General features: G+C 45.2%; 69 protein-coding genes, 2 rRNA genes and 1 other annotated feature (2 of these 72 running past the window's edge). Of the genes, 70 read left to right on the forward strand and 1 reads right to left on the reverse strand.

Annotated features, from left to right (window positions below; translation table 11 throughout):
• From EKN16_RS26320 to pssA, 10 genes are all read left to right on the forward strand, one after another.
• Window positions 1–963, forward strand: a 23S ribosomal RNA gene (locus EKN16_RS26320); it begins 1,968 nt to the left of the window's first position.
• Window positions 964–1,107: 144 nt separating this feature from the next.
• Window positions 1,108–1,224 (forward strand): 5S ribosomal RNA (rrf, locus tag EKN16_RS26325).
• Between the two features lie 388 nt (window positions 1,225–1,612).
• Window positions 1,613–2,074 carry a CtsR family transcriptional regulator gene (locus EKN16_RS26330; RefSeq protein WP_125663839.1) on the forward strand — a complete coding sequence of 154 codons (462 nt, stop codon included), beginning with the start codon at window positions 1,613–1,615 and terminating at the stop codon, window positions 2,072–2,074.
• 143 nt (window positions 2,075–2,217) lie between these two features.
• Window positions 2,218–2,727, forward strand: a complete 510-nt coding sequence (locus EKN16_RS26335; protein ID WP_125663841.1) for a protein-arginine kinase activator protein McsA — start codon at window positions 2,218–2,220, stop codon at window positions 2,725–2,727.
• 22 nt (window positions 2,728–2,749) lie between these two features.
• Window positions 2,750–3,829, forward strand: coding sequence for a protein-arginine kinase McsB (locus tag EKN16_RS26340; protein WP_125663843.1), 1,080 nt, complete (start codon window positions 2,750–2,752; stop codon window positions 3,827–3,829).
• Window positions 3,830–3,831: 2 nt separating this feature from the next.
• Window positions 3,832–6,285, forward strand: coding sequence for an ATP-dependent Clp protease ATP-binding subunit (locus EKN16_RS26345; RefSeq protein WP_125663845.1), 2,454 nt, complete (start codon window positions 3,832–3,834; stop codon window positions 6,283–6,285).
• Between the two features lie 201 nt (window positions 6,286–6,486).
• Window positions 6,487–6,876, forward strand: a complete 390-nt coding sequence (locus tag EKN16_RS26350) for an antibiotic biosynthesis monooxygenase (RefSeq protein WP_125663847.1) — start codon at window positions 6,487–6,489, stop codon at window positions 6,874–6,876.
• A 197-nt stretch (window positions 6,877–7,073) separates the two neighbouring features.
• Window positions 7,074–8,441, forward strand: a complete 1,368-nt coding sequence (radA, locus tag EKN16_RS26355) for a DNA repair protein RadA (protein ID WP_125663849.1) — start codon at window positions 7,074–7,076, stop codon at window positions 8,439–8,441.
• Between the two features lie 11 nt (window positions 8,442–8,452).
• Window positions 8,453–9,529 carry a DNA integrity scanning diadenylate cyclase DisA gene (gene disA, locus EKN16_RS26360; protein WP_125663851.1) on the forward strand — a complete coding sequence of 359 codons (1,077 nt, stop codon included), beginning with the start codon at window positions 8,453–8,455 and terminating at the stop codon, window positions 9,527–9,529.
• A gap of 210 nt (window positions 9,530–9,739) precedes the next feature.
• On the forward strand, window positions 9,740–10,486 hold the full coding sequence (gene pssA, locus EKN16_RS26365; protein WP_125663853.1) for a CDP-diacylglycerol--serine O-phosphatidyltransferase: 747 nt from the start codon (window positions 9,740–9,742) through the stop codon (window positions 10,484–10,486).
• Between the two features lie 88 nt (window positions 10,487–10,574).
• Here pssA and EKN16_RS26370 read toward each other — a convergent pair whose 3' ends face one another.
• Window positions 10,575–10,970, reverse strand: a complete 396-nt coding sequence (locus EKN16_RS26370) for a nucleoside triphosphate pyrophosphohydrolase family protein (RefSeq protein ID WP_125663855.1) — start codon at window positions 10,968–10,970, stop codon at window positions 10,575–10,577.
• Window positions 10,971–11,161: 191 nt separating this feature from the next.
• Between EKN16_RS26370 and EKN16_RS26375 the strand changes: the two genes are divergently transcribed.
• The 60 genes from EKN16_RS26375 to EKN16_RS26670 form a co-directional block, all read left to right on the forward strand.
• Window positions 11,162–12,253, forward strand: coding sequence for a PIN/TRAM domain-containing protein (locus tag EKN16_RS26375; RefSeq protein WP_125663857.1), 1,092 nt, complete (start codon window positions 11,162–11,164; stop codon window positions 12,251–12,253).
• A 79-nt stretch (window positions 12,254–12,332) separates the two neighbouring features.
• Window positions 12,333–13,061: a 2-C-methyl-D-erythritol 4-phosphate cytidylyltransferase gene (gene ispD / locus EKN16_RS26380; RefSeq protein WP_125663859.1), complete on the forward strand. Its 729-nt coding sequence runs from the start codon at window positions 12,333–12,335 to the stop codon at window positions 13,059–13,061.
• The gene (gene ispF / locus EKN16_RS26385; protein ID WP_125663860.1) at window positions 13,058–13,543 is read left to right on the forward strand and encodes a 2-C-methyl-D-erythritol 2,4-cyclodiphosphate synthase; all 486 of its coding nucleotides are present in this window, start codon (window positions 13,058–13,060) and stop codon (window positions 13,541–13,543) included. Before ispD ends, ispF begins: the two co-directional genes overlap by 4 nt.
• A 40-nt stretch (window positions 13,544–13,583) precedes the next feature.
• Window positions 13,584–15,041, forward strand: a complete 1,458-nt coding sequence (gene gltX, locus EKN16_RS26390; RefSeq protein WP_125663862.1) for a glutamate--tRNA ligase — start codon at window positions 13,584–13,586, stop codon at window positions 15,039–15,041.
• Between the two features lie 594 nt (window positions 15,042–15,635).
• A complete protein-coding gene (gene cysE, locus EKN16_RS26395; RefSeq protein ID WP_125663864.1) occupies window positions 15,636–16,367 on the forward strand; it encodes a serine O-acetyltransferase in 732 nt (243 codons plus the stop codon).
• Window positions 16,364–17,770, forward strand: a complete 1,407-nt coding sequence (cysS, locus tag EKN16_RS26400) for a cysteine--tRNA ligase (RefSeq protein WP_125663866.1) — start codon at window positions 16,364–16,366, stop codon at window positions 17,768–17,770. Before cysE ends, cysS begins: the two co-directional genes overlap by 4 nt.
• Window positions 17,767–18,219: a Mini-ribonuclease 3 gene (locus EKN16_RS26405; protein ID WP_125663868.1), complete on the forward strand. Its 453-nt coding sequence runs from the start codon at window positions 17,767–17,769 to the stop codon at window positions 18,217–18,219. The genes cysS and EKN16_RS26405 overlap by 4 nt, the downstream gene beginning before the upstream one ends.
• On the forward strand, window positions 18,216–18,992 hold the full coding sequence (gene rlmB, locus EKN16_RS26410; protein WP_125663870.1) for a 23S rRNA (guanosine(2251)-2'-O)-methyltransferase RlmB: 777 nt from the start codon (window positions 18,216–18,218) through the stop codon (window positions 18,990–18,992). The genes EKN16_RS26405 and rlmB overlap by 4 nt, the downstream gene beginning before the upstream one ends.
• 2 nt (window positions 18,993–18,994) lie before the next feature.
• Complete coding sequence (locus EKN16_RS26415; protein WP_125663872.1) at window positions 18,995–19,516, forward strand: NYN domain-containing protein; 522 nt, start codon at window positions 18,995–18,997, stop codon at window positions 19,514–19,516.
• A gap of 266 nt (window positions 19,517–19,782) precedes the next feature.
• Window positions 19,783–20,433, forward strand: coding sequence for an RNA polymerase sporulation sigma factor SigH (gene sigH / locus EKN16_RS26420; RefSeq protein ID WP_125663874.1), 651 nt, complete (start codon window positions 19,783–19,785; stop codon window positions 20,431–20,433).
• Window positions 20,434–20,782: 349 nt separating this feature from the next.
• Window positions 20,783–20,932 carry a 50S ribosomal protein L33 gene (rpmG, locus tag EKN16_RS26425; RefSeq protein ID WP_090583192.1) on the forward strand — a complete coding sequence of 50 codons (150 nt, stop codon included), beginning with the start codon at window positions 20,783–20,785 and terminating at the stop codon, window positions 20,930–20,932.
• 19 nt (window positions 20,933–20,951) lie between these two features.
• A complete protein-coding gene (secE, locus tag EKN16_RS26430; RefSeq protein ID WP_125663876.1) occupies window positions 20,952–21,161 on the forward strand; it encodes a preprotein translocase subunit SecE in 210 nt (69 codons plus the stop codon).
• Between the two features lie 35 nt (window positions 21,162–21,196).
• Window positions 21,197–21,730 carry a transcription termination/antitermination protein NusG gene (nusG, locus tag EKN16_RS26435; protein WP_125666707.1) on the forward strand — a complete coding sequence of 178 codons (534 nt, stop codon included), beginning with the start codon at window positions 21,197–21,199 and terminating at the stop codon, window positions 21,728–21,730.
• A gap of 89 nt (window positions 21,731–21,819) precedes the next feature.
• Window positions 21,820–22,245, forward strand: coding sequence for a 50S ribosomal protein L11 (rplK, locus tag EKN16_RS26440; RefSeq protein WP_125663878.1), 426 nt, complete (start codon window positions 21,820–21,822; stop codon window positions 22,243–22,245).
• Window positions 22,246–22,381: 136 nt separating this feature from the next.
• The gene (gene rplA / locus EKN16_RS26445) at window positions 22,382–23,074 is read left to right on the forward strand and encodes a 50S ribosomal protein L1 (protein WP_125663880.1); all 693 of its coding nucleotides are present in this window, start codon (window positions 22,382–22,384) and stop codon (window positions 23,072–23,074) included.
• Window positions 23,075–23,086: 12 nt separating this feature from the next.
• Window positions 23,087–23,253 (forward strand) — a sequence feature (ribosomal protein L10 leader region).
• Window positions 23,254–23,312: 59 nt separating this feature from the next.
• Complete coding sequence (gene rplJ, locus EKN16_RS26450; RefSeq protein WP_125663882.1) at window positions 23,313–23,810, forward strand: 50S ribosomal protein L10; 498 nt, start codon at window positions 23,313–23,315, stop codon at window positions 23,808–23,810.
• A gap of 69 nt (window positions 23,811–23,879) precedes the next feature.
• Window positions 23,880–24,242: a 50S ribosomal protein L7/L12 gene (rplL, locus tag EKN16_RS26455; RefSeq protein ID WP_125663884.1), complete on the forward strand. Its 363-nt coding sequence runs from the start codon at window positions 23,880–23,882 to the stop codon at window positions 24,240–24,242.
• Window positions 24,243–24,383: 141 nt separating this feature from the next.
• Window positions 24,384–24,980, forward strand: a complete 597-nt coding sequence (locus EKN16_RS26460; RefSeq protein ID WP_179955647.1) for a class I SAM-dependent methyltransferase — start codon at window positions 24,384–24,386, stop codon at window positions 24,978–24,980.
• Window positions 24,981–25,343: 363 nt separating this feature from the next.
• Window positions 25,344–28,907: a DNA-directed RNA polymerase subunit beta gene (gene rpoB / locus EKN16_RS26465; protein WP_125666710.1), complete on the forward strand. Its 3,564-nt coding sequence runs from the start codon at window positions 25,344–25,346 to the stop codon at window positions 28,905–28,907.
• A 178-nt stretch (window positions 28,908–29,085) separates the two neighbouring features.
• Entirely contained in the window at window positions 29,086–32,688 is a 3,603-nt protein-coding gene (gene rpoC / locus EKN16_RS26470) for a DNA-directed RNA polymerase subunit beta' (protein ID WP_408636409.1), read from the forward strand.
• A gap of 276 nt (window positions 32,689–32,964) precedes the next feature.
• On the forward strand, window positions 32,965–33,198 hold the full coding sequence (locus tag EKN16_RS26475; RefSeq protein ID WP_125663890.1) for a ribosomal L7Ae/L30e/S12e/Gadd45 family protein: 234 nt from the start codon (window positions 32,965–32,967) through the stop codon (window positions 33,196–33,198).
• A gap of 133 nt (window positions 33,199–33,331) precedes the next feature.
• The gene (gene rpsL, locus EKN16_RS26480; protein WP_125663892.1) at window positions 33,332–33,751 is read left to right on the forward strand and encodes a 30S ribosomal protein S12; all 420 of its coding nucleotides are present in this window, start codon (window positions 33,332–33,334) and stop codon (window positions 33,749–33,751) included.
• Between the two features lie 69 nt (window positions 33,752–33,820).
• Window positions 33,821–34,291, forward strand: a complete 471-nt coding sequence (rpsG, locus tag EKN16_RS26485; RefSeq protein ID WP_125663894.1) for a 30S ribosomal protein S7 — start codon at window positions 33,821–33,823, stop codon at window positions 34,289–34,291.
• A 29-nt stretch (window positions 34,292–34,320) separates the two neighbouring features.
• Window positions 34,321–36,399 (forward strand): elongation factor G, encoded by a 2,079-nt coding sequence (gene fusA, locus EKN16_RS26490; protein ID WP_125663896.1) that lies wholly within the window; start codon window positions 34,321–34,323, stop codon window positions 36,397–36,399.
• A gap of 125 nt (window positions 36,400–36,524) precedes the next feature.
• Complete coding sequence (tuf, locus tag EKN16_RS26495; protein WP_125663898.1) at window positions 36,525–37,715, forward strand: elongation factor Tu; 1,191 nt, start codon at window positions 36,525–36,527, stop codon at window positions 37,713–37,715.
• 593 nt (window positions 37,716–38,308) lie between these two features.
• Window positions 38,309–38,617, forward strand: coding sequence for a 30S ribosomal protein S10 (gene rpsJ, locus EKN16_RS26500; RefSeq protein ID WP_005544556.1), 309 nt, complete (start codon window positions 38,309–38,311; stop codon window positions 38,615–38,617).
• A 40-nt stretch (window positions 38,618–38,657) separates the two neighbouring features.
• Window positions 38,658–39,281 (forward strand): 50S ribosomal protein L3, encoded by a 624-nt coding sequence (gene rplC / locus EKN16_RS26505; protein WP_125663900.1) that lies wholly within the window; start codon window positions 38,658–38,660, stop codon window positions 39,279–39,281.
• Between the two features lie 28 nt (window positions 39,282–39,309).
• Window positions 39,310–39,933 carry a 50S ribosomal protein L4 gene (rplD, locus tag EKN16_RS26510; RefSeq protein ID WP_125663902.1) on the forward strand — a complete coding sequence of 208 codons (624 nt, stop codon included), beginning with the start codon at window positions 39,310–39,312 and terminating at the stop codon, window positions 39,931–39,933.
• The gene (rplW, locus tag EKN16_RS26515) at window positions 39,933–40,223 is read left to right on the forward strand and encodes a 50S ribosomal protein L23 (RefSeq protein WP_125663904.1); all 291 of its coding nucleotides are present in this window, start codon (window positions 39,933–39,935) and stop codon (window positions 40,221–40,223) included. The genes rplD and rplW overlap by 1 nt, the downstream gene beginning before the upstream one ends.
• Before the next feature lie 69 nt (window positions 40,224–40,292).
• Window positions 40,293–41,126: a 50S ribosomal protein L2 gene (rplB, locus tag EKN16_RS26520; protein WP_125663906.1), complete on the forward strand. Its 834-nt coding sequence runs from the start codon at window positions 40,293–40,295 to the stop codon at window positions 41,124–41,126.
• A 68-nt stretch (window positions 41,127–41,194) separates the two neighbouring features.
• A complete protein-coding gene (gene rpsS / locus EKN16_RS26525) occupies window positions 41,195–41,476 on the forward strand; it encodes a 30S ribosomal protein S19 (RefSeq protein ID WP_125663908.1) in 282 nt (93 codons plus the stop codon).
• Between the two features lie 46 nt (window positions 41,477–41,522).
• The gene (gene rplV / locus EKN16_RS26530) at window positions 41,523–41,858 is read left to right on the forward strand and encodes a 50S ribosomal protein L22 (RefSeq protein WP_125663910.1); all 336 of its coding nucleotides are present in this window, start codon (window positions 41,523–41,525) and stop codon (window positions 41,856–41,858) included.
• A gap of 12 nt (window positions 41,859–41,870) precedes the next feature.
• On the forward strand, window positions 41,871–42,536 hold the full coding sequence (rpsC, locus tag EKN16_RS26535; RefSeq protein ID WP_125663912.1) for a 30S ribosomal protein S3: 666 nt from the start codon (window positions 41,871–41,873) through the stop codon (window positions 42,534–42,536).
• Between the two features lie 2 nt (window positions 42,537–42,538).
• The gene (gene rplP, locus EKN16_RS26540) at window positions 42,539–42,973 is read left to right on the forward strand and encodes a 50S ribosomal protein L16 (RefSeq protein ID WP_125663914.1); all 435 of its coding nucleotides are present in this window, start codon (window positions 42,539–42,541) and stop codon (window positions 42,971–42,973) included.
• A complete protein-coding gene (gene rpmC, locus EKN16_RS26545) occupies window positions 42,963–43,163 on the forward strand; it encodes a 50S ribosomal protein L29 (RefSeq protein ID WP_125663916.1) in 201 nt (66 codons plus the stop codon). Before rplP ends, rpmC begins: the two co-directional genes overlap by 11 nt.
• A 54-nt stretch (window positions 43,164–43,217) precedes the next feature.
• A complete protein-coding gene (gene rpsQ, locus EKN16_RS26550; RefSeq protein ID WP_125663917.1) occupies window positions 43,218–43,481 on the forward strand; it encodes a 30S ribosomal protein S17 in 264 nt (87 codons plus the stop codon).
• A 41-nt stretch (window positions 43,482–43,522) separates the two neighbouring features.
• A complete protein-coding gene (gene rplN / locus EKN16_RS26555) occupies window positions 43,523–43,891 on the forward strand; it encodes a 50S ribosomal protein L14 (protein WP_090583243.1) in 369 nt (122 codons plus the stop codon).
• Window positions 43,892–43,933: 42 nt separating this feature from the next.
• A complete protein-coding gene (gene rplX, locus EKN16_RS26560) occupies window positions 43,934–44,287 on the forward strand; it encodes a 50S ribosomal protein L24 (protein WP_221226908.1) in 354 nt (117 codons plus the stop codon).
• Window positions 44,288–44,318: 31 nt separating this feature from the next.
• Window positions 44,319–44,861: a 50S ribosomal protein L5 gene (rplE, locus tag EKN16_RS26565; RefSeq protein ID WP_125663919.1), complete on the forward strand. Its 543-nt coding sequence runs from the start codon at window positions 44,319–44,321 to the stop codon at window positions 44,859–44,861.
• A 22-nt stretch (window positions 44,862–44,883) separates the two neighbouring features.
• Complete coding sequence (locus EKN16_RS26570) at window positions 44,884–45,069, forward strand: type Z 30S ribosomal protein S14 (RefSeq protein WP_115995323.1); 186 nt, start codon at window positions 44,884–44,886, stop codon at window positions 45,067–45,069.
• Between the two features lie 30 nt (window positions 45,070–45,099).
• Complete coding sequence (gene rpsH / locus EKN16_RS26575; RefSeq protein ID WP_125663921.1) at window positions 45,100–45,498, forward strand: 30S ribosomal protein S8; 399 nt, start codon at window positions 45,100–45,102, stop codon at window positions 45,496–45,498.
• Window positions 45,499–45,528: 30 nt separating this feature from the next.
• Window positions 45,529–46,071: a 50S ribosomal protein L6 gene (gene rplF, locus EKN16_RS26580; RefSeq protein WP_125663923.1), complete on the forward strand. Its 543-nt coding sequence runs from the start codon at window positions 45,529–45,531 to the stop codon at window positions 46,069–46,071.
• Between the two features lie 65 nt (window positions 46,072–46,136).
• The gene (rplR, locus tag EKN16_RS26585; protein WP_125663925.1) at window positions 46,137–46,505 is read left to right on the forward strand and encodes a 50S ribosomal protein L18; all 369 of its coding nucleotides are present in this window, start codon (window positions 46,137–46,139) and stop codon (window positions 46,503–46,505) included.
• A 32-nt stretch (window positions 46,506–46,537) separates the two neighbouring features.
• Window positions 46,538–47,035 (forward strand): 30S ribosomal protein S5, encoded by a 498-nt coding sequence (gene rpsE, locus EKN16_RS26590; RefSeq protein ID WP_125663927.1) that lies wholly within the window; start codon window positions 46,538–46,540, stop codon window positions 47,033–47,035.
• A 13-nt stretch (window positions 47,036–47,048) separates the two neighbouring features.
• Window positions 47,049–47,234 carry a 50S ribosomal protein L30 gene (rpmD, locus tag EKN16_RS26595; protein WP_125663929.1) on the forward strand — a complete coding sequence of 62 codons (186 nt, stop codon included), beginning with the start codon at window positions 47,049–47,051 and terminating at the stop codon, window positions 47,232–47,234.
• A gap of 156 nt (window positions 47,235–47,390) precedes the next feature.
• Window positions 47,391–47,831: a 50S ribosomal protein L15 gene (gene rplO, locus EKN16_RS26600; RefSeq protein ID WP_125663931.1), complete on the forward strand. Its 441-nt coding sequence runs from the start codon at window positions 47,391–47,393 to the stop codon at window positions 47,829–47,831.
• Window positions 47,832–49,133, forward strand: a complete 1,302-nt coding sequence (gene secY, locus EKN16_RS26605) for a preprotein translocase subunit SecY (protein WP_125663933.1) — start codon at window positions 47,832–47,834, stop codon at window positions 49,131–49,133.
• Window positions 49,134–49,220: 87 nt separating this feature from the next.
• Entirely contained in the window at window positions 49,221–49,874 is a 654-nt protein-coding gene (locus tag EKN16_RS26610) for an adenylate kinase (RefSeq protein WP_125663935.1), read from the forward strand.
• The gene (gene map / locus EKN16_RS26615) at window positions 49,871–50,632 is read left to right on the forward strand and encodes a type I methionyl aminopeptidase (protein ID WP_125663937.1); all 762 of its coding nucleotides are present in this window, start codon (window positions 49,871–49,873) and stop codon (window positions 50,630–50,632) included. The genes EKN16_RS26610 and map overlap by 4 nt, the downstream gene beginning before the upstream one ends.
• Window positions 50,633–50,646: 14 nt before the next feature.
• Window positions 50,647–50,928 carry a KOW domain-containing RNA-binding protein gene (locus EKN16_RS26620; RefSeq protein WP_125666713.1) on the forward strand — a complete coding sequence of 94 codons (282 nt, stop codon included), beginning with the start codon at window positions 50,647–50,649 and terminating at the stop codon, window positions 50,926–50,928.
• Window positions 50,921–51,136, forward strand: coding sequence for a translation initiation factor IF-1 (gene infA / locus EKN16_RS26625; RefSeq protein ID WP_125663939.1), 216 nt, complete (start codon window positions 50,921–50,923; stop codon window positions 51,134–51,136). The genes EKN16_RS26620 and infA overlap by 8 nt, the downstream gene beginning before the upstream one ends.
• Before the next feature lie 46 nt (window positions 51,137–51,182).
• On the forward strand, window positions 51,183–51,296 hold the full coding sequence (gene rpmJ, locus EKN16_RS26630) for a 50S ribosomal protein L36 (protein WP_003333770.1): 114 nt from the start codon (window positions 51,183–51,185) through the stop codon (window positions 51,294–51,296).
• A 16-nt stretch (window positions 51,297–51,312) separates the two neighbouring features.
• A complete protein-coding gene (gene rpsM, locus EKN16_RS26635) occupies window positions 51,313–51,681 on the forward strand; it encodes a 30S ribosomal protein S13 (protein WP_125663941.1) in 369 nt (122 codons plus the stop codon).
• Window positions 51,682–51,699: 18 nt separating this feature from the next.
• A complete protein-coding gene (gene rpsK, locus EKN16_RS26640) occupies window positions 51,700–52,095 on the forward strand; it encodes a 30S ribosomal protein S11 (protein ID WP_125663943.1) in 396 nt (131 codons plus the stop codon).
• A gap of 126 nt (window positions 52,096–52,221) precedes the next feature.
• Window positions 52,222–53,166 carry a DNA-directed RNA polymerase subunit alpha gene (locus tag EKN16_RS26645; RefSeq protein WP_125663945.1) on the forward strand — a complete coding sequence of 315 codons (945 nt, stop codon included), beginning with the start codon at window positions 52,222–52,224 and terminating at the stop codon, window positions 53,164–53,166.
• A 60-nt stretch (window positions 53,167–53,226) separates the two neighbouring features.
• Window positions 53,227–53,595 (forward strand): 50S ribosomal protein L17, encoded by a 369-nt coding sequence (gene rplQ / locus EKN16_RS26650; protein WP_125663947.1) that lies wholly within the window; start codon window positions 53,227–53,229, stop codon window positions 53,593–53,595.
• A 299-nt stretch (window positions 53,596–53,894) separates the two neighbouring features.
• Window positions 53,895–54,635: a tRNA pseudouridine(38-40) synthase TruA gene (gene truA / locus EKN16_RS26655; protein ID WP_125663949.1), complete on the forward strand. Its 741-nt coding sequence runs from the start codon at window positions 53,895–53,897 to the stop codon at window positions 54,633–54,635.
• A 234-nt stretch (window positions 54,636–54,869) separates the two neighbouring features.
• Window positions 54,870–55,307, forward strand: coding sequence for a 50S ribosomal protein L13 (gene rplM / locus EKN16_RS26660; RefSeq protein ID WP_125663951.1), 438 nt, complete (start codon window positions 54,870–54,872; stop codon window positions 55,305–55,307).
• 19 nt (window positions 55,308–55,326) lie between these two features.
• Complete coding sequence (rpsI, locus tag EKN16_RS26665) at window positions 55,327–55,719, forward strand: 30S ribosomal protein S9 (protein ID WP_125663953.1); 393 nt, start codon at window positions 55,327–55,329, stop codon at window positions 55,717–55,719.
• Window positions 55,720–55,954: 235 nt separating this feature from the next.
• A protein-coding gene (locus EKN16_RS26670; protein WP_125663955.1) for a phosphoadenylyl-sulfate reductase crosses the window boundary here: on the forward strand, window positions 55,955–56,217 show its 5' end (the start). Its footprint extends 430 nt past the window's final position; the window shows 263 of its 693 coding nt (coding positions 1–263); the start codon lies at window positions 55,955–55,957; the stop codon falls past the right edge of the window.

Genomic DNA, 56,217 nt, shown 5'->3' on the forward strand with positions numbered 1-56,217 from the left:
GTAGCGAAATTCCTTGTCAGGTAAATTCTGACCCGCACGAATGGCGTAACGACTTGGGCGCTGTCTCAACGAGAGATCCGGTGAAATTTTAATACCTGTGAAGATGCAGGTTACCCGCGACAAGACGGAAAGACCCCATGGAGCTTTACTGCAGCTTGATATTGGACTTTGGTACGATCTGTACAGGATAGGTGGGAGCCTAAGAAACCGGAGCGCCAGCTTCGGTGGAGGCACCGTTGGGATACCACCCTGATCGTATCGGAGTTCTAACCTGGTACCGTAATCCGGTACAGGGACCGTGTCAGGTGGGCAGTTTGACTGGGGCGGTCGCCTCCTAAAGAGTAACGGAGGCGCCCAAAGGTTCCCTCAGAATGGTTGGAAATCATTCGTAGCGTGTAAAGGCATAAGGGAGCTTGACTGCGAGACCTACAAGTCGAGCAGGGACGAAAGTCGGGCTTAGTGATCCGGTGGTACCGCATGGAAGGGCCATCGCTCAACGGATAAAAGCTACCCTGGGGATAACAGGCTTATCTCCCCCAAGAGTCCACATCGACGGGGAGGTTTGGCACCTCGATGTCGGCTCATCGCATCCTGGGGCTGAAGTAGGTCCCAAGGGTTGGGCTGTTCGCCCATTAAAGCGGTACGCGAGCTGGGTTCAGAACGTCGTGAGACAGTTCGGTCCCTATCTGTCGTGGGCGTAGGAAATTTGAGAGGAGCTGTCCTTAGTACGAGAGGACCGGGATGGACGCACCGCTGGTGTACCAGTTGTTCCGCCAGGAGCATAGCTGGGTAGCTACGTGCGGACGGGATAAGCGCTGAAAGCATCTAAGCGTGAAGCCCCCCTCAAGATGAGATTTCCCAATTTAGTAAGACCCCTAGAAGACGACTAGGTTGATAGGTTCGAGGTGGAAGTGCAGCAATGCATGCAGCTGACGAATACTAATCGGTCGAGGGCTTATCCTACCGCTTCTCACCACAGGTGAGGGCAAGGCTTCGGGACTTACGTGTAACAGTTAACAGAGGCTAAGACAACATTTCGCAAATGTTCGTATCCAGTTTTCAGGGCGTAAGGCTCTGTACACCGATTCTTGAGTAATCAAGATCACGTTTGGTGGCGATGGCGAAGGGGACCCACGCGTTCCCATCTCGAACACGACCGTTAAGCCCTTCAGCGCCGATGGTACTTGGACCGCAGGGTCCTGGGAGAGTAGGACGTCGCCAAGCACGATCAACCGACTGCAGTCATGCAGTCGGTTTTTTGTTGTTTATTAATTTGTTATTTCATTGTGATTTACTTATTTGAATAGAGCCTCACGATCAAATATTTGTAATTGAAGTTAATTTATTAGGATCAATCTAAACACTGTAAGAATCATCTAATGGTCAGATAAAGTAAAAAGGTACCTCTTAATAGTGAGGTATAAATGTGTAATATCCGCCCAAGATAATAAGGGAAGTTGTAGCGGTAAATCACTTGACCTTTTCACAGAATTGCGTATAATAAAGTTAAAGTCAAAGAAAGTCAAAGTCAACTTAACTAAAAACTTTGACAATTCCGATTTTTTCGGTTTATTAAGCCGAAATGTTTTGGTAATTGAGGGAGGTTGGCGAAATGCGCAACATTTCCGATCTCATTGAGCAGTACTTGAAGCATATGCTGCAGGAAAGCTCAGATGGCGCGGTTGAATTACAGCGCAACGATTTAGCAGACCGTTTCTCTTGCGTTCCGTCTCAAATCAATTACGTCATCAGTACCAGGTTCACTGTGGAGAAAGGCTATTTTGTGGAGAGTAAGCGTGGTGGAGGCGGTTATATCCGCATTCAGCGCGTTGAATTACCTACCCTTACAGCTATTCAAGGTCATATTGTGCATACAATAGGCGAACAGGTGGATCAATGTGCAGCAGAAGGTCTCATTTATCAGCTAGAGGAGGCGCAGTTCATCTCGAAACGCGAAGCGAATCTGCTTCGAGCAGCGGTATCTCGCGAATCGATTGCGGTTAAGCTCCCATTGCGTGACGAAATTCGGGCAAGGCTTCTAAGGGCCATGCTCATTACACTGCTTGTTAAGTAATCCACTGCGCGCCCTTACTAATATAAGAGAGGATACACTGATCCGTGCTTATATTATTGAGGGGAGATATGGAATTCGTCGATCATTATGGATTAGGTGGTTACCATTTCTTCTTAGCCCTGAACGAGGAGGGATAGTGCGGAATGCTTTGTCAAGAATGCGGCAAGAAACCGGCAACACTTCATTTTACGAAGATTGTGAATGGTGAAAAGACGGAGTTTCATATTTGTGAATCTTGTGCGCGGGAACGAGGCGAAGGAATCCCAGGTACGGCAAACGGATTTTCGATTCACAGTCTTTTATCGGGATTGCTTGATTTTGAACCGAGTACTTTTGGTACCAAGCCTCCACAGATTCGTTGTGAGGCATGCGGGTTAACTTATACCCAATTCAGTAAAATGGGACGCTTCGGCTGCAGTAACTGCTACAAACAGTTTGGCAGCAGGCTCGATCCAATACTCAAACGCGTGCATGGTAATACGGTGCATGTCGGTAAAATTCCAAAACGTACCGGTGGGCAGATTCAGCTTAAACGCGAAATCGAGGAGCTCAGAAAAGATTTACATGAGTTAATCGATCGTGAAGAGTTTGAGAACGCGGCTCAGATCCGTGACCGGATTCGTGAACTGGAACGTCATGTAGCAGATATTTAGTGCACAGGATGGAGGATTCGGTATGCCAAAGCGATCATATGTTGAAGAAGCACTTAGTGATTGGATGAAAGGTACCGGCCCTGATTCAGATATTGTCATCAGCAGCCGAATACGTCTGGCTCGTAATTTGCGAGGCCATCCATTCCCCATGCTAGCCACAATCCAGCAGGCCCATGATGTCATGGAACAGTTAACTTCAGTTGCTGAGACGGGCAAGTTAAACGATCTCGGACATTTTGATACGATAGAGCTTACTGATTTGAATGAACTTGAACGAAGAGTACTTGTGGAGAAACATCTGATTAGTCCAAACCTCGCTAATGAGTCACGTTGTGGGGCGGTTATTTTAAGTCAGAATGAATCTGTGAGTATTATGGTCAATGAAGAGGATCATTTGCGGATCCAATGCCTGTATCCTGGCTTTCAGATTCAGGAGGCTTGGGAACTGGCTAACCGCATTGACGATATATTTGAAGAAGGGGCTGATTACGCGTTTGATGAGCGGCGAGGTTTTCTGACCAGCTGCCCAACGAATGTTGGAACGGGTATTCGTTCCTCAGTCATGATGCATCTACCGGGGCTTGTCATGTCACAGCAAATAAACCGCATATTATCTGCCATAACCCAAGTGGGACTCGCGGTACGCGGTACTTATGGTGAAGGCAGTGAAGCACTCGGGAATCTGTTTCAAATTTCGAATCAAATAACGCTTGGACAATCTGAAGCGGAGATTATCGAAAATTTGCACAGTGTGGCCAAACAAATTATTGAGCATGAACGAGCGGCACGTCAGCGTATGCTGGAGGAGTCACGTGTGCGGCTAGAGGATCGGCTGTTCCGTTCCTATGGTATTTTATCGCATGCTATGATCATGGACTCGAAGGAAGCCGCACAGCGCTTGTCTGATGTCCGGCTCGGAATTGATTTGGGTCTGATTAAAGATGTGTCGCCACAGGTAATGAATGAAATGATGGTTTTAACGCAGCCAGGTTTTCTCCAACAGGTATTCAATGAAAAAATGACTCCTGAACAGCGAGATATCCGGCGAGCAGAACTCATACGACAGCAATTAAATTGTAAATCCGATCATGGGGGTGTATGAACATGATGTTTGGTAGATTCACGGAAAGAGCACAGAAGGTGCTCGCACTAGCTCAGGAAGAAGCGGTTCGTCTCGGTCATAACAATATAGGCACAGAGCATATTTTGCTCGGACTTAACCGAGAAGGGGAAGGAATAGCGGCCAAAGCTTTAATTGGTCTTGGTCTTAGCTTGGAGAAAATTCAAGACGAAGTTGAAACCCTTATCGGTCGTGGTCAAGAGCAGCCGACTAATATTGCTTATACGCCGCGTGCAAAAAAAGTGATTGAGCTTTCAATGGATGAAGCACGTAAGCTGGGGCACACCTATGTGGGCACAGAGCATATTTTGCTCGGCCTTATCCGTGAAGGTGAAGGTGTAGCAGCCCGTGTGCTTAACAATCTTGGTATTAGTCTTAATAAAGCACGACAGCAGGTGTTACAGCTTTTAGGCAGTAGTGAAGCGGTGTCCAGCAGTCATGGTGCGCCAACGAACGTAAGCACACCAACACTTGATGGCCTAGCACGTGATTTGACTGCTTATGCGAAGGAAGGCCACCTGGATCCTGTCATTGGTCGAAGCAAAGAAATTGAGCGCGTTATTCAAGTGCTTAGCCGTAGAACCAAGAATAATCCGGTACTCATCGGTGAGCCAGGGGTAGGTAAAACGGCGATCGCTGAAGGGCTTGCTCAGAAGATTATCGCTGGAGAAATTCCAGAAACACTCCGCGACAAACGTGTAATGACGCTCGATATGGGCTCCGTTGTTGCAGGTACGAAATATCGTGGGGAATTTGAAGACCGCCTCAAAAAAATCATGGATGAAATTCGTCAAGCCGGAAACATTGTACTGTTCATTGATGAGCTGCATACGCTTATCGGTGCAGGCGGTGCGGAAGGAGCCATTGATGCTTCAAATATTCTTAAGCCGGCACTTGCTCGGGGAGAATTGCAATGTATCGGAGCAACAACACTGGATGAATATCGTAAATATATCGAGAAAGATGCTGCTTTGGAGCGCCGCTTTCAGCCAATCACGGTTGATCAGCCTTCTCCTGAAGAAGCGATTCAAATCTTGCATGGCTTGCGTGATCGCTATGAAGCACATCACCGTGTCAAGATAACAGATGAAGCGATTGTGCAAGCTGTTAAGCTGTCCGATCGTTATATAACCGACCGCTTCCTGCCAGATAAAGCGATTGATCTGATCGATGAGGCGAGCTCCAAAGTACGCTTGAAATCGTACACGGTACCGCCTAATTTGAAGCAGCTGGAGAACCGCCTAGAGGATATTCGCAAGGAGAAAGATTCTGCGGTTCAAAGTCAAGAATTCGAGAAAGCGGCAGCACTTCGCGATACAGAACAAAAAATTCGTGAAGAGCTGGACGTAACGAAGAATCAATGGAAAGAGAAGCAAGGCCGTACCGATTCCGAAGTTACACCTGAGGATATTGCTCAGATCGTAGCGAGCTGGACGGGTATTCCGGTTAGTAAGCTTGCTGAAGAAGAGACGCAGCGTTTGCTAAATATGGAAGATATCCTTCATGACCGGGTAATCGGTCAGGAAGAAGCGGTTAAAGCAGTGTCCCGTGCTATCCGCCGGGCACGTGCGGGTTTGAAAGATCCGAAACGTCCAATGGGCTCCTTTGTATTCTTGGGTCCTACAGGCGTAGGGAAAACAGAGCTTGCAAGAGCACTTGCAGAAGCGATGTTCGGCGATGAGAATGCGGTTGTTCGTATCGATATGTCCGAATATATGGAGAAACATTCGACTTCTCGTTTAGTCGGGGCGCCTCCAGGGTATGTAGGATATGAGGAAGGCGGACAGCTGACAGAGAAAGTTCGTCGGAAGCCATACTCCGTTGTACTTCTCGACGAAATTGAGAAAGCACATCCGGATGTATTCAACATCCTGCTGCAGGTACTTGAGGACGGTCGATTGACGGATTCTAAAGGTCGTGTCGTAGATTTCCGGAATACGCTCATCATCATGACGTCGAATGTCGGTGCTGATCAAATAAAACGTAATACCTCACTTGGCTTTACAGCCGTGCAGGATGCGGGCCGTGACTTCTCAATCATGAAGGAAAAGGTGCTTGCGGAGCTTAAGAAGAGCTTCCGTCCTGAATTCTTGAACCGAATCGACGAAACAATCGTGTTCCATTCCCTCGACAAGGAGCATATCGCACAAATTGTGACATTAATGTCCGATGAGCTGCGCAAACGTCTTCGCGAGCAGGAAGTGGACTACGTCCTCACAGATGCAGCAAAAGAATTTTTGGCTAAAGAAGGCTTCGATCCGCAATACGGTGCGCGTCCGTTGCGTCGTGCAATTCAGAAACATATCGAGGATCGGTTATCCGAAGACCTTTTACTTGGCAAAATTGCTAAAGGTGATTCCCTGGTAATTGATGAGAAGGACGGTGCTTTGACCGTTACTCATACGATATCAGCATCCGAAGAACCTGCGGCAAAATAATATTTTCTTTTCGAATACGGAATACCTCTTGTCCACCCCTATCGGAGATTCGCTGTTACAGCGGTTCGTTCATTAGGGGAGGGCCGGGGGTATTTTTGTATGCAGTAAACAATAAGCCTGAAGATTTGTTTATCGTGGGAATGCTTGTTACACTATATACATGGGATTCATTATAAAGGTGGAAAAAGGAGGCATATACGTATGATCGTTGTTACGAATACAATAAAGGTAAAGAAGGGCCATGGAGAATCAGTGGCTCAGCGGTTTCAGAATTCGAAGGGTGTTGAGACATCTCCGGGTTTCGTTCAAATGGAAGTGTTATTTACAGAGGGGCTTGAAGAATATGATGAGCTTAAGGTTTGCACCCATTGGCAGGATAAACAATCCTTCGAGGGTTGGGTAAACAGCGATTCATTCCGTCAGGCCCATGCACAGCGTGCAAGCGGGGCTTCAAGTCAAGGAGGTCCTAGTGGGCAAGGTCAGCATGGCGAAGGGGCGCCGGCTGCTCCACAAGGTGAGAGTGTTATGCTCGGTTCACAAATGACGACGCATACGGTTCTAGTGTCACGGCTTTCAGGCAACTCTAATTAAACGAGTTTATTTGAATGACAAGTAGCCCCCACCTAGGCAAGAAGGTGTGCCTGTATGGGGGATTTTTATATAAGATTAACACCACTTGCTTGCCGTATTTAAAGATTGTTTAAAACGATCGCCGTCATTTTGAAAAAGTATTTATACCTTCCATTAGAAATGGTAAACTTTGAGTGATAGATCAGAAGGAGCCGAATATGGCAAAAGTTAAAATAAAATTCGCGTGTACGGAATGCGGGACAGAAACACCAAAATGGCTTGGAAAGTGTCCAGGCTGTGGTTCATGGAATACGATGGTAGAAGAAAAAGAAACCGTTGTGAAAACACAAGGAATGGGCTCTTCAATCATTCAGACGAAAGAAAAGCCACTTCCTATCATACATATAGAGAGTGGTCAGGAGCAGCGGATTGAAACGACGCTTCTGGAGCTCAATCGTGTTCTTGGTGGAGGTATTGTACCGGGCTCACTCATTCTTGTTGGTGGTGACCCAGGTATAGGTAAATCTACCCTTCTGCTGCAGACCTCTCATGCGCTGGCATCAAAGGCACTGACTGTTCTCTATATCTCTGGAGAGGAATCAGTTCGTCAAACCAGGCTGCGTGCAGATCGATTGGGAGCGCTAACCGACAAACTCTATGTGTTATGCGAGACGAACATGGAACAGATCAATGAAGCGATTGAATCGGTCCAGCCGGATTTTCTGGTCATTGACTCTATTCAAACCGTATATGACCCCAATGTGCAATCAGCCCCAGGTAGTGTCTCCCAAGTACGGGAATGTACCGCTCATTTCATGCGTGTAGCGAAGATTAAAGGGATTGCAACCGTGCTAGTTGGTCATGTCACCAAGGAGGGGGCAATCGCAGGTCCTCGAATGCTGGAGCATATGGTGGATTGTGTGCTTTATTTTGAAGGGGAGAGGCATCATTCTTATCGATTATTGCGTGCAGTGAAGAATCGTTTTGGCTCGACTAACGAAATCGGAATTTTTGAGATGGTAGAGGATGGGCTGCGTGAAGTAACGAATCCATCTGAATTATTTTTGTCGGAAAGACCGCTTGGCGTGTCGGGTTCAACGGTTGTTGCCAGCATGGAAGGTACCAGACCTGTGCTCGTGGAGCTTCAGGCGCTCGTAACGACGACAAATTTCCCATCCCCGCGTCGAATGTCGACTGGTATCGATCACAATCGGATGGCGCTTATTATCGCGGTGCTGGAGAAGCGCATGGGTATGTTTTTACAGACGCAGGATGCTTACTTAAATGTTGCGGGCGGTATTAAATTGGATGAGCCAGCAGTGGATCTTGCGGCTGCGGTAAGTATAGCATCGAGTTTTCGTGATGCACCGACACGACCATTCGACGTTTTCTTTGGCGAAATTGGACTGACAGGTGAAGTAAGAGCTGTTTCAAGGGCCGAGCAGCGGGTAAAGGAAGCACAGAAGCTTGGATTTAAGCGGGTTATCATGCCTGTGAAGAGCTTGAAGGGTTGGACCCCGCCGGCTGGTATTGAAATCATAGGCGTAGAGACCGTTGCTGAGGCGCTAGCGGCAGCTTTCGGATAGAGGGGGGTATCATGAAAGAGATGAATCAACTAGAGATAATGAATCAGCTGCTGCAAATGGTTGCGCCAGGCATGGCATTCCGAGAGGGACTTGATAACGTACTGCGAGCTAAGACTGGGGCACTGATTGTTGTTGGATATAGTCCAGAAGTGATGGAAGTGGTAGATGGTGGATTTTCAATCAATTGTGATTTCTCCCCCAACTACTTGTACGAGCTGGCCAAAATGGACGGCGCTATTATCTTGAGCGAAGACCGTAAAAGAATCTTATATGCGAATACGCAGCTTATTCCAAATAGCTCTATTTCCTCCATTGAGACAGGGATACGGCATCGTACGGCTGAACGTGTAGCCAAGCAGACTGGTAAGCTGGTCGTTTCCATTTCGCAGCGTCGGAACGTGATCACCTTATATCAAGGTCAGCTTCGATACTCGCTTAAGGATATGGCCGTTATTTTAACTAAAGCCAATCAGGCGATTCAAACACTGGAGAAGTATAAAGTAGTACTGAATCAGTCGTTTACTAATTTATCTGCTTTAGAATTTGAAGAGATGGTAACGCTGCAAGAGGTTGCGCATGTCATCAAACGGTTAGAGATGGTTATACGGGTCAAGATGGAAATTAAACGATATGTGAATGAGCTTGGTACTGAAGGGCGACTCATAAGCATGCAGATGGAGGAATTGGTTGGCGGGGTTGAGGAAGAGGCATGGTTCCTTCTAAAGGATTATGCTAAGGATCAGCAGGAAGATAAAATCCGGGATATCCGCACAGCCATTCGCAAACTGAATGCAGAGGAACTGCTTGAGCTCCCACAAATCATTAAGTTGCTGGGCTATTCTGGAATGAGTGCGGCTTCTGAAGATATGGTGGCATCTCGTGGCTACCGACTCCTCAGTCGAATACCACGTTTACCAGCTGTTATCATGAACAATTTGGTTGAGCGATTTGAGAATTTGCCCCATATTCTAATGGCCACCATTGAAGAACTGGATTCCGTCGATGGAATTGGTGAAGTGAGAGCTCGTGCTATTAAAGAAGGATTGAAGCGGATCCAAGAGCAGATGTTCATTGACAGACAAATCTAAATCCCATACAATGTGAGAATGCGGAAAAACCGTTGGTTGGATCTGACAATATCGTTCAATTCCGGAAAACTTCTGTAAAAAGTTTTCATTCAATCGTTGTACAAGTAAGAAATGAACTGCGCCCTAGACTGCCTAGGCCGGATCTTCTTGGTTTGCTGACAATACTGCAACAAGCGGTTTTGGGGCATAGTAAAGATGAGGTGGAGTAAAATGATTTTGAAGTCGATACCGAGTCTTTTTACGGTGGCGAATCTTTTTCTAGGTATCGTCGCCATAATTCTCGTGTTTCCTGAGAATGCAAAACCTGAAGTTGCTGCGATGATGGTTATTATTGCCATGCTGATGGACGGAGTAGACGGTCGAGTCGCCCGTGCGCTTAATGCTCAGAGTGAGTTCGGTAAGGAGCTAGATTCGCTCTCGGATGTCATTTCGTTCGGAGTAGCGCCTGCGTTTATTATGTACAGTGTGGCTTTCCAAGAACTAACTGCTGCACCTGCATGGATTATTACAGCCTTGTTCCCGATATGCGGTGCACTTCGTCTAGCAAGATTCAATGTGGTCTCGGGTATGCCGGGGTATTTCATCGGGTTGCCGATCCCAGCTGCTGGAGGGGTACTTGCCACCCTTGCGTTATTTCATAAAGATATTGCAGTTCCCGTTCTCTTGGTAAGTACATTGGTTCTTGCCTTCCTTATGGTGAGTACCATTAAGTATCCGAACTTCAAAAAAGTAGGCATTCCGAAGAATGCAATATGGGTTGTACCCATTATTGTTGTTATTGCTGTCATATTGGGAATTCTATTCCCGCATCATTTATCCAAAATTATTTTTGTACCCTTGGTGCTATATGCGCTTTACGGCCTAAAAAAAAACGTTGATCGGCGTCTCCCCGGCAGAAAACGCAAGCGCCGGATGAAGGAAGCGAAGCTACAAGAAGAAGCAGAGCATAGTGCGTAATGCACGACGCCGTTCACATTAAGAAGACCACCTTATTCATCCGTAATGGGATGTAACGAGGTGGTCTTCTTTTTTCATTTCTGGAAGTCTAAGTTAAATTGAATAAGCCTAAAGTAGAACATTTATCAGACTCATTAGCGACTACATTCTCTAGTTGAATACCAAGTAAATTACACATAGCAGACATGTAGAACAAATTGCGGCCGAGCTCGCTTTGAATCGCATCCCTGCAATGCTCACACAAATCGCCAGAGATGTGATGGTGAAGCTTTGTCTTTGCTTGCTCTAGATTGAAATCGTCTGCATACTCCTGCTTTCGGGCGTTCAGTTCGATACAGCCGCATTCCGTAACGGATTTGGCTACTGCACGATTAACAGAAGCGCCGGATTGGCCATATTTCGATAATACATCAAGCAAGCTGCGATGTCGCAACAGCAATTCGGATACTTGCTGCTGGAACTGCTCCAACGTTTGGGCGCTCATCGATTCCACCTCATTTCGGGAATGGCATTGCTACTTCTTATTATAAGCGTCAAAGGATATTTTTTCAAAAAGGAATTGTTCGAATTGTCCTATTTTGGTTCAAGGTTAATAAATTCTAACCGTTTCTTTCCTTTTGAGCGATTAACGTGTGAAATATTGGCACATAATTGTAATGGAGGTGGATTTATGTGATGAAACGAATAATTCAGTTGATTGGTTTATTGTTTGGAGGCGTCCTTGGTGCTCAAGTACATAGCTGGATGAGTATGGGGACGATTTTTACGGATGCAACTTACGGTATGATGCAGCAATCAGGCGGTTATTATTTGAATGTTGGAATTGGAGCTTTATGTGGACTTGCGGCTGCAACCGTGTTAGCCGGTCCTTTTATGCGCTTTATGCAGCAGGGTGCGGACCGTGCGGCTGCAATGCCAACAGGAGAGCTGATGTCTGGTGCAGGTGGCTTGCTTGTAGGACTTGCGTTATCAGCTTTACTGTTTCCAGCTGTTTCTGGATTGACTGGCACAGGCGTGTTCTTACCCATTGTTATGACGTTATTCTTCGGTTATGTGGGTTTGCAAATTGGCTTAAGCAAGAGAGAAGAATTAACGGAGCGTTTGTCTGCTTTTTTTCAATGGAGAGCTAAATCGTCTGAAATTGATGAAGACAGCAGCTACGAAGAACACAAAATATTAGATACGAGCGTCATTATCGACGGCCGAATCGCCGATATTTGCAAAACCGGATTCATTGAAGGCACGCTCGTTATCCCAGAGTTTGTACTGGAGGAGCTTCAGCATATTGCCGATTCTTCGGATTTGCTGAAACGAAACCGCGGTCGTCGGGGGCTTGATATTCTCAACAAAATTCAGAAGGAGCTCGACGTCAAAGTACTCATCTATGAAGGTGATTTTGAGGATGGGGAAGTGGACAGTAAGCTCGTTAAGCTTGCGAAGGTTCTTCATGGTAAGGTAGTGACTAATGACTTCAACCTCAATAAGGTTTGCGAGCTGCAGGGTGTATCTGTTCTGAATATCAATGATCTTGCTAATGCAGTCAAGCCGGTTGTCCTTCCAGGTGAAGAGATTGTCGTTCAGGTCATTAAGGACGGCAAAGAGCATGGACAAGGGGTAGCCTATCTAGATGATGGAACAATGATCGTAGTTGAGGGTGGACGTGATTATATCGGTACGACCATGGAAGTGCTTGTGACAAGTGTACTACAGACATCCGCCGGTCGAATGATATTCGCCAAACCGAAGTTATTGGAAAAAGCGCTGTAACACGGTATGATAGTACACGGATGATGGTTCACTGGGTGAATGGTGAGGCATCAAGTTTACAGCGAGGCGGTTGAAGGGCATGGAGGCAGTACAGGCGCAATGGGGCGTTGTCGTTGTGGCAGCAGGACGTGGAATGCGGATGGGGACCAAGGAGAGCAAACAGTATCTGCTTCTGCAGGACAAGCCTATTCTCGTTCACACCCTTGAATTGTTTGAGGGAATGGAAGAGGTTTCTGAGATTATACTCGTTGTTGGTGAGCAGGATGTAGCACGCTGTGAAGCGTTTGTTCGCGAATATGATCTTATCAAAGTAAAGGCTGTGCTGGCAGGTGGTAGTGAGCGTCAGCATTCTGTAAGAATCGGATTGCAATCACTTGGTACGGAATGGGTTATGGTGCATGATGGGGTTCGGCCTCTTGTAACTCAATCAGCTGTTCGCTCCTGCATGTCAATGGCGGAGAACGTTGAAGCCGCAGTACTTGCTGTGCCTGTGAAAGATACCATTAAGCAAGTGAATGAAGCGGGTGTCATTGTTGCGACACCGGACCGTCGAAGCTTGTGGGCCATTCAAACGCCCCAAGCTTTTCGACGTTCCTTGCTAATAAGAGCGCATGAGCAAGCGGCGCTTGAGGGCTTTCTTGGAACGGACGACGCTATGGTCGTTGAACGTCTTGGTATTCCGGTTTCTGTAACGGAAGGCGAATATACGAATATAAAAATCACAACGCCTGAGGATTTGCCTTGGGCGGCATTCTTACTTGCGAGTAACAGCAAAAGTAAGACGGGGAAAGGGGAAAAGGAATTATGATTCGAGTAGGACAAGGTTTTGATGTCCATCAGCTAGTAGAAGGGCGTCCCTGTATTATTGGAGGAGTGACGATTCCATACGAGAAGGGGCTGCTTGGTCATTCGGATGCGGATGTTCTGCTTCATACCATCAGCGATGCTGTGCTAGGGGCGTTAGGACTAGGTGACATCGGCAAACATTTTCCGGATACAGACCCAGCTTTTAAGGATGCCGATAGCTTGAAGCTGCTGGAGCATATCTGGGCACTTGTTAAGGAACGTGGATATAAGCTAGGGAACGTGGATGCTACTATTATTGCCCAGCGCCCAAAGATGGCTCCTTATATACCACAAATGGTTGAGGTTATTGCAGGTGCGCTTGAAGCTGAAGAACGGTCTCAGGTTAATGTCAAAGCTACTACGACGGAGCAGCTTGGATTTACTGGACGGGGCGAGGGAATCGCTGCACAAGCGGTTGTATGCCTCGTAAAAGTTATGCTATGATCGTGCAATACAGTAATTGACGGAAGGAGATTGAACACAAATGACACAACAAATTCGAGTGCGTTATGCGCCTTCGCCAACGGGGCACTTACATATTGGTAATGCAAGAACGGCCTTATTTAATTATCTATTTGCACGCAATCTTGGCGGAAAATTTATTATACGCATTGAGGATACCGACATAAAGCGTAATGTGGCAGGCGGCGAAGAGAGCCAGCTGACGTATCTGAAATGGCTGGGTATTGATTGGGACGAGAGCGTTGATATCGGAGGGGGATATGGACCGTATCGCCAAACCGAACGACTGGATATTTATCGCGAGTACTGGCAGGATTTAATTGACCGCGGTCTAGCTTACAAATGCTACTGTACGGAAGCAGAGCTGGAGGAGGAGCGGGAGGAGCAAACTTCACGTGGCGAAACCCCTCGTTATTCAGGCAAACACCGTGATCTTACAGAGGATCAGCGCCAGACTTTCGAAGCTGAAGGTCGCGTACCGAGTATTCGCTTCCGTGTACCAGAAGGCAAGACGTATAGCTTTAATGATCTAGTTAAAGGCCAGATCAGCTTCGAAACGGAAGGGACTGGCGACTTTGTCATCGTGAAGAAGGATGGTATCCCTACTTATAACTTTGCTGTAGCACTAGATGATCATTTGATGGCAATCAGTCACGTATTGCGTGGGGAAGACCACATCTCAAATACGCCGCGCCAATTGATGATTTATGAAGCTTTCGGCTGGGAGCCGCCGATATTTGGACATATGACGCTTATCGTGAATGATCAGCGGAAGAAACTTAGTAAACGTGATGAGTCGATTGTTCAATTCATTGAGCAATATGATAAGCTCGGCTATTTGCCGGAAGCCATGTTTAATTTTATTACATTGCTGGGCTGGTCGCCTGAGGGTGAGCAGGAGATTTTCACGCGTGACGAGCTCGTCCAAGCCTTTGATTCCAATCGCCTAAGCAAAAGTCCAGCTGTATTCGATTCGAACAAACTCCGCTGGATGAATAATGAATATTTGAAAAAGACTGAGCTTCCTCGATTGGTTGATTTATGTGTGCCGCAATTGCAGAAGGCTGGTCGTTTACCAGATGAAATTGACGAGGCTGGACACGCATGGGCGTCTGCTCTAATCGCTTTATATCAAGATAAGCTTCATTATGCGGCAGAGATTGTACCGCTTACGGAATTGTTTTTCAATGCAGAAGTGACGGATGAAGAAGAAGCGAAGGCAGTTCTCGCTGAGGAGCAGGTACCTGTCGTGCTGCAGGCCTTTGCTGATCAGCTCGCAGCGCTTGACACTTTAGAGGTTGATGGGATAAAAGCTGCTATTAAGGCGGTTCAACAATCGACTGGATTTAAAGGCAAGCAGTTGTTCATGCCGATTCGTGCTGCGCTTACGGGTCAAACGCATGGGCCTGATCTTAATCAAACGATAGCATTGCTTGGTAAATCTAAGGTTGTAGAGCGTATTCAATTCCGACTGGGCTAATGCGGATTTTTAGCTTATCTCTATAAAGTCTGGCGGTAAGCTTTATCCAAAGCACTTGTCAGTTTTTCGACAGTCAGCTATACTTGAAGCACTATATGTATCATATAATGATTTATCGATAATAAAGCTTAGAACAGGAACGTTCATTTTATTAAAGGAATTATCAGAGAGGGCGACCTTTTGAACGGAGCCGCTGCTACTTGTGTTATTTGATGCACGTCAGTGATCCGAGAGAATGGCTGAGAGTCGTTTAGTCCTTGAAGTGAACATTGCGCCTGGGAGCTGCACTATTGATCCGCGTCATGAATGACTTTGCTGTTCATCCTTGGACAGGAGTAGAATCATGTTGCACGGGGTAGGTGGTGACGATCGATCCGCGTTAAGGATCTTGAGATGGGATATGCTTTCGATTAATAATCCCATGCAGAGTGGAACCGCGTTCTTACGCCTCTGTAGCCTTTGGGCTGCAGGGGCTTTTGTTATTTCCTAGCCGAACGAGAAATCCAGATGGACGGGCGAGTATTGCTCCAAGCAGGGAGATCGTCATTCAAGGATGTGGAGCTCGATTGTGGAAGTTTGAGAGGAGTCTTGACCATGTTTCATCATTTAAAATCCGATATACAGACAGTGATTGATAATGACCCTGCCGCTCGGAATAAATTTGAAGTGGTATTCACGTACTCTGGACTTCATGCCATATGGGCACACCGTGTTGCACATTATTTTTATAAGCGACGGTGGTATACGATCGCTAGAATAATCTCGCAGGTGAGCCGATTCTTCACGGGAATTGAAATTCATCCGGGCGCAACGATCGGTGAAGGTCTTTTTATTGATCATGGTATGGGTGTCGTCATCGGAGAAACATGCGAAATCGGGAATAATGTCGTGATTTATCAAGGTGTGACCCTTGGTGGGACGGGAAAAGAACGTGGTAAACGGCATCCTACCATCGGGAACAATGTTGTTATCGGTTCTGGATCGAAGGTTCTTGGATCGTTTGAAGTTGGAGATAATGTAAATATCGGCTCTAATTCTGTGGTGCTGCGTGAGGTTCCACCGAATAGTACAGTTGTCGGTAATCCTGGTCGCATCGTGAAGCGTAATGGGGAACGAGTAGGTGATCGTCTAGATCATACGAAGCTGCCCGATCCCGTTATCGAGATGCTGCGCGCCATGCAGAAAGAAATTGTAGATCTGAGAGCGGATCTGGAACAAGTGCGCGAAGAACGTCTTGAGCAGGATGCCGAGCTGCAGCGGCAAGAGCTAATCGAATCAGATGAGGAAAATAAGCAGACCATAGCTGGAGGGGAAACTAGAAAATGAGCCTGCGCATTTATAATACAATGACTCGTGAGAAAGAAGAATTTATACCGCTTGAGTCAGGTAAAGTAAAGATGTACGTATGTGGACCGACAGTCTACGATTATATCCATATTGGGAATGCACGACCGGTTATTTTCTTTGATGTCGTACGTCGCTATTTGGAGTCGACCGGCTATCAAGTGGAGTATGTTGTCAATTTCACAGATGTCGATGACAAGCTCATTCGTAAGGCTGAACAGTTAGATACAACGGTTCCAGAAGTTGCAGAACGATTCATTCAAGCCTTCAATACCAATATCGAAGCACTCGGTGTTCATAAAGCTACCTTGAACCCGCGTGTAACGGAGAATATACCGGAAATTATATCGTTCATTCAAGAGTTAGTTGATAAAGATTATGCCTATGAGAATGGCGGAGATGTTTTCTTCCGCACGAATAAATTCACTGATTATGGGAAGCTATCGCATCAGAATATGGATGAACTGCAGCTTGGTATCCGTATTGGGGTTGATGTGCGTAAAGAGAATGGCCAAGACTTCGTGCTGTGGAAAGCGGCTAAGCCCGGAGAGATTTTCTGGGAAAGTCCATGGGGAGCGGGGCGTCCGGGCTGGCATATTGAATGTTCAGCGATGGCTCGCAAGTATTTAGGAGAAACTCTGGATATTCATGGAGGCGGACATGATCTCCAATTCCCTCATCATGAATGCGAAGTAGCCCAATCCGAATCGCTATCTGGCAAGCCGCTAGCGCGATATTGGATGCACAATGGATATATCCATATTAATAATGAGAAAATGTCCAAATCCTTGGGGAACGGAATTACTGTAAATGAGATGATCAAGCGAATCAAGCCTGCTGTCATTCGTTACTTCATGCTTTCTGCTCATTATCGCAGTCCAATTAATTTCAGTGATGAAACGATTGCTCAAGCGGAGAATAGCATTGAACGCGTAATGAATTGCTTAGTTAACCTACAGCATCGTTTAACGGTTGCTATAAGTGAGGCAGATGAGGAGACCGTGGCTCTTCGTGGAAGAGTGGAAGCGATCAAGGAACAATTTCACGCGAAGATGGATGACGACTTTAATACACCAGATGCCATAACTGCTTTATTCGATCTCGTAAGTGAGGCGAATCAACATTTGCAAAGACCTGTTGTATCAGCAGAAAGCTTACATTTATTAATTAATGCCTTTGAATCTTTTGATCAGGTGCTAGGCCTTCTCCCAGAGAAGCAGAGCGAGGGCCTGTTGGATGCGGATGTTGATGCCCTCATCGCAGAGCGTGTGGAAGCTCGAATAACGAAGAACTGGGCGCGTGCCGATGAGATTCGTGACCAATTAGCCGAGCAAGGTATTGTTCTGGAGGATACGCCGCAAGGCATGCGGTGGAGACGCAAATGATGGAGAACATGGAAGAAGGCTGGTGGATTCATACACCGACTAAGGCACCCCATCTACTAAATCCAGTTGTACTGGCCTACATTGGGGATTCGGTATTTGAATTGCTTGTAAGGCAATATTTAGTCAGTCAACCGAATCATAAACTCCATCATTTGCATAAGCATGCCACTCAATTTGTGTCTGCCAAAGCACAGTGTGCGTTACTAGAAAAGTGGCAGCCATTTTTAACCGAAGAAGAGAAAGATATAGCCAAGCGCGGAAGGAATGCGAAGTCGGGTACACCGCCCAAAAATGCGGATACGGCAGACTACCGACAAGCGACCGCTCTTGAGTGTTTGGTTGGATATTTATATTATGCCAAGCGAAGTGAACGGCTGCGTGAGTTAATGGCCATCGCTTTCAACGAATTAACTGAGGGCGAAGAACCCATCAAGGAGGAAGACAGATGAGTGAGTTTGAGCATGACCATGACCAGGATTCACAAGAATGGATTGCAGGTAAACACCCGGTCATGGAGGCACTGCGCTCCGGACGTGAAATAAATAAGATCTGGATAGCCGAGCAGATGCAAAAAAATGCAGCTCAGCTTATTGTTGCCGAAGCGAAGAAGGCGGGAATTATTGTACAGTTCGCGGATAAACGCAAGCTGGATCAAATGGTGAATGATGTTTCTCATCAAGGCGTTATCGCACAAGCTGCTGCATACCGCTATTATGAATTAGATGAAATTTTAGAACGTGCTCGGGAGAATGGTGAAGTTCCCTTTCTGCTGCTGCTTGATGAAATTGAAGATCCGCATAACTTAGGTTCGATCCTGCGAACTGCGGAATGTACGGGGGTGCATGGCGTAATTATTCCCAAGCGCCGTTCGGCATCTCTAACCGCAACGGTTGCTAAAACATCCGCAGGTGCGGTTGAATACGTTCCAGTCGCCCGGATTACGAATATGGCACAAACGATCGACAAGCTCAAAGAAGCGGGGATTTGGATTGCGGGAGCTGATGTAGGTGCAACACAGGATGTGTTCGCGTCTAAAACAAGCTTTGATATGCCGCTTGCCGTCGTCATTGGGAATGAGGCAAAGGGAATTGGCCGATTAATTCGGGAGAAATGTGATTTTCTCATTAAACTACCTATGAATGGACGGCTGAATTCACTAAATGCTTCTGTTGCAGCAGGTGTTCTCATGTATGAAGTGGTGCGCCAGCGCCTAAATCGCTAACCATGCGGCGCCGTGAAGATGTACTGCTTGTCGATGGCTACAATGTGATTGGTGCATGGTCGATGCTTTCGTCCCTTCGAGATAGTAGTCTAGAAGATGCACGAGATCTTCTGCTGGAAATGCTGGCTGATTATCAAGGCTTTACCGGTATGGAGGTTATCGTTGTTTTTGACGCGCATCAAGTGCCTGGTATTGGCTCCACCTTTAATCAGTATCGCGTGTCGGTTGTTTACACGAAGGAGAAGGAAACGGCTGATGCTTGCATTGAACGTCTTTCATCTGAGCTTGCTCTGCGCAGCCGAGACCTTTATGTTGCGACCTCTGATTTAGTAGAGCAGCATGTAGCTTTCGGCAATGGTGCACTGCGCATCTCGGCGAGGGAACTACTCATTAATATCCAGCAAAATCGTAAAGAGATTGAACGAACACTTGATTATGGATCAAAGGTTCGCAATGAGCTGGACAATAACCTGAGCATGGATGTCAAAACAAAGCTCGAGAGATGGCGAAGAGGTCAAAAATGAGGGTTTTGATATCTTTGATGGGGCGTTACTTTACCTTACATTAAGTGAACATCAAACGGGGTTAAATTCCATTTTTGCTAGATTATCAAAGAACCTTCGACATGAACTTGATTGACTCTTCAAGGTTACATAATGTATACTGAGTCTATGTTTCTTTTGGAGGAACGGTAAATGTAGCTTGTTTCTATGATTTGAACAAGTGATTGGTAACTAGGATTTATTTTAGTTTTGCGCAATGCACGCCTTTCGAGCCGGAGGGATTGTTCGTGAGCATCGACCTCAGAGAATGGAAAACGCTGGACTTTGACTGCAGAACGGACGAAGACATTGTAGAAGCGGTTCGTGAAGGTGAAAGTGAAGCGCTGGAATATTTGATTAATAAATACAAGAATTTTGTCCGTGCTAAAGCGCGTTCCTATTTCTTAATTGGGGCCGATCGCGAGGATATCGTTCAAGAAGGTATGATAGGGTTATATAAAGCGATAAGAGATTTCAGGGGAGATAAGCTTGCGTCATTCAAGGCGTTTGCAGAGCTTTGCATAACGCGTCAAATAATTACTGCTATTAAGACGGCGACGCGTCAGAAGCATATACCACTTAATTCTTATGTATCGTTGGACAAGCCTATCTACGACGAAGACTCCGACCGTACGCTGCTTGACGTTATCTGTGGAACGAGAGTTTCAGATCCAGAAGAGTTGATTATTAATCAAGAAGAATTCATTGGTCTTGAAGATAAAATGTCTGAGATTTTGAGCGATTTGGAGCGGAAAGTTCTGATGCTCTATCTAGACGGTCGTTCCTATCAAGAAATAGCGGTGGATTTAGATCGTCATGTCAAGTCAATCGACAATGCTTTACAGCGTGTTAAACGCAAACTCGAGCGTTATCTTGAATTACGCAATATTACCAATTAAATTTGCAAATAGGAGAGCCTACTGGCTCTTTTTTTATGAGCTCTATTTCTTTTTATTAATTCCAACTCTAGTGGTTTGAAAGAAAAATGGTTTGGCAATAATAAACGAAGCGAGCTGTCGGGTTTCGCCTTTTTGATTTGCAAAGACTAGCCAAGTTTGTGAGAGTGAATTACCAACTAATAGTTAGGTATTCAGAGTAGTTATTCGTTGACACTCCCTATCGCTTATGATAAAGTGTTTTAGGTAGCCCTAAATTAGGTCTTTTTTATGATGGGTACTGAATCAGGCGAGTTCCACATACAACGCTTCAAACTTTTTTTATTTATGGTTGTTCGGGAGGTGTACAGCAATGCGGGTAATTATTACTCTGGCTTGCACAAACTGCAAACAAAGAAACTATGCTTCAAGCAAGAATAAACGGAATCACCCAGACCGCATCGAGATGAAGAAGTTCTGTAAGTATTGTAACGAGCATACTCCTCATCGCGAAACTAGATAGGTCAATTGGAGGTGTGGACGTGGCATTTTTAGCTAAACTGAAGCAAAGCTTCGGATCGACGTTTTCCTTCTTTACCGACAGCTTCGCAGAATTGAAGAAAGTCCGTTGGCCAAGCCGTAAAGAGTTGACAAGCTATACTCTCGTCGTAATGGTGACGATTATAGCGGTAACTGTCTACTTTTGGGTGCTTGACATTGGAATTTCCGCATTGGTCGAACTGATTGTTTAAGAAGGGGCCAAGGGTGGCTTGTTATGGAAAAAGAGATGGAAAAAAGATGGTACGTTGTCCATACCTACTCTGGGTATGAGAACAAAGTAAAAGCGAATTTAGAGAAGCGCGTTGAATCAATGGGCATGGAGGATAAGATTTTCCGTGTGCTCGTTCCGATGGAAGAAGAAGTGGTAAACAAAGACGGTAAGCAAAAAATCGTCATGCGTAAAGTTTATCCCGGCTACGTCCTCGTAGAAATGGTTCAAACCGATGACTCTTGGTATGTTGTTCGCAATACACCGGGTGTAACTGGCTTTGTCGGTTCGACAGGTTCAGGCTCGAAACCAACTCCACTGCTGCCTGATGAAGTGGAAGGAATCTTGCGTCACATGGGTATTGATGAACCGAAACCGAAAATCGAATTCGATTTACGGGAAACCGTTCGCGTTAAAGTTGGACCATTCGCTAATTTTGTCGGCACTGTAGAAGAGATTCTACTCGACAAGAGCAAGCTGAAGGTTCATGTTAACATGTTTGGCAGAGAGACGCCGCTTGAACTCGATTACACGCAAGTGGAAAAGATTTAACGGTTTCGATATCTGTCTAGCAGCATGAAATTGTCATGTCGATTCAACATCATGACAAAGTGGATTACTCTGGCAAGGAGGTGTGCAACATGGCAAAGAAAGTCATTAAAATGGTAAAACTGCAAGTTAATGCAGGGAAAGCGAATCCGGCTCCGCCGATCGGTCCTGCACTAGGTCAAGCTGGTGTCAACATCATGGCGTTCTGTAAAGAGTTTAACGCTCGTACAGCCGATCAAGTTGGTTTGATTATTCCAGTTGAGATCACAGTATTTGAAGATCGTTCATTCACATTTATCACAAAGACTCCACCGGCTGCTGTTCTTCTTCGTGTAGCTGCGAAGATTGAAAAAGGTTCGGGTGAGCCTAACAAGAAAAAAGTTGCTACAGTTAAACGTGCAACAGTACGTGAAATCGCTGAGCAAAAAATGCCTGACCTTAACGCAGCTTCTGTTGAAGCAGCAATGCGCATGGTTGAAGGTACAGCGCGCAGCATGGGCGTAGTAATCGAAGACTAATTTGATTACCGTTACGGTGTTGTAGGGCACGCCAGATGGCGTTGTCTGACTGAGAGGATCTTTGGGTTCGCTCAGGTGGGAGGATCTCCAGCAATGGAGGGTTTTCCGTTAAAACCACACAAGGAGGAGAATATCCATGGCTAAAAGAGGTAAAAAATATCAAGATGCTGTTAAGCTGATTGATAGCGAAGCTACTTACGAATCTCTAGAAGCAATTGAGCTTGTTAAGAAAGCATCCACTGCAAAATTCGACGAAACAGTTGAAGTTGCGGTTCGTCTGGGTGTAGACCCTAAGAAACAAGATCAAGCGGTTCGTGGCGTAGTTGTACTTCCGCATGGTACTGGTAAAACAAAACGCGTACTCGTTTTTGCAAAAGGTGACAAAGCCAAAGAAGCAGAAGCAGCAGGCGCAGATTATGTTGGCGATGCTGACGTAATCGCTAAAATTCAACAAGGCTGGTTCGACTTCGACGTTTGTGTTGCTACTCCGGACATGATGGCTGAAGTTGGTAAACTGGGTCGTATTCTCGGTGGTAAAGGTCTCATGCCGAATCCGAAAGCGGGTACTGTAACGTTTGACGTTACAAAAGCCGTGCAAGAGATCAAAGCCGGTAAGATCGAGTACCGTCTTGATAGAGCAGGTCAAATCCATGCACCAATCGGTAAAGTATCGTTTGATGCAGACAAGCTGAACGAGAACCTTCGTACTCTGGTAGATGCACTAAACCGTGCTAAACCGGCAGCAGCTAAAGGGGTTTACTTGAAAAACATCGCCGTTTCCTCAACGATGGGCCCTAGTGCTCGTCTTAACGTTTCTGTATATCGTTAAGAGGACGGAATTAACAATCGAATATGCATACCGTAGACAGTAGGTGCCAGGTCATCTGGCTTAATTTCCTACCGAGGTGTTATGATAAACGTGTTTGTGCGCTTTTGCCTTAAGGCTGGAGTGATTTACGGACCATCATGGCCTTCGCATTGTCTGCGGAGGCCTTTCTCATGCACTTAGGAGAAAGTAATCCGCCGCTAGAAACGGGATGTCTAGAACATTACGGGAGGTGTACATTATGGCAAACGCAAAAATCATCCAAGGTAAAGAGCAAGCTGTAACTGAAATTTCGTCAAAACTTCGCGAAAGCTCATGCACAGTTGTAGCTGATTACCGTGGACTAAACGTGAAGCAAGTTACTGAGCTCCGTAAACAATTGCGCGATGCGAACATTGAGTTTCAAGTTTTGAAAAACTCCTTGATTCGTCGTGCAACTGCGAATGCTGATCTCACAGCTCTTGATGCTGTTCTTACAGGTCCTACTGCTGTTGCTTTCAGTAAAGAGGATGCTGTTGGTCCAGCTAAAATTTTGGCTGACTTCGCTAAAAAGAATGACGCTTTGAAATTGAAAGGCGGCGTTGTTGGAGGCCAAGTATTTAACGCGGAAGAAATCAAAGCGTTGGCGGATCTACCGTCACGCGAAGGTTTGCTCTCCATGCTCCTCAGCGTGCTTCAAGCGCCTATGCGCAACTTCGCCCTTGCTGTTAAAGCAGTGGCTGAGAAACAAGAAGCATAAGAAGATGTTTCACTTTTTAACGAACACAATGAAAACAAATAATAAAACAAACTATTGGAGGTTTATCTCATGAGTAAAGAACAAATCTTGGAAGCCATTAAAGGCATGAACGTTCTTGAATTGAACGATCTAGTTAAAGCAATCGAAGAAGAATTCGGCGTTACAGCAGCAGCACCAGTTGCAGCTGGCGGCGGCGCAGCAGCAGCAGTAGTTGAAGAGCAATCTGAATTTGACGTAATCTTGGTAAGTGCTGGCGCTTCCAAAATCAACGTTATCAAAGCTGTTCGCGAAATCACAGGTCTTGGCCTGAAAGAAGCGAAAGATGTTGTTGATGGCGCTCCTAAAGCAATCAAAGAAAAAATTGCTAAAGAAGAAGCAGATTCTATCAAAGCTAAACTTGAAGAAGCAGGCGCTTCTGTAGAAGTTAAGTAATAGATAGTTACCTAGCATAGCGACGAACCCCTTGAGGCGCAAGCTTCAAGGGGTTCGCTTTATTGTGAAGACGGCTGTACAAAAAGCCTCGAAGTCTGTTTTTCGAAACAGTCGCATGATTAACTTTTAGGAGGGGATATGATGTCTGAGCACTACTACACGCGTAGCCCTGAGGTTAAGCGTGATCGACAACAAATTGAAACAACACTTCGTGGTTATGAACTGCGTTTTATGACAGATGCTGGCGTTTTCTCTAAAACTGGTGTTGATTATGGAAGTCGGGTTCTAATTGAGGCGATTGATTTAGATCGTGGTGCCCAAGTGCTTGATGTCGGTTGCGGCTATGGGCCTATTGGAATTACAGCAGCGAAACTAGCTTCAGAAGGTCATGTGACTATGATTGATATCAATGAACGTGCCATCGAACTGGCTTTAGAGAATTCGAAACGCAATGGGGTAACCAATGTTTCGGTTTTGCAAAGTGATCTTTTCGAACGCGTTAGAGATCAGAGTTTTGACGTGATTATTACTAACCCACCTATTCGCGCAGGTAAAGAAATTGTGCATCGAATCTTTGAAGAAGGCGAGAAGCTGCTGCGACCTGGAGGCTTCATGTGGGTGGTCATTCAAAAGAAACAAGGTGCACCATCAGCGCTTACTAAGCTTGAATCGCTATTTGAAGAAGTCGAAGAAGTCACGAAAGACAAGGGATACCGAATATTTCGAGCATGCAAGTAGGAATATGGAAAAAGCAATATTTTGTTGACTTGGTTTTGTCGATGTGTTATCATTATAAAATGTCAGTATTAAAATGGGCTCAATCTCTTTAGTCAACTAAAATGTCAAGCGGTTTTTTAACTCTTCAGAAATGCCAATTATTTTCTGGAATAGAAAAAGTCAGTTTGACGTATAATGTTTACATTTTGGGCAAAATTACTTGATATGAGACTTTAGTGGTTGATAGATCGCTAAGGTGTGATTGACAGAAACATGCTCTTTTTTCGAGTTATCGATAAGGGCTTTTCTTTATTGAATCAGAATTTGCCTGCTGCACATTCTGATTTCGTGAATAAAAGATCGTTCACTTTCTGTGAAGCAGACATGAGGGGTGAGGTTAAGTTGGCAGGACAACTTGTTCAGTATGGGCGTCGTACGCGTAGAAGTTATGCGCGCATCCGCGAGGTGCTTGAAGTTCCGAACCTGATTGAAATCCAACAAAAGTCGTACGAGAAATTTTTGGAGAAGGACTTACTAGAACTTTTCCAAGATATCTCGCCGATTCAGGATTTTACAGGTAATTTGATGCTTGAGTTCATTGATTATTCGCTCGGAGAGCCGAAATATTCAGTCGATGAATCGAAAGAACGTGACGTAACCTACGCAGCGCCGCTGCGAGTAAAGGTTCGGCTCATCAATAAGGAAACCGGCGAAGTGAAAGAGCAAGAAGTGTTCATGGGCGATTTTCCACTGATGACCGAAACAGGCACCTTTATAATTAATGGTGCGGAACGGGTTATTGTAAGCCAATTGGTTCGCTCACCTAGCGTCTACTTTAGCACGAAAGTGGACAAAAACGGGAAGAAAAATTATACGGCTACAGTAATACCAAACCGTGGTGCTTGGCTAGAGCTTGAAACTGATGCGAAGGACATTATCTATGTCCGTATCGATCGGACTCGGAAAATACCGGTGACGGTTCTTCTTCGTGCGCTTGGCTTTGGTACTGATGCGGAAATATTGGATTTGCTTGGGCATGACGAATATATTCGCAATACGTTAGATAAAGACAATACGGATTCTACGGAGAAAGCGCTCATCGAAATCTATGAACGTCTTCGTCCAGGTGAACCACCAACGCTTGACAATGCAAAGAGTTTGCTAGTTGCACGCTTCTTTGACCCGAAACGATATGATTTGGCGAATGTCGGACGTTATAAAATAAACAAAAAGCTTCATATTAAGAACCGTTTGTTCAACCAAAAGCTAGCTGAAACGCTTGTGGATCCTTCTACAGGGGAAATTCTAGCAGAAGCTGGTCAAATGATTGATCGTAGACTTCTGGATGAGCTTATCCCTTATTTAGAGAATAACGTTGGTTTCAAAACTTACCATGTAGCTAATGGTGTGCTTGATGCTGATAGTATTCCTCTACAAACCATAAGTGTATTCTCGCCTCTTGATGAAAGTAAAGTGATTAAAGTAATTGCTAATGGCGTCATTGATAAAGGTGTGAAGCATATCACTCCTGCCGATATCATTTCATCCATCAACTACTTTATTGATTTACTTCATGGCGTTGGAAGCACGGACGATATTGACCATCTTGGTAACCGCCGTCTTCGTTCAGTTGGTGAATTGCTGCAGAATCAATTCCGTATTGGTTTGTCTCGGATGGAACGCGTAGTTCGTGAACGTATGTCTATTCAAGATGCTAATGCCATTACTCCTCAAGCGCTTATTAATATTCGACCTGTTATTGCGTCGATTAAAGAGTTCTTTGGTTCCTCACAACTATCTCAGTTTATGGACCAAACGAATCCGCTTGCTGAACTTACACATAAACGTCGTCTATCTGCACTAGGACCCGGTGGTTTGACACGGGAACGCGCTGGTTTCGAGGTGCGTGACGTTCATAACTCTCACTACGGCCGTATGTGCCCGATTGAGACGCCTGAGGGACCGAATATCGGTTTGATCAACTCCTTGTCTACCTTTGCTCGTATTAACGAGTATGGCTTTATAGAAGCGCCTTACCGTTGGGTTGATCCTAAGACAGGTATTGTAACGGAGCAAATCGCATATTTGACTGCGGATGAAGAAGATAACTATGTTATCGCACAAGCGAACGCGAAGTTGACGAAGGATAGTAAATTCGTTGAAGATTCTGAAATCGTTCGTTATAACAAGCAGGCCGATAACATTTTAACAATGCCTACCGAGCGTGTTGATTATATGGACGTTTCACCGAAACAGGTTGTTTCAGTCGCGACGGCGCTTATTCCCTTCCTAGAGAATGATGACTCTAACCGTGCGCTTATGGGTTCTAACATGCAGCGTCAGGCAGTTCCGCTTCTCATACCGAAGGCACCTTTGGTTGGTACGGGTATGGAGCATAAGTCTGCAAAAGATTCTGGTGTATGTATTGTTGCCAAATATGACGGAATTATCGAACGTGTTTCGGCAAATGAAATATGGCTTCGCCGCGTTGAGATTATCGATGGTAAACCGGTCACAGGTGACTTGGTTAAGCAAAAACTGCACAAGTTTATGCGTTCTAACCAAGGTACTTGTATCAACCAAAGGCCGCTTTGCCGTAAAGGTGATCAAGTACGTAAAGGCGATATCCTTGCTGATGGTCCTTCCACAGAAATGGGTGAACTAGCTCTTGGTCGTAACGTTGTCGTGGCATTCATGACATGGGAAGGTTACAACTATGAGGATGCGATCCTATTAAGTGAGAAGTTGGTTAAAGAGGATGTATACACTTCTATTCATATTGAAGAATATGAATCAGAAGCTCGTGATACGAAACTTGGACCAGAAGAAATCACACGTGATATTCCGAACGTGGGTGAAGAAGCTCTTCGCAACTTGGATGAGCGTGGTATTATCCGTGTAGGCGCCGAGATTAGTGCTGGAGACATCCTTGTTGGTAAAGTAACGCCTAAAGGTGTAACAGAACTAACAGCTGAAGAACGTCTCTTACATGCCATCTTTGGTGAGAAAGCTCGTGAGGTTCGCGATACAAGCCTTCGTGTACCACATGGTACAGATGGTATTGTCGTTGACGTCAAAGTGTTTACTCGTGAGAACGGTGATGAACTGCCACCAGGCGTTAATCAACTCGTTCGTGCTTATATTGCTCAAAAACGTAAGATCTCCGAAGGGGATAAAATGGCTGGACGCCATGGTAACAAAGGGGTTATCGCCCGCATCCTTCCGGAAGAAGATATGCCGTTCCTTCCAGACGGTACGCCAGTAGAGGTTGTACTTAACCCGCTTGGTGTTCCTTCGCGGATGAACATTGGTCAAGTGCTTGAGGTCCATCTTGGTATGGCTTGTAAACATCTCGGTATTCATGCTGCTACTCCGGTATTCGATGGAGCGCGTGAGTATGATGTGTTTAACTCCATGGAAGAAGCAGGCATGCAGCGTAATGGTAAGACCGTTCTCTATGATGGTCGGTCAGGTGAAGAATTCGAACGTGAAGTTACAGTTGGTGTCATGTACATGATCAAACTGGCACACATGGTCGATGATAAAATCCATGCCCGTTCAACAGGTCCTTACTCGCTCGTTACTCAGCAGCCGTTGGGTGGTAAAGCGCAGTTCGGTGGACAGCGTTTCGGTGAGATGGAAGTTTGGGCGCTTGAGGCATACGGAGCAGCCTATACGCTGCAGGAAATTCTGACCGTTAAATCCGATGATGTTGTCGGACGTGTCAAAACGTACGAGTCCATCGTTAAAGGCGAGAACGTTCCAGAACCAGGTGTTCCTGAATCGTTCAAGGTTCTAATTAAAGAGCTTCAAAGCTTGGGTATGGACGTTAAAATCCTATCTGAGAACGAAGAAGAGATCGAGATGAAAGAAATCGACGATGAGGATGATGGAGCTAACGATAAGCTCAACCTTAATCTCGAAGGATCTGAAGTCGGCGTCGAATAACACTTTTAAGCAGCTTTAACCAGTTTTACGTTCGCCGTTCCGCCTTCACGGACGGAATTCAGCCGGTAAGCTTCACTTAGGTGAAGCCCGGTCTGGAACGGCGCTAAATATAGCAAGACACAAGTGAACCATGACGAAGGAGGGTTGCTCCTTGTTGGACGTGAACAACTTCGAGTATATGAAGATTGGTTTGGCATCTCCGGATAAAATCCGCTCGTGGTCCCGCGGAGAAGTGAAGAAACCGGAAACGATCAACTACAGGACGCTGAAACCGGAGAAAGAAGGCCTGTTTTGCGAAAAAATCTTCGGACCGACAAAGGACTGGGAGTGTCATTGCGGCAAGTATAAACGCGTGCGTTATAAAGGCGTAGTTTGTGATCGCTGTGGTGTTGAAGTAACTCGTGCTAAAGTCCGTCGCGAACGGATGGGGCATATTGAGCTTGCTGCTCCTGTATCGCATATTTGGTACTTTAAAGGTATTCCGAGCCGCATGGGTCTTGCACTGGACATGTCGCCTCGTTCGCTGGAAGAGATTATTTATTTTGCATCTTATGTTGTTACGGATCCAGGGGATACGCCGCTTGAGAAAAAGCAGCTATTGTCGGAGAAGGAATATCGCAGCTACCGGGAGAAGTACGGCTACGGCTTCCATGCTGGCATGGGTGCAGAAGCAGTGAAGAAGCTTCTTCAAGATATTGATGTAGAACGCGAGCTTGAGACGTTGAAAGAAGATCTTCGTACGGCTCAAGGACAACGTCGTAATCGCGCGATTAAACGACTCGAGGTCATAGAAGCATTCCGTAACTCTGGTAATATGCCAGAATGGATGATTCTTGATGTTCTACCGGTTATCCCTCCTGAGCTGCGCCCAATGGTACAACTCGATGGTGGCCGTTTTGCAACGTCTGACCTTAATGATCTATATCGTCGTGTTATTAACCGGAACAATCGTTTGAAGCGACTCCTTGATCTTGGCGCACCTGATATTATCGTGCAAAATGAGAAACGGATGCTTCAAGAAGCAGTTGATGCTCTTATCGATAACGGACGCCGTGGTCGTCCGGTAACAGGTCCTGGTAACCGTCCGCTTAAATCCCTCAGCCATATGCTGAAAGGTAAGCAAGGACGTTTCCGTCAGAACTTACTTGGTAAACGTGTTGACTACTCTGGTCGTTCCGTTATCGTAGTAGGACCTAGCCTCAAAATGTACCAATGTGGTCTTCCTAAAGAAATGGCGCTTGAACTTTTCAAGCCTTTCGTTATGAAGGAGCTTGTAAATAAAGGACTCGCGCATAATATTAAGAGCGCTAAACGCAAAGTTGAACGTGTAAGCCCAGAGGTTTGGGACGTTCTTGAAGAAGTTATTAAGGAGCATCCGGTTCTTTTGAACCGTGCACCAACTCTTCATAGACTGGGTATCCAAGCATTTGAGCCGATCCTTGTTGAGGGACGCGCAATCAAATTGCATCCGCTCGTATGTACAGCATATAATGCCGATTTCGATGGTGACCAAATGGCCGTTCACGTACCATTGTCTGCAGAAGCACAAGCTGAAGCTAGACTATTGATGCTTGCATCGGGTAACATTTTGAACCCGAAAGACGGTAAACCGGTTGTCACGCCTTCACAGGATATGGTCTTAGGAAGCTTCTACTTGACGATGGATAATAAAGAGGCTAAAGGTAGTGGATCGGTATTTAGTACCGTTAACGAAGCGATTTCTGCGTATCAACGTGGTATCGTATCCCTACATGCTCGTATATTTATCCCGGTTAAGGTATTGAATAAGACAATCTTTACGGAAGCTCAACAGAAGTCGCTTATTTCCACAACTGTAGGAAAAGTGATATTCAATGAGATTTATCCAGAAGATTTCCCTTACATCAATGAGCCTACTAAAGTTAACCTTTTGCAAGGAACGCCGGATAGATATTTCGTACACGAAAAAGGTGCCGATCTTGAGAAGTTCTTGGATGAAGTACCACAAATGGGCGGAGTCGGTAAAGAATATCTCGGTTTAATTATTGCTGAGTGTTTCCGTAAATACCACACCACCAAAACATCCATTATGCTTGATAAAATCAAACAGCTTGGTTTTACCTACTCAACTCGTGCAGGTATTACGATTGCCGTATCCGACGTTATCGTACCGCCTGAGAAGGTTGAAATTCTCAGGGAATCGGAAGATAAGGTTAAAGTCGTTTCAAACCAATATCGTAGAGGTTTGATCACGAATGAAGAACGTTATGACCGTGTTATTGAAATCTGGAGCAAAACGAAAGATTCCATTACGGATATCCTCATGAAATCGATGGATCGTTATAATTCCATCATGCTCATGGTTGATTCCAAAGCGCGGGGTAACAAATCACAGATTACTCAACTTGGTGGTATGCGTGGTCTGATGGCCAATCCATCCGGTCGTATTATTGAATTGCCAATCAAATCGAACTTCCGTGAAGGCCTCACTGTACTCGAGTACTTTATCTCGACGCATGGTGCTCGTAAAGGTCTTGCCGATACAGCGCTCCGTACAGCCGATTCAGGGTACCTGACTCGTCGTCTGGTTGACGTTGCGCAGGATGTAATCGTTCGTGAAGATGATTGTGGAACAGACAAAGGATTCTCTGTAAGCAAAATTCAAGACGGTAAAGAGGTAATTGAAGATCTATACGACCGTATTGAAGGCCGCTACTCCTTTGAAACAGTTCGCAATCCGAAGACAGGCGAGATCATTTTGCATCGTAACCAGCTTATTGATTCCAATAAAGCTGAAGAAGTTATTGATGCTGGCGTTGAGAAACTGCAGATTCGTTCTGTCCTTAGCTGTCGTGCGCGTCACGGTGTTTGTAAAATTTGTTACGGCCGTAACCTTGCAACAGGTAAGTTTGTAGAGATCGGAGAAGCAGTTGGTATTATCGCAGCTCAATCGATCGGTGAACCAGGAACGCAGCTTACGATGCGTACTTTCCATACCGGTGGTGTAGCTGGAGACGATATCACACAAGGTTTGCCGCGTATTCAAGAGCTCTTCGAGGCTCGTAATCCTAAAGGTCAGGCGATTATTTCAGAGCTTGATGGTGTTATTAAAGACATCAGAGAAACGAAAGATCGTCGTGAAATTGAAGTTCAGGGTGAAGCGGAATCGAAAGTATATGCGGTTACCTATGGTTCGCGTATCCGTGTTACGAAAGGTAAGCATATTGAAGCCGGCGATGAACTGACAGATGGTTCGATCGATCCTAAAGATATGCTTCGCATCAAAGGAATTCGAGGCGTGCAGAACTATATTCTACAAGAGGTTCAGCGCGTTTATCGTAACCAAGGGGTAGAAATCAACGATAAGCATATTGAAGTTATGATCAAACAAATGCTTCGTAAAATACGTATCGTTGAAGCAGGCGATACGGCACTTCTACCAGGTGCGTTCGTAGATATCCATGAATACGAAGCTAATAACCGTGAAGCTATTCTAGCTGGCAAAGAGCCTGCTGTCGCAAAACCAGTCTTGCTTGGTATTACGAAAGCATCGCTCGAAACCGATTCATTCCTTTCTGCAGCATCCTTCCAGGAGACAACACGTGTTCTTACGGATGCAGCAATTAAAGGAAAGGTTGACCAATTGCTTGGCTTGAAAGAGAATGTTATCATCGGTAAGCTAATTCCAGCTGGTACAGGAATGCAGCGTTACCGTGGTATCAAGCTTTCAGGTGCTGGAATGGATGATTATGCAGTTGCAGCTGAAGAACAGCAAGAAGCGGTAACTGTAACAGTAGAGTAAATCAACCATTTATTCACAACTATAGCTGTGAGACATGCTGCAAAGAGTGAATGTACGCTGTCCTATAAAGGCGTCCATCGCTCTTTGCATGTCACGCAGTTAGATCAAATACAAGATTATCATACGTAGTAGTTACAAAATTGCTTGACATATGACTGGGCTAGATGCTAATATGTCGAAGTGTGCCTAATTGCAAAGCCCCTGCATTGATCCTAATCAGAACTTTTATCTACTTATAAGATTGAGTTTTGAATTGGTATAAAAGGATGGGATTGCATGCAATTTGTTATCGGTAGTAAACAGACGACAAAGATGGTAGGGCAAGGTAAAGCCATTGAAGTCTATGTTGCACAAGATACAGATCAGCGATTGAAGGACAATATTGTTCGACTTTGCACAGCGGCGAACGTTCCAATCTCATGGATTGAAACAATGAAGATTCTTGGGGAAACCTGTGGAATTGAAGTCGGAGCTGCAATGGCGGCAGTGGTATTACCGGAAATTGAATAAGGGAATATCGTTTTTACCGAGAGAAGGACGCGGTAGGAACTTTCATTTGTTTCTTTATGAACCGCCTGGATCTGTGGGCTTAAATAGCCAGTATTTCTAGATACGTTTAATAATGAAGGAAGGGGGTGGCAACATGCCAACAATTAACCAGCTGGTCCGTAAAGGCCGCGAAGCGAAAGTCGTTAAATCGAAATCGCCAGCATTGCAAAGAGGATTCAACGCGCTGAAACGTGAGGAAACAAACCTGAGCGCTCCACAAAAACGTGGGGTTTGCACACGTGTAGGCACGATGACGCCGAAGAAACCGAACTCCGCATTGCGGAAATATGCACGTGTTCGTTTAACAAACCGTGTTGAGGTAACTGCTTATATCGGAGGTATTGGTCACAACTTGCAAGAGCATAGCGTGGTATTGGTACGTGGAGGCCGGGTAAAAGATCTTCCGGGTGTACGCTATCATATCGTTCGCGGTGCGCTTGATACTGCAGGTGTGAACAACCGTAAACAAGCTCGTTCCAAATACGGAACTAAACGTCCTAAAGTTAAAAAATAAGAGACATAATTAAATTTGATTATTGTCTTTCAAAACAAAGTTAATACTAGAAGAAAGGGGGACTTCCTCATGCCACGCAAAGGTCCAGTAACAAAACGCGATGTTTTGCCAGATCCGATTTATAGCAGCAAACTGGTTACTCGCTTGATCAACCGTATTATGATCGACGGTAAACGCGGTGTAGCAGCGACGATTTTGTACGATGCGTTCACACTTATCAATGAACGTACAGGTAAAGATCCGATGGAAGTTTTTGAAGTAGCAATTAAGAATATTATGCCTGTGCTTGAAGTTAAAGCACGTCGTGTCGGTGGTTCGAACTATCAAGTACCGATCGAAGTTAAACCTGAGCGCCGTACAGCGCTTGGTCTCCGTTGGCTCGTGAATTACTCACGTAACCGCGGTGAGAAAACGATGGAAGAGCGTTTGGCTGCCGAGATTATCGACGCATCCAATAACACTGGCTCATCGGTTAAGAAACGCGAAGATACACATAAAATGGCTGAAGCGAATAAAGCATTCGCTCACTACCGTTGGTAGAATTCGCATAATCGAAAGGAGACGAGATTATGGCAAGAGAGTTCTCCTTGAATAATACACGTAATATCGGGATCATGGCGCATATTGATGCGGGTAAAACAACCACGACTGAGCGGATCCTGTTCTATACAGGCCGTACCCACAAAATCGGAGAAGTGCATGAAGGTGCAGCAACGATGGACTGGATGGAGCAGGAACAGGAGCGCGGAATTACAATTACTTCCGCTGCAACTACTGCTCAATGGAATGGTCACCGCATTAATATCATCGACACCCCGGGACACGTTGACTTCACAGTTGAAGTTGAACGTTCCCTACGTGTATTGGACGGGGCCGTTGGGGTATTCAGTGCTAAAGAAGGCGTAGAACCACAATCCGAAACGGTTTGGCGTCAAGCTGACCGTTATAATGTTCCACGGATCGCATACGTTAACAAAATGGACATCATCGGTGCAGACTTTTTGAATGTAATCAAAGACATGCGCTCACGTCTACAAGCTAACGCAGTTGCAATTCAACTTCCGATTGGTGCTGAGAATGACTTTTTGGGCGTAATTGACTTGATCGAACGAGTTGCTTACACCTATAAAGATGATCTCGGAAAAGATCCGGAAAAAATTGAAATCCCAGAACAATATAAAGCACAAGTTGAAGAACTCCGCTTAGAACTAATCGAGAAAGTTGCTGAGCTTGATGAAGAGCTCACAATGAAATATCTCGAGGGTGAAGAGATTACTGTAGCAGAGATTAAAGCAGTATTGCGTAAAGGTGTCTGCGAAGTAAAAATCTTCCCGGTTATTTGTGGATCATCATACCGTAACAAAGGCGTTCAAATGATGCTTGATGCAGTTGTTGATTATCTGCCAGCTCCTATTGACGTTCCAGCTATCAAGGGTACTCTTGATGATGGTACAGAGACAGAGCGTCCATCTTCAGACACAGAGCCGTTCGCGGCACTTGCATTCAAAATCATGACGGATCCTTATGTTGGTAAGTTGACATTCTTCCGTGTGTACTCTGGTGTTCTCCAAGCTGGTTCGTACGTGCTTAACTCTTCTAAGGGTAAACGCGAACGTATCGGTCGGATTCTCCAAATGCATGCTAACACTCGTCAAGAGATTGCTATTGTTTACTCCGGAGATATCGCGGCTGCAGTTGGTCTTAAAGATACAATAACAGGCGATACGCTTTGCGATGAGAAAGCTCCAGTAATTCTTGAATCCATGAACTTCCCTGATCCGGTTATTTCGGTTGCTATTGAGCCGAAAACAAAAGCCGATCAAGATAAGCTTGGAATCGCGATCTCCAAACTGGCTGAAGAAGATCCTACGTTCCGTGCACATACAGATGAAGAAACCAACCAAACTATTATTTCTGGTATGGGTGAGCTTCACCTTGAGGTCCTCGTTGACCGTATGCGTCGTGAATTCAAAGTCGAAACAAACGTTGGTAAGCCACAAGTAGCTTATCGTGAAACGTTCCGTACGCCTGCGAAAGTCGAAGGAAAATTCGTTCGTCAATCTGGTGGCCGTGGTCAATTCGGACATTGTTGGGTTGAATTCTCACCTCAAGAAGCAGGTACAGGCTTTATATTTGAGAATAAAACTGTCGGTGGATCCATTCCACGGGAATTTATTGCTCCAATTCAAGCAGGTATTGAAGAGTCAATGAAGAATGGTGTTATTGCAGGCTTCCCGCTTGTTGACATCAAAGCAGTTGTTGTTGATGGATCTTATCATGACGTTGACTCCTCGGAGATGGCGTTCAAAATTGCTGGATCGATGGCACTTAAAGCAGCTAAGGAGAAATGTAATCCTGTACTGCTTGAGCCTATCATGAAGGTAGAAGTAACGGTTCCTGAAGAGTACATGGGCGATGTAATGGGTATGCTTAACTCCCGTCGTGGTCGTATCGAAGGTATGGATTCGCGCGCAGGTGCGCAAATCATTCGTGCTAAGGTACCTCTATCCGAGATGTTTGGATATTCAACAACACTTCGTTCAGGTACACAAGGCCGCGGTACATTCTCCATGGAGCTTTCGCACTATGATGAAGTACCGAAGTCGATTTCTGAAGAAATCATTGCAAAATCAAAAGGCGATTCTTAATCGAACGCTTCCCACAACTTGGTTTAACTTAAGTTGTACTTTGGTCGAATGAAGGACAGCCTAAGTGCTAGCCCATTCGGCCGATCACATAAGAGATTTTTATATATTAAGGAGGAATTAGTTCAATGGCTAAGGCAAAATTTGAACGTAATAAACCGCACGTTAATATCGGTACTATCGGTCACGTCGATCATGGTAAAACAACGTTGACTGCAGCTATCACAACAGTTCTTTCAAAAAGATACGGTGGTGCAGCTGTTGCTTTTGATCAAATCGATAAAGCTCCAGAAGAGCGCGAGCGCGGTATCACAATCTCCACAGCTCACGTTGAATATGAAACTCCTAACCGTCACTACGCTCACGTAGATTGCCCAGGACATGCTGACTATGTTAAGAACATGATCACTGGTGCTGCACAAATGGATGGCGCGATTCTCGTAGTATCCGCAGCAGACGGTCCAATGCCACAAACACGCGAGCATATCTTGCTCTCCCGTCAAGTAGGCGTTCCTTACATCGTAGTTTTCCTTAACAAATGCGATATGGTTGAAGATGAAGAGTTGCTTGAGCTTGTTGAGATGGAAGTTCGCGACCTTCTTAACGAATATGATTTCCCAGGTGACGATACTCCAATCATTCGTGGTGCTGCTCGTGAAGCATTGCAAAACCCAGATGGTCCATGGGCTGACAAAATCATCGAGTTGTTCGATCAAGTTGACACTTACATCCCTCTTCCAGAGCGTCAAACTGACAAACCATTCCTTATGCCAGTTGAGGATGTTTTCACAATCACAGGTCGTGGTACTGTTGCTACAGGCCGTGTTGACCGTGGTGTGGTTAAAGTCGGCGACGAGGTTGAGATCATTGGCCTAGTTGAAGATAGCCGCAAAGTAATCGTAACAGGCGTAGAGATGTTCCGTAAATTGCTTGATTCCGCTCAAGCTGGCGACAACATCGGTGCATTGCTTCGTGGTGTGGATCGTAAAGATATCGAGCGTGGTCAAGTTCTTGCTAAGCCAGGTTCCGTTAAACCACACACGAACTTCACTGCACAAATCTACGTTTTGACTAAAGAAGAGGGTGGACGTCACAAACCTTTCTTCACTGGTTACCGTCCACAGTTCTACTTCCGTACAACTGACGTAACTGGTATCATCACTTTGCCTGAAGGTACTGAAATGGTAATGCCAGGCGATAACATCACAGTAACGGTTGAGCTTATCAATCCAATCGCACTTGAAGATGGAACTCGCTTCTCTATTCGTGAAGGTGGCCGTACAGTAGGCGCTGGAGCAGTAGCAACTATTCAAAAATAATAAAGAATGGTAGCGCAAGCTACCATTCAGAAGCCCTCACTCCGGTGAGGGCTTTTATTTATTAAATATAGAGATTATTTAAAAGTGGATTGTTCTTTAGTAGTAACGACAACAACTCCCATATGAATTACATTTGTAGATATAACCTATTAAATCATGAATGATTGTGGAATGTGGATAACTATTGAAACGCATCGCTAAATTATTAATAGTATACACATGATAACGAATATACTGTGGACAAAACAATTACGATATGGACATCATCTACATATGTAAGGTAAGGGTTGTGGGTAAACAATAAACAATGAGATTGTTTATAAGGTGGAAAACATCCTGTTTCTTCTATAGTAGGTATTGTAGAAAATTACAATGAGCAGCAGTGTATCAGTGAAAAAAGCGAGTTTTAAAATAATTTAATATTGTAGTTGCAATCGCCCACTAATTCAGATATAATAGTGAGCGTTGGTCTGTGACGTTGCGATGATGCAAGAGGTTGCCGACACACACGGCTCCTTTGCCATGAGGGGCGTGTCGGGTTTTCTTGCGGAGTATGTCCGATACTAAATTGGGCGATAGAAGGAGGGACTTATATGGCTAAGCAAAAGATTCGTATTCGTTTGAAAGCGTACGATCACAGAATTTTGGACCAGTCAGCAGAAAAGATTGTTGAAACTGCTAAACGTTCGGGTGCAGGTGTTTCTGGGCCGATTCCGCTTCCAACTGAGAAGCAAATCATCACTATTCTGCGTGCGGTACACAAGTACAAAGATTCAAGGGAACAATTCGAAATGCGCACACACAAGCGTTTGATCGATATTGTAAACCCAACGCCGCAAACGGTTGATGCATTGATGCGCTTGGATCTGCCATCCGGTGTAGATATCGAAATTAAATTGTAATCCAGCATATTGGAAAATGGAAAGGAAATGAGGTGTCAACATGAAAGGTATCTTAGGGAAAAAACTTGGTATGACTCAAGTGTTTACTGCTGAAGGTAACGTTATTCCGGTAACTGTAATCGAAGCAGGTCCTTGTGTTGTTTTACAGAAGAAAGACCAAGAAAATGATGGCTATGAAGCTATTCAAATTGGTTTCTCCGACAAGAAAGAAAAAAGAGCTACTAAGCCGGAAATCGGCCATGCAAAGAAAGCTGATGCAACTCCTAAGCGCTACGTTCGTGAATTTCGCGGTATTACTCTGGGCGAATATGAAGTTGGCCAACTTTTGAAGGCTGATCATTTTGCACAAGGCGAGTTCGTTGACGTAACATCAACATCTAAAGGTAAAGGTTTCCAAGGTAACATTAAACGTTGGAACCAAAGCCGCGGACCGATGGCTCATGGATCGCGTTATCACCGTGGACCGGGTTCGATGGGTTCTATCCAAGCGAACCGTGTACCGAAAGGCAAACACCTACCGGGACATATGGGTCACGAAACAGTAACGATTCAAAACCTTGAAATCGTACGTGTCGATGCTGAACGTAATGTATTGCTCATTAAAGGCTCCGTACCGGGTCCTAAAAATAGCTTTGTAAGAGTTAAATCAACGGTGAAGAAATAGTCGTTTATAAAGAAAGGAGGAACAAGAAATGCCGAAAGTAGCAGTTTTAAGCGTGAATGGCTCGCAAGTTGGTGAAGTTGAATTGTCGGAATCGATATTCGGCATCCAACCAAACGTTCATGTGTTGCACAGTGCGGTTCTGCTTCAACAAGCAGCAGAGCGCAGAGGAACGCATAAAACAAAAGGTCGCTCTGAAGTACGCGGCGGCGGACGTAAACCTTGGAAACAAAAAGGAACAGGTCGCGCTCGTCAAGGTAGCATTCGCTCCCCGCAATGGGTAGGCGGCGGTACTGTATTTGGACCGACTCCACGTAGTTACAGCTTCAAATTGCCTAAGAAAGTTCGTCGCTTGGCAATTAAATCTGCATTGTCTTCTAAAGTGATTGATAACGATATTATCGTTTTGGATCAACTGGCGTTCGCGCAACCGAAGACAAAAGAATTCGCAGTAATCCTGAACAATCTTAAAGTGGCTCGCAAAGCCCTTGTTGTAACGGCTAACTATGAAGATAACGTAGCATTGTCTGCTCGTAACATTCCTGGTATTAAGTTCGTTGTAGCGGATGGCATTAATGTTCTGGACGTCATGAAATATGACAAACTTATTATTACTAAAGAAGCAATTGAAAAAGTACAGGAGGTGCTTGCGTAATGAAAAATCCACGCGATATTATCAAGCGCCCAATCATTACTGAACAAACGAGTGACTTCATGGCAAACAAGAAATATGTGTTTGAAGTTGATCTTCGTGCCAACAAAACGGAAATCAAACTCGCTATTCAACAAATCTTCAAAGTTAAAGTTACTACTGTGAACACACTTCGTATGCCGGCTAAGCCAAAACGCTACGGTAAACATAGCGGATACACTTCCGAGTGGAAAAAAGCTTACGTTCAACTTAGTGCTGATAGCAATGAACTTGAATTTTTTGAATCGGTTTAAGTAACAAGAAGCAGCCTAGCTGCTCCGATTGTGAACAGCTGATAGACAAAGGTTAAGGAGGGAATCGAAGTGCCGATTAAGAAGTATAAACCGACATCTCCTGCAAGACGTAACATGTCAGTCTCGACTTTTGAAGAGATTACGACAAGTACACCGGAGAAATCGCTACTTGCACCGCTTTTCAAAAGAGCTGGTCGTAACAATCAAGGTAAAATTACGGTTCGTCATCATGGTGGCGGACATAAACGTAAATACCGGATTATTGACTTCAAACGTAATCATAAAGATGGTATTGTTGGTAACGTAGCAACGATCGAATATGATCCGAACCGTACTTCCAATATCGCGCTTATCCACTACGTGGATGGCGAAAAAGCATACATCATTGCACCTAAAGGCCTTAAAGTTGGGGATAAAATTGTTTCCGGACCTGGTTCTGACATCAAGATTGGTAATGCAATGCCACTTGAGAACATTCCAGTAGGTACAGTTATCCACAACATCGAATTGAAGCCTGGTAAAGGTGGACAATTGGTTCGTGCTGCAGGAACTTCTGCACAACTTCTTGGTAAAGAAGAGCAATATGTAACGATTCGCTTGACGTCTGGCGAAGTTCGTCGTATTCTGAAAAAATGCCGTGCTACAATCGGATCTGTTGGTAACGAAGATCATGAGCTTATCAGCATCGGTAAAGCTGGTCGTTCCCGTTGGTTGGGCAAACGTCCTGAAGTACGTGGTGTTGTTATGAACCCGAACGATCACCCACACGGTGGTGGTGAAGGCCGTGCACCTATCGGACGCAAATCGCCTATGTCCCCTTGGGGCAAGCCTACGCTTGGTTTCAAAACGCGTAAAAAGAAAAAAGCATCAAGCCAATACATTGTTCGTGGTCGTACGAAGTAATAGGCGCCCCGGCGCCGCCTACATGACGCGCCGCGTCGCGTAACGTTAGCGTGAAGGGAGGATCACCCATGGGTCGCAGTTTGAAGAAGGGTCCGTTTATTGACGGCTACCTACTTAAAAAAGTTGAGGTTTTGAACGCAGCGGAGAAAAAAGTTGTTATCAAAACTTGGTCGCGTCGTTCTACAATCTTCCCGCAATTCATTGGTCACACACTTGCTGTCTATGACGGTCGTAAGCATGTACCGGTATATGTAACGGAAGATATGGTTGGCCATAAGCTCGGTGAATTTGCACCGACGCGTACGTATAAAGGTCACGGTAGTGATGACAAGAAAACAGGTCGTCGCTAATTCCTTGAATAAGCGAGTTTTACAATGATTGAAAGGAGGTTCATCCATGCAACAAGCTAAAGCGTTCGCTAACCACGTCCGCATTGCACCTCGTAAAGCGAAACTGGTTGTAGATCTGATTCGTGGTAAGCAAGTGGGCGATGCAATCGCGATTTTGCGTCATACGCCTAAATCAGCTTCTCCAATCGTGGAGAAATTGTTGAATTCTGCTATTGCAAATGCGGAGCATAACTATCAATTGGACGTTAATAAATTGGTTATTACACAAATTTTCGTAAACCAAGGTCCAACTATGAAACGTTTCCGTCCACGCGCAATGGGTCGTGCTAGCCGCATCAATAAAAGAACCAGCCACATTACATTGGTGGTATCCGAAAAATAAGGAGGGAAACGTGTGGGACAAAAGGTAAATCCCGTCGGATTTCGAATCGGTGTTATCCGCGACTGGGAATCCAAATGGTTCGCAGGTAAAGACTTTGGCGATCTGCTCATAGAAGATGTTAAAATTCGTGAGTATTTGAAAAACAAGCTTAAAGACGCTGCTGTTTCTCGTTTTGAGATTGAGCGTGCAGCTAACCGCGTTAACGTAACAATTAACACGGCTAAACCTGGTATGGTTATCGGTAAAGGCGGTTCCGAAGTTGAAAACCTTCGTACAGCTCTTTCGAAAATCGCCAAAGGTAAAAAAGTGCATATCAACATCGCAGAAATTAAACATCCAGAACTCGATGCAATCTTAGTTGCAGAGAGCATTGCACAACAACTTGAACGCCGCATTTCGTTCCGTAGAGCGATGAAACAATCGATTCAACGGACGATTCGTTCTGGCGCGAAAGGAATTAAAACATCGGTCAGCGGACGTCTGGGCGGTGCGGAGATTGCTCGTCAGGAAGGCTATAGCGAGGGTACGGTTCCGCTTCATACACTTCGTGCTGATATTGATTACGGCACAGCTGAAGCAGCTACAACTTACGGCCTTATTGGCGTAAAAGTATGGATCTATCGCGGCGAAATCCTTCCAACGAAGAAGAAAGCTGCTCCCCAGGAAGGAGGCAACTAATCATGTTGGTACCAAAACGTGTCAAACATCGTAAGCAACAACGTGGTCACATGAAAGGTCGCGCAAAAGGCGGCACTGATGTTACCTTTGGTGAATTCGGTTTGCAAGCAATGGAACCGTCATGGATTACTAACCGTCAGATCGAAGCGGCTCGTATCGCAATGACTCGCTACATCAAACGGGGCGGTAAAGTATGGATCAAGATCTTCCCTTCGAAACCAATTACGCAAAAGCCTCTTGAAGTTCGGATGGGTAGCGGTAAAGGTAACGTTGAGAAATGGGTCGCAGTCGTAAAACCGGGCAAAATTTTGTTCGAGCTTGCTGGCGTATCTGAAGAGGTAGCTCGTGAAGCAATGCGTCTTGCAGCACATAAACTTCCAATTAAAACGAAGTTCGTGAAACGCGAAGAAGTGGGTGGTGAAGCAAATGAAAGCTAATGAATTCCGTAATTTGACATCTGTTGAGCTTGAACAGAAAGTCACTGGATTTAAAGAAGAGCTTTTTAACCTTCGTTTTCAATTGGCTACTGGTCAATTGGAAAACCCAACTCGCATCCGTGATGTGCGCAAGGATATCGCTCGCGCCAAAACGATTCTTCGTGAAAGAGAACTCGGAATTAGCAGCTAATTAGCCTACTCCGTGTTTTAACGAAATGCTCTATTGTAAGGAAGGAGGAAGAACATGAGCGAACGTAATGCCCGCAAAGTTCAAGTCGGTAAAGTCGTTAGCGACAAGATGGATAAAACGATCGTAATTGCTGTTGAAACATACAAAAAACACGATCTGTATCATAAACGTATTAAATACACGAAGAAATTCAAGGCTCATGACGAGAATAACCAAGCTAAAATTGGCGATGTCGTCAAAGTCATGGAGACTCGTCCGCTTTCTAAAGACAAACGGTTCCGCCTTGTTGAAATCGTTGAAGTAGCTGTTATTTTGTAAAATGCTTTTCATAAGCATTCTCTCGAAAGGAGGACGTTGAAATGATTCAACCATTTACGCGTTTGGCCGTCGCTGACAATTCCGGCGCGAAAGAACTTATGTGCATTCGTGTGCTGGGTGGTACAGGACGTCGTGTTGGCCACATCGGTGATTTGATCGTCTGCTCCGTAAAACAAGCAACACCTGGTGGCGTTGTCAAAAAGGGTGATGTTGTAAAAGCGGTTATCGTACGTACAAAGCGTGCTGTTCGCCGTAAAGACGGTTCATATATTGCATTTGATGAGAATGCAGCAGTTATCGTAAAAGAAGACAAAAGCCCACGCGGCACACGTATCTTCGGGCCAGTTGCTCGCGAACTTCGCGATCGTGACTTCATGAAAATCGTATCGCTCGCACCGGAAGTTATCTAAACAATTTGCGCAGAGCGCGCGAAAACGCAGGAGGTGTAACTCATGCCACGGTTGAAAAAAATATTAGAGTCCCATAACAATAAAATGCACGTCAAAAAAGATGACTCCGTAATGGTAATCACCGGTAAAGACAAAGGTAAAAAGGGCCGCGTCATCGCAGCTTATCCACGTCAAAACCGCGTACTTATCGAAGGTGTCAATATGGTTAAGAAACATGCTCGTCCTTCCCAAGCTAATCCACAGGGCGGCATTATCGAACAAGAAGCGGCAATTCACGTTTCTAACGTTATGCACATTGATCCTAAAAGCGGTAAAGTAACTCGCATTGGATACAAAGTGCTAGACAACGGTAAAAAAGTTCGGATCGCTAAAAAATCCGGCGAAGTAATTGATTAATTGACCGATAGGGAAAGGAGGTATATGTTACATGGCAGTAAGAATGAAAGATCGTTTCCTTAATGAAATCACACCGGCTCTCATGCAGAAGTTCAACTACACAACGGTTATGCAAGTGCCGAAGATCGAGAAGGTTGTCATCAACATGGGTGTTGGTGAAGCTGTTTCCAACTCTAAGGTTCTAGACGTTGCTGTTGAAGACATGCGTCTTATCTCTGGTCAAAAGCCAGTTGTTACTCGTTCCAAGAAATCGATTGCTGGTTTCAAACTTCGTGAAAACATGCCGATCGGGGTTAAAGTAACACTACGCGGTGAGCGTATGTACTACTTCCTTGATAAGTTGTTAAATGTTACTCTTCCACGCGTTCGTGACTTCCGCGGCGTTTCGAATAAAGCATTTGATGGTCGTGGCAACTATACGCTCGGTTTGAAAGAACAATTGATCTTCCCGGAGATCGAGTACGATAAAGTAGACAAAGTGCGTGGTATGGACGTCGTTATCGTCACGACGGCAAAAACGGACGAAGAAGCTCGTGAACTGCTGACCCAATTGGGCATGCCGTTTGCGAAGTAATCCACAGGAGGTGTAACACCAAGTGGCAAAAACTTCGATGAAGGTTAAGCAGCAACGTACACCTAAATTCAAAGTGCAGGCTTATACACGCTGCGAACGTTGCGGCCGTCCGCATTCCGTTTTGCAAAAGTTTAAAATTTGCCGGATTTGTTTCCGTGAATTAGCACATAAAGGCCAGATACCTGGCGTTAAAAAAGCAAGCTGGTAATCAGCCTAGTTCGGGAAGGAGGTTTACACAATGGTTATGTCTGATCCTATCGCAGATATGCTGACACGCATTCGCAACGCAAACGTTGTGCGTCATGAGACTGTGGAAATGCCTGCTTCGAAAGTAAAGAAGCAAATCGCTGAAATTTTGAAACGCGAGGGCTTTATCCGCGATGCTGAGTATATCGAAGATAACAAACAAGGGATTATCCGTATTTTCCTAAAATATGGCCCTAACCAAGAGCGTGTTATTACCGGGCTGAAACGTATCAGCAAACCGGGATTGCGCGTTTACACGAAAAGCACTGAAGTTCCTCGTGTCCTTGGTGGACTCGGAATGGCGATCATTTCGACATCACAAGGAATTATGACTGATAAAGAAGCTCGTCAAGTAAAATCCGGCGGAGAAGTTGTCTGCTACGTTTGGTAATCAACTGTCACAACGATTGGAGGTGTAACAATGTCTCGTATTGGCCGTAAACCGATCCAAGTACCAGGTGGCGTAAACATCGACTTGGACAACAGCTTCATAACTGTTAAAGGACCTAAAGGTTCGCTTAGCCGCGCAATCCACAAGGATATGAAAGTGGAAGTGGCGGACAGCGTGATCACAGTAGAACGTCCTTCTGACAATAAATTGCATCGTTCGTTGCACGGTACAACCCGCAGTGTCATCGCTAACATGGTTAGTGGCGTAACTGATGGTTTTGCAAAGAACCTTGAGCTTGTAGGCGTTGGTTACCGTGCAAGCAAAAATGGTGATAAAATCGTTCTTAACGTTGGTTACTCGCATCCGGTTGAAATTACACCGGAGAATGGTATTGAATTTGATGTTCCTACGAACACAAAAATTACCGTTAGAGGAATCGACAAAGAATTGGTTGGAGCAACTGCTGCGAAAATCCGTTCCGTACGTGAGCCTGAACCGTATAAAGGTAAAGGTATTAAGTACGAAGGCGAGCGCATTATTCGTAAAGAAGGTAAAGCTGGTAAGAAGAAATAAGCAAGCCTTTCTGGCTGCTTAATCGGATAGCTTCATAAGGATATTCGGAAAGGAGTGTACAACGAATGATTACAAAAGGCGATAAGAACAAAGCACGTCTCAAACGTCACCTGCGTGTGCGTAAGAAAATTAACGGAACTACGCAGCGTCCGCGTCTCTCTGTATTCCGTTCCTCTAAACACATCTATGCACAATTGATTGATGATGTTTTAGGCGTAACGGTAGCTTCGGCGTCTACGCTCGATAAAGAAATCGCTGAGCAAGTCACAAACGGTGGTAACATCGAAGCGGCTCGTAAAATCGGCGAACTCATCGCAAATCGCGCTAAAGCGAAAGGCGTTGAACAAATCGTATTCGATCGTGGCGGTTACTTGTACCATGGTAGAATTCAAGCACTAGCTGATGCAGCTCGCGAAGCTGGTCTAGAATTCTAATTGATAATACTTATTTAAGGAGGTAAGACGACTTGCGTATAGATCCGAATGCGTTAGAACTGACTGAAAAAGTAGTCCAAATCAACCGCGTATCGAAAGTTGTAAAAGGCGGACGCCGTTTCAGCTTCAGCGCGCTTGTAGTTGTTGGTGACGGCAAAGGATACGTAGGCGCAGGAATCGGTAAAGCAGGAGAAGTTCCTGATGCCATCCGTAAAGGTATCGAAGATGCCAAGAAAAACCTGATCCACGTACCATTTGTAAGAACAACGATCCCGCATCAAGTGCTTGGACATTTCGGCGCAGGACGCGTTCTGCTTAAACCGGCATCTGAAGGTACCGGAGTAATTGCAGGCGGCCCTGTTCGTGCAGTTCTTGAACTTGCTGGAGTCGGCGATATCTTGACTAAATCGCTTGGATCATCCAATTCCATGAATATGGTTAACGCAACACTTGAAGGACTTTCCCGTCTGAAACGTGCTGAAGATGTAGCCAAATTGCGTGGAAAAACAGTAAAAGAGCTTTTGGGCTAAGGAGGAGAATACGATGGCAAAATTGCAAATCACCCTCGTTCGCAGTGTAATCGGCCGTAACGAGAAGCAGCGTGCGACGGTGGCAACGCTTGGTCTTCGCAAAATTCGTCAATCGGTTGTCCATAATGACAGCCCGGCTATCCGCGGCATGATCAATCATGTCAACCACTTGGTTAAAGTTGAAGAAGTACAAGCATAGAATAATAATAAACGTAGACTTCCGAAACGAGTTTTGATTATATCGAAGCTCGATCTGGAAGTGGTACAAAATGAAGCATAAGCTTCTGAGACGAGTTTTATTAACATGAACCTTGATCTCGAAGTAGCACAAAACTTTAAGGAGGTGCAACGTACGATGAAATTGCATGATCTCAAACCAGCACCGGGTTCTCGTAAAGAGGGTTTCCGCGTTGGCCGTGGTATCGGTAGCGGTAACGGTAAGACGTCCGGTCGCGGTCACAAAGGTCAAAACAGTCGTTCCGGCGGGGGTGTCCGTCCAGGATTCGAAGGCGGTCAAAATCCGTTGTACCGTCGTTTGCCTAAACGTGGTTTCAACAACCCGTTCCGTAAAGAGTATGCGATTGTGAACATCGATGAATTGAACAGCTTCGCGGCAGGCACAGAAGTAACACCTGAACTGTTAATGGAGCAAGGTATCGTTAAAAACCCACAAAGCGGTATTAAAATTTTGGGTAATGGCGAAATCACTGTTCAGCTTTCGGTAAAAGCAAGCAAGTTCTCTCAATCTGCGGTAGAGAAAATCCAGGCTGCCGGCGGTAAAACCGAGGTGATCTAATTGTTCAAGACCGTGTCCAACATTTGGAAAGTAGAAGACCTTCGCAAGCGGATTTTGTTCACTTTGTTCATCTTGCTTGTCTACCGGATCGGTTCTTTCATACCCGTTCCAGGTGTCAATAAAGATGTATTTACACAAGCTAATCAATCCGGCACTGATTTGTTTGGTTTGCTTAATACGTTCTCAGGTGGGGCATTGTTCCAGTTCTCGATTTTCGCGATCGGGATTATGCCTTACATCACTTCTTCCATCATCGTACAATTACTTTCGATGGACGTGATTCCTAAATTTGCTGAATGGGCAAAAGAAGGAGAGAATGGTAAACGTAAACTTGCGCAAATCACGCGTTATGGTACAGTTATACTTGGACTAGTTCAAGGTTTCGGTACCGCGATCGGCTTTAACCGGCAATATCAGTACGATATGATTCCTGGTGCAACGATTACGGATTATCTCACGATTGCGATAATTCTAACGGCAGGTACTGCCTTCCTCATGTGGCTCGGTGAGCAAATCACAGAGAAGGGCATCGGCAATGGAATTTCGGTTCTTATCTTTGCCGGTATCGTAGCTGCAATTCCGGGTCACATACGTTCTATTTATCAACATGAATTTGTAGATGCTGGGGATGCAACATTCCTTAACATCATTAAGGTAGTCGTTCTCGTGATTGTTATCGTTGCGATTATCGTTGGTGTCATCTTTGTTCAACAAGGGATTCGTAAAATTCCGGTGCAATACGCTAAACGTGTTGTAGGACGGAAAATGTACGGCGGTCAATCTACCCATATTCCGCTGAAAGTAAACGGTGCAGGCGTTATCCCAGTCATTTTTGCGGTATCGCTACTCATGTTCCCGGTTACGATCGCGCAATTCTGGTCCACTCATGAGTGGGCGAAATGGATTCAAAACAATATGCCATATGACAAGCCGCTAGGCATGACATTCTATGTATTGTTGATTATCGCTTTCACTTTCTTTTACACGTTCGTGCAAATTAATCCTGTGCAGATGGCTGATCAGATGAAGAAAAACGGTGGGTACATCCCGGGTATTCGTCCTGGAAAACCAACGTCTTCCTACATCACTCGCGTCATGTCGCGGATTACGCTTAGCGGTGCGATATTCCTGTCGGTAATTTCGATCCTGCCTGTACTATTCGGCACGCTAGCAGATTTGCCTCGTGACGTGAAACTTGGTGGTACGTCATTGCTAATTGTTATCGGGGTTGCACTCGATACGATGAAACAAATTGAGACGCAGCTCATCAAGCGCCACTACAAAGGGTTTATCAATAAATAGTGATAGGTTCGCATGCGGGTTTCCGCGCATTTTATCATGTGAGGGATCCCGGCCGAGCCTATTGTGCTTAAAGCGAGGAACACGCTAATGAATATTTTATTCATGGGTCCTCCAGGGGCTGGAAAAGGTACGCAAGCTGAGCGAATTGTGGATACTTTTGGTATTCCTCATATATCGACTGGCGATGCTTTCCGCTTGGCGATGAAGCAAGGTACGCCTATGGGACTAAAGGCGAAGGAGTATGTCGATCAAGGACTTCTTGTACCAGATGAGATTACGAACGGCATCGTTCGTGACCGTTTGCTGCTAGAAGATTGCGAGAAAGGCTTCTTACTCGACGGATTCCCACGTACGCTTCAACAAGCCGAAGCACTGGATGGTATGCTAACTGAAATGGGACGCAGCATTGATCATGTCGTCAACCTTAAAGTTGACCGCGGTTTGCTGCTTGCGCGTCTGACCGGTCGCCGCATTTGCAGGGCGTGTGGTGCAACATATCATGTTATGTTCAACCCACCTAAGCAATTAGACGTATGTGATAAATGCGGCGGTGAGCTGTACCAGCGGTCAGACGATACGGAAGCGAAAGTCGGTACCCGCCTTGACGAATACATTTCGAAGACTGCTCCATTACTTGATTATTACACGAGTAAAGGTATTCTTAGAGAAGTAGACGGAGAGAAAGAAATCGACGAAGTAACCGCAGACATCGTAAACTGCTTGCGAGGTCAAGCCGAATGATTATATGCAAATCCGAAGCGGAATTGCAATATATGAGGGAAGCTGGCCGAATCGTTGCGGATACGCATCGATTGTTGAAACAAGCGATTCATCCAGGAGTCACAACGAGTGAACTTGATGAGATCGCTGAAACGTACATTCGCAGTCAGGGCGCAACACCTTCTTTTAAAGGTTACAATGAATTCCCTGCCAGCATTTGCGCTTCTGTCAATAATGAGCTGGTACACGGCATTCCTGGAAATCGCAAACTGAATAATGGTGACATTATCAGCATTGATATTGGTGCACAGTTTAAAGGATATCATGGCGATTCAGCCTGGTCCTATGGTGTAGGAGATATCAGTGAAGAGACGCAGCGCCTGCTAGAAGTGTCAGAACAGTCGCTTTATGCAGGACTCGCTCAAGTGAAACCAGATGTTCGTTTGTTCACCATCTCGCATGCCATTCAACAAGTGATTGAAGCTGCTGGCTTTTCTGTCGTTCGTGAATATGTAGGTCATGGAATTGGCGAAAGCCTTCATGAAGAACCACAGATTCCGAATTATGGTTTACCTGACCGCGGACCGCGTCTAAAACCTGGTATGGTGCTGGCGATTGAACCAATGGTTAACATTGGTGAACGGTACGTGCGTACACTTGCGGATAATTGGACGGTTGTCACCGAAGACGGTTCATGGTGCGCTCACTTCGAGCACACTGTAGCAGTTACGGAAGATGGCTATGAAATTTTAACCCAATCCAGGGAGCAAGCAGGTTGAGTGCATTGGAATATATGCCGGAAATCGGTCGTATAGTCAGAATTCTCAGAGGCAAAGACGAAGGCTCATATGCCGTCATCATCGGGATTGTTGATGAACGATTCGTCCTAATCGTAGATGGAGACAAACGCCGCTTCGATCAACCGAAGAAGAAGAACGTACTGCATCTTCAGATGCAACCGGTCGTTAGTCATGAAGTGACGGACAGCATGCGGGAAACAGAACGTGTAACAAACGCGAAGCTGCGTTATGTGATCCAGAAGGCAATGCAAGGAAAGGAGAATGATTGTGGCTAAAGAAGACGTCATTGAAGTCGAAGGTACGGTATTAGAACCGTTACCCAACGCCATGTTCAAGGTGGAACTAGAGAATGGACACCAAATACTCGCCCATGTATCGGGAAAGCTCAGAATGCATTTTATTCGTATTCTGACAGGAGATAAGGTCGTCATTCAGTTATCACCTTATGATTTATCTAGGGGACGCATTACCTATCGGAAGTAGGCTGTATAACAGCACTGCTTACGAGAGAATTCGGGAGGTAATCACAATGAAGGTTAGACCTTCGGTCAAGCCAATTTGCGAGAAGTGTAAAGTCATACGTCGCAAGGGCAACGTTATGGTGATTTGTGAAAATCCGAAACACAAACAAAAACAAGGATAAGGAGGGGTAACCATACATGGCACGTATTGCTGGTGTAGACTTACCGCGTGACAAACGCGTTGTCATCGCTTTGACGTACATTTTCGGTATTGGTACAACAACTGCCAATAAAATTTTAGCTGAAGCCGGTATTAGCGAAGCAGCTCGCGTTCGTGATCTGACAGAAGACGAAGTCAGTAAACTACGCGAAACTATCGATAAAACGACTAAAGTTGAAGGCGATCTTCGCCGCGAAATCTCGCTTAACATCAAGCGTCTGATCGAAATCGGCTGCTATCGTGGTGTTCGTCACCGTCGTGGTCTTCCGGTTCGTGGTCAACGAACTAAAACAAATGCTCGTACACGTAAAGGTCCACGTCGGACTGTAGCTAACAAGAAAAAATAATAAGGGGGGATAACCGAAATGGCTAAACCTAAAAAGGCAGTTCGTACGAAACGTCGCGACCGTAAAAATATTGAATCTGGCGTAGCGCATATCCGCTCGACTTTCAATAATACGATCGTAACGATTACAGATCCGCACGGCAACGCGATTTCCTGGGCTAGCTCAGGTAATCTCGGATTTAAAGGTTCGCGTAAAAGCACGCCTTTCGCAGCACAAATGGCTGCAGAATCCGCAGCTAAAGCGGCTATGGAACACGGTATGAAAGCTGTTGAAGTAATGGTTAAAGGTCCAGGCGCAGGCCGTGAGGCAGCGATTCGTTCGTTGCAAGCAGCTGGCCTTGAAGTTAACCTCATTAAAGACGTAACGCCAGTTCCGCACAACGGATGCCGTCCGCCGAAACGTCGTCGCGTATAGTGATCTGACTGTGGTATCAAATGTCAACAACTTGTAAATAATGGTTGTGAAGGTTTGCCATACTACATGATTTGACTTCAAATGCGATTATGGTAACGAGCGACGTTTTGAAGGAGGGTAATATTAGTGATTGAAATCGAAAAGCCGAAAATCGAAACCGTTGAGCTGAACGAAGATGGCACATACGGACGTTTCGTAGTCGAACCGCTAGAACGCGGATACGGCACGACGCTGGGGAACTCGCTTCGCCGAATCCTGTTGTCGTCTTTGCCAGGTGCAGCAGTTACCTCGGTTCAAATCGACGGTGTGCTTCATGAGTTCTCAACGGTTCCAGGAGTGGTGGAAGACGTTACTGAAATCATCCTGAACCTCAAAGGCCTCTCGCTGAAAATCCATTCCGACGAAGAGAAGGTATTGGAGATCGACGCGGAAGGTGATGGAAACGTTACGGCTGGCGATATTCGCGCAGACAGCGATGTCGAGATTTTAAGCCCTGATCTTCATATCGCGACGCTGGCCTCCGGTGCACGTCTCCACATGCGGGTATTTGCTAACCGTGGACGCGGTTATGTTCAAGCGGATCGTAATAAGCGGGATGACCAACCAATTGGTGTTATTCCTGTGGATTCGATTTACACGCCCATCACTCGCGTCAACTATAGTGTTGAGAATACTCGTGTCGGTCAAGTAACCAACTACGACAAGCTGACTCTGGAAGTATGGACCGATGGAAGTATAAGGCCGGAAGAGGCAGTAAGTCTCGGAGCCAAAATTTTGACTGAGCATTTAGATCTGTTCGTTGGTTTGACTGACGAAGCGAAAGATGCCGAAATTATGGTTGAAAAAGAAGAAGACAAGAAAGAGAAAGTACTCGAGATGACTATCGAGGAATTGGATCTTTCCGTACGTTCGTACAATTGTCTCAAGCGTGCAGGCATTAATACCGTTCAAGAGCTGATTACGAAATCCGAAGAAGACATGATGAAAGTCCGTAATCTTGGACGCAAGTCTTTAGAAGAAGTTCAAGAAAAGCTCGAAGAACTTGGTCTTGGCCTCCGCATGGAAGAATAGAGAGCAGAGCAAATTCATATTTGCTGCTGCTTACTAAGTGTTAAGGAGGGGAATTTCTAGATGGCATATTCTAAATTGAGCCGTGACGCTAGTTCCCGGAAAGCTCTTTTCCGCGACCTCGTTACTGACTTATTCCTGTATGAGCGTATTCAAACGACTGAAGCGAAAGCGAAAGAACTTCGTCCAATCGCTGAGAAGTTGATTACACTTGCAAAACGTGGAGATCTTCATGCTCGTCGTCAAGTTGCAGCTTTCGTTCGTCGTGAGTCGCTTGTAGCTGGCGAGCAAGATGCAATTCAAAAATTGTTCTCCGATCTGGCAACTCGTTACTCGGAACGTCCAGGCGGATACACGCGTATTTTGAAACTAGGACCTCGTCGCGGCGACGCGGCACCTATGGTTTACTTGGAACTGGTTGATCGCGCGTAACAAACGAAGGGTGGACCTTGCGGCCACCTTTTTTTGTTGCCCGGATATGGTGTTGGGCTATGGATGTTGCCTGCGGTACGAGCAATGGAGGCTATTGTCCACCCACGCTCTCCAAGTGAGCTTCTCCGCTTCAATAACGTAATGATCAAACAAAGGGACCCTAGGTTTAAGACGAGGGTAAGTAAAGCGCACAGGGGCTAGGGATGGGATGCATTATTAACCGGATCTGGCTTTCTAGAGCTGCAGAGCTTTCGTACAGATAGAGGTATTGTCAACAGCGCAGAGAGAGGAGGCATGGGATGAGAAATATTAGGATGATCGTTAGTTATGATGGCACGAAGTATTACGGGTTTCAGACGCAGCCCATCGGGAATACGATTCAGGATATCATTGAGCATGGTCTTAAAATACTTACTGGTGAAGAGATTAGTATAACTGCTTCGGGAAGAACGGATGCTGGCGTACACGCTCGCGGTCAAGTTATTAATTTTATTACTCGATCGCCGATACCAATTGAACGCTGGGCATTGGCACTTAATTCTCGACTACCTAAAGATATAGCTGTGCTTACGGCTGATGAAGTACCGCTTAATTTCCACTCCAGTCATTTTGCGAAACGTAAGACTTATCGATACTCCATAGATACCAATAAATTTGCGGATGTCTTTGAGCGTCATTATCGTTATCATTATCCCATGCCTTTACTTGTATCTGCGATGGAAGAGGCTCTATCTAAAGTAGTTGGTGAGCATGATTTCACCTCATTTGCCTCTCAACGATCGACGAAGCCTACTCATGTACGAACCATTCTTCGTGCAAGCTTGGAACAAAGTAAGGGGAAAATCGATATACTCGTTACAGGAAATGGTTTTCTCTATAACATGGTGAGAATCATTGTGGGTACCTTATTGTGGGTGGGTGAAGGAAAGTTGGATGTAGAAGATTTTGAACGAATCCTAAAGGCTAAGGATCGTTCAGCCGCTGGTCCAACTGCCATGTCTCATGGTTTAACGCTAATGGAAGTGGAGTACGATTTTTGATCAGTCGTATTTGTCTTCAGTTGAATTGAACTACTTCGATTAGCCCAAAGAATTTACTTGCACTTATGAATTGTATATAGTAGAATATAACTTGTGCTTTCTTAGTGGCTCTCCCACAGCCCCGACTAAGAAATGTCACCCAACAACAACTAATGAAATTGCAATCGAACCGTTAAACACGGTAAGTATCTTCATACATGAGAACGATTGTTTAATGAAGAAGGAGGATCATCCATGCGCACTACCTATATGGCTAAGCCAAATGAAGTTGAACGCAATTGGTTCGTCATTGACGCTGCAGGCAAAACGCTTGGTCGTCTTGCGAGCGAAGCGGCAAGCCTCATCCGCGGTAAGCATAAACCGCAATTTACCCCCCACGTTGACACAGGCGATTTCGTCGTTGTAATCAATGCTGAGAAGATCTTCTTGACGGGTAAAAAGCTACAAAACAAAATGTACTATCGTCACTCCATGTACCAAGGCGGTTTGAAAATAACTTCCGCTCAGGACATGATCAAGAACAAACCAGAACAAGTTTTGGAGCAAGCGATTCATGGCATGTTGCCTAAAAATCGTTTGGGCGACAAAATGAAGCTTAAACTTAAAGTTTATGCTGGACCAGAACATCCACATCAAGCACAAAATCCAGAAGTTTACGAACTTCGCGGATAAATAGAGGGAGGACAGTTTCATGGCTCAAGTTCAATACTATGGAACCGGTCGTCGTAAACACTCTGTAGCACGTGTACGTCTCGTGCCGGGTGAAGGACGAATCATTATTAACAAACGTGACCTCAGTGATTACTTTGGTCTTGAAACACTTAAGCTGATCGTTAAACAACCGCTTAATCTTACAGACACTACAAGCAAATACGATATTCTTGTAATTGCTCATGGTGGCGGTACTTCCGGTCAAGCAGGAGCAATCCGTCACGGTATCTCCCGTGCTCTGCTTAAAGCAGATCCAGAGTTCCGTCCGGCATTGAAACGTGCAGGCTTTCTGACACGTGACCCACGTATGAAAGAACGTAAAAAATACGGGCTTAAAGCTGCTCGTCGTGCTCCACAATTCTCGAAACGTTAATCGATATACCCAAAATACCTCCTCTGCTATCAGAGGAGGTATTTTTTATATCCATACAGCTTGGGAGTTTCCTGTGTTCAATTCCTCAATGGTGATGCCTTTGCAACCATCGTTCAAATGAAGAAAGGCCTACGATCGCATTGGAGTATTTATATCATTGAAGAATGAAGGTATTTTAACGTATAATCAAATGTAGAACTTTGATAAGCATTTACATGGAGCGGAGGGCATTATCATGAATCTTTTTGAAAAAGAAGCACTTGTGAATCAAAAAGCAGTTGAGCTTGAGGACGCGTCGCCAGAGGCGATTCTGCAATATGCAGTTGAAACGTTCCCTAATATTACATTTGCTTGCAGCTTTGGTGCAGAAGATGTAGTAATCGTTGATATGCTGCAAAAAATCAGTCCTAAAACGGATATTTTCTACCTGGACACCGATTTTCATTTCAAAGAAACGTATGAAACACGTGATAAAATGAAGGAGATTTACGGATTAAA

Source organism: Paenibacillus baekrokdamisoli (assembly GCF_003945345.1).
GTDB lineage: Bacteria > Bacillota > Bacilli > Paenibacillales > Paenibacillaceae > Paenibacillus_Z > Paenibacillus_Z baekrokdamisoli.

Coding starts and splice junctions, on each gene's coding strand:
- rpmD (WP_125663929.1), top strand. CDS start 47,049: ATGGCAAAATTGCAAATCACCCTCGTTCGCAGTGTAATCGGCCGTAAC.
- rplX (WP_221226908.1), top strand. CDS start 43,934: ATGCCACGGTTGAAAAAAATATTAGAGTCCCATAACAATAAAATGCAC.
- EKN16_RS26335 (WP_125663841.1), top strand. CDS start 2,218: ATGCTTTGTCAAGAATGCGGCAAGAAACCGGCAACACTTCATTTTACG.
- rplO (WP_125663931.1), top strand. CDS start 47,391: ATGAAATTGCATGATCTCAAACCAGCACCGGGTTCTCGTAAAGAGGGT.
- rplE (WP_125663919.1), top strand. CDS start 44,319: ATGGCAGTAAGAATGAAAGATCGTTTCCTTAATGAAATCACACCGGCT.
- nusG (WP_125666707.1), top strand. CDS start 21,197: ATGGAAAAAAGATGGTACGTTGTCCATACCTACTCTGGGTATGAGAAC.
- EKN16_RS26460 (WP_179955647.1), top strand. CDS start 24,384: ATGTCTGAGCACTACTACACGCGTAGCCCTGAGGTTAAGCGTGATCGA.
- cysS (WP_125663866.1), top strand. CDS start 16,364: ATGAGCCTGCGCATTTATAATACAATGACTCGTGAGAAAGAAGAATTT.
- rplA (WP_125663880.1), top strand. CDS start 22,382: ATGGCTAAAAGAGGTAAAAAATATCAAGATGCTGTTAAGCTGATTGAT.
- rlmB (WP_125663870.1), top strand. CDS start 18,216: ATGAGTGAGTTTGAGCATGACCATGACCAGGATTCACAAGAATGGATT.
- rpmC (WP_125663916.1), top strand. CDS start 42,963: ATGAAAGCTAATGAATTCCGTAATTTGACATCTGTTGAGCTTGAACAG.
- ispD (WP_125663859.1), top strand. CDS start 12,333: ATGGAGGCAGTACAGGCGCAATGGGGCGTTGTCGTTGTGGCAGCAGGA.
- EKN16_RS26620 (WP_125666713.1), top strand. CDS start 50,647: ATGCCGGAAATCGGTCGTATAGTCAGAATTCTCAGAGGCAAAGACGAA.
- ispF (WP_125663860.1), top strand. CDS start 13,058: ATGATTCGAGTAGGACAAGGTTTTGATGTCCATCAGCTAGTAGAAGGG.
- pssA (WP_125663853.1), top strand. CDS start 9,740: ATGATTTTGAAGTCGATACCGAGTCTTTTTACGGTGGCGAATCTTTTT.
- rpsM (WP_125663941.1), top strand. CDS start 51,313: ATGGCACGTATTGCTGGTGTAGACTTACCGCGTGACAAACGCGTTGTC.
- EKN16_RS26405 (WP_125663868.1), top strand. CDS start 17,767: ATGATGGAGAACATGGAAGAAGGCTGGTGGATTCATACACCGACTAAG.
- EKN16_RS26340 (WP_125663843.1), top strand. CDS start 2,750: ATGCCAAAGCGATCATATGTTGAAGAAGCACTTAGTGATTGGATGAAA.
- EKN16_RS26475 (WP_125663890.1), top strand. CDS start 32,965: ATGCAATTTGTTATCGGTAGTAAACAGACGACAAAGATGGTAGGGCAA.
- rplQ (WP_125663947.1), top strand. CDS start 53,227: ATGGCATATTCTAAATTGAGCCGTGACGCTAGTTCCCGGAAAGCTCTT.
- rplF (WP_125663923.1), top strand. CDS start 45,529: ATGTCTCGTATTGGCCGTAAACCGATCCAAGTACCAGGTGGCGTAAAC.
- truA (WP_125663949.1), top strand. CDS start 53,895: ATGAGAAATATTAGGATGATCGTTAGTTATGATGGCACGAAGTATTAC.
- rplM (WP_125663951.1), top strand. CDS start 54,870: ATGCGCACTACCTATATGGCTAAGCCAAATGAAGTTGAACGCAATTGG.
- tuf (WP_125663898.1), top strand. CDS start 36,525: ATGGCTAAGGCAAAATTTGAACGTAATAAACCGCACGTTAATATCGGT.
- rpsJ (WP_005544556.1), top strand. CDS start 38,309: ATGGCTAAGCAAAAGATTCGTATTCGTTTGAAAGCGTACGATCACAGA.
- rpsI (WP_125663953.1), top strand. CDS start 55,327: ATGGCTCAAGTTCAATACTATGGAACCGGTCGTCGTAAACACTCTGTA.
- rpmG (WP_090583192.1), top strand. CDS start 20,783: ATGCGGGTAATTATTACTCTGGCTTGCACAAACTGCAAACAAAGAAAC.
- rpoC (WP_408636409.1), top strand. CDS start 29,086: ATGAAGATTGGTTTGGCATCTCCGGATAAAATCCGCTCGTGGTCCCGC.
- EKN16_RS26345 (WP_125663845.1), top strand. CDS start 3,832: ATGATGTTTGGTAGATTCACGGAAAGAGCACAGAAGGTGCTCGCACTA.
- EKN16_RS26415 (WP_125663872.1), top strand. CDS start 18,995: ATGCGGCGCCGTGAAGATGTACTGCTTGTCGATGGCTACAATGTGATT.
- map (WP_125663937.1), top strand. CDS start 49,871: ATGATTATATGCAAATCCGAAGCGGAATTGCAATATATGAGGGAAGCT.
- cysE (WP_125663864.1), top strand. CDS start 15,636: ATGTTTCATCATTTAAAATCCGATATACAGACAGTGATTGATAATGAC.
- rplP (WP_125663914.1), top strand. CDS start 42,539: ATGTTGGTACCAAAACGTGTCAAACATCGTAAGCAACAACGTGGTCAC.
- rplN (WP_090583243.1), top strand. CDS start 43,523: ATGATTCAACCATTTACGCGTTTGGCCGTCGCTGACAATTCCGGCGCG.
- rplR (WP_125663925.1), top strand. CDS start 46,137: ATGATTACAAAAGGCGATAAGAACAAAGCACGTCTCAAACGTCACCTG.
- rpsH (WP_125663921.1), top strand. CDS start 45,100: ATGGTTATGTCTGATCCTATCGCAGATATGCTGACACGCATTCGCAAC.
- fusA (WP_125663896.1), top strand. CDS start 34,321: ATGGCAAGAGAGTTCTCCTTGAATAATACACGTAATATCGGGATCATG.
- rpsL (WP_125663892.1), top strand. CDS start 33,332: ATGCCAACAATTAACCAGCTGGTCCGTAAAGGCCGCGAAGCGAAAGTC.
- EKN16_RS26610 (WP_125663935.1), top strand. CDS start 49,221: ATGAATATTTTATTCATGGGTCCTCCAGGGGCTGGAAAAGGTACGCAA.
- rplJ (WP_125663882.1), top strand. CDS start 23,313: ATGGCAAACGCAAAAATCATCCAAGGTAAAGAGCAAGCTGTAACTGAA.
- rplK (WP_125663878.1), top strand. CDS start 21,820: ATGGCAAAGAAAGTCATTAAAATGGTAAAACTGCAAGTTAATGCAGGG.
- rpsS (WP_125663908.1), top strand. CDS start 41,195: ATGGGTCGCAGTTTGAAGAAGGGTCCGTTTATTGACGGCTACCTACTT.
- rplD (WP_125663902.1), top strand. CDS start 39,310: ATGCCGAAAGTAGCAGTTTTAAGCGTGAATGGCTCGCAAGTTGGTGAA.
- EKN16_RS26350 (WP_125663847.1), top strand. CDS start 6,487: ATGATCGTTGTTACGAATACAATAAAGGTAAAGAAGGGCCATGGAGAA.
- rpsG (WP_125663894.1), top strand. CDS start 33,821: ATGCCACGCAAAGGTCCAGTAACAAAACGCGATGTTTTGCCAGATCCG.
- rpoB (WP_125666710.1), top strand. CDS start 25,344: ATGAGGGGTGAGGTTAAGTTGGCAGGACAACTTGTTCAGTATGGGCGT.
- EKN16_RS26330 (WP_125663839.1), top strand. CDS start 1,613: ATGCGCAACATTTCCGATCTCATTGAGCAGTACTTGAAGCATATGCTG.
- disA (WP_125663851.1), top strand. CDS start 8,453: ATGAAAGAGATGAATCAACTAGAGATAATGAATCAGCTGCTGCAAATG.
- rplV (WP_125663910.1), top strand. CDS start 41,523: ATGCAACAAGCTAAAGCGTTCGCTAACCACGTCCGCATTGCACCTCGT.
- rplC (WP_125663900.1), top strand. CDS start 38,658: ATGAAAGGTATCTTAGGGAAAAAACTTGGTATGACTCAAGTGTTTACT.
- rplL (WP_125663884.1), top strand. CDS start 23,880: ATGAGTAAAGAACAAATCTTGGAAGCCATTAAAGGCATGAACGTTCTT.
- rpsQ (WP_125663917.1), top strand. CDS start 43,218: ATGAGCGAACGTAATGCCCGCAAAGTTCAAGTCGGTAAAGTCGTTAGC.
- radA (WP_125663849.1), top strand. CDS start 7,074: ATGGCAAAAGTTAAAATAAAATTCGCGTGTACGGAATGCGGGACAGAA.
- EKN16_RS26375 (WP_125663857.1), top strand. CDS start 11,162: ATGAAACGAATAATTCAGTTGATTGGTTTATTGTTTGGAGGCGTCCTT.
- EKN16_RS26370 (WP_125663855.1), bottom strand. CDS start 10,970: ATGAGCGCCCAAACGTTGGAGCAGTTCCAGCAGCAAGTATCCGAATTG.
- rpsK (WP_125663943.1), top strand. CDS start 51,700: ATGGCTAAACCTAAAAAGGCAGTTCGTACGAAACGTCGCGACCGTAAA.
- gltX (WP_125663862.1), top strand. CDS start 13,584: ATGACACAACAAATTCGAGTGCGTTATGCGCCTTCGCCAACGGGGCAC.
- rpmJ (WP_003333770.1), top strand. CDS start 51,183: ATGAAGGTTAGACCTTCGGTCAAGCCAATTTGCGAGAAGTGTAAAGTC.
- rplW (WP_125663904.1), top strand. CDS start 39,933: ATGAAAAATCCACGCGATATTATCAAGCGCCCAATCATTACTGAACAA.